Origin of the sequence: Streptomyces sp. NPDC091282 (assembly GCF_044757385.1) — a bacterium.
In the GTDB taxonomy this organism is placed as follows: domain Bacteria; phylum Actinomycetota; class Actinomycetes; order Streptomycetales; family Streptomycetaceae; genus Streptomyces; species Streptomyces gramineus.
Window position 1 is genome coordinate 226,025 of the sequence record NZ_JBIVUX010000008.1, and the last position, 55,962, is coordinate 281,986.

Consider the following 55,962-nt stretch of genomic DNA (forward strand, 5'->3'; position numbering starts at 1 on the left):
CCGGCCCTCCAGTACCCGGCCGGATGGGTCGCGTCGGACCCCAGCTACGGAGTGCTGCACGACTGCGCCGAGTTCACGCACAACGCGTCCGGGATGTTCTGCAACACCACGATGGTCGACATGTTCAGCGTGCCGATGAGCATCCGGCTCACCGGCGAGAAGGACCAGACGACGGGGACGCTGCGGCAGGGCGGCCGGGCGGCGGCCCTCGCGGCCGTGCGCGAGGTCGAGGAGTTCGCGAAGCTGGTCGTGGACGACACCCGGATCATCGCGCCGGGGCACGGTCTGGACGCGGGCCTCTTCTCGGCGAGTTACCTCGACCCGTACATCGACGAGGTGTGGAGCACGTTCACCGGCAAGGATCTCCGGATCACCACGAACGCGGGCACGTTCACCGGGCGGGTGCGGGCGGACCGGTTCGTCTTCGACGGGCCCGCGCCGGTGTCCTTCGCCAAGCCGTCCACCCGCGACGTGCTGTTCTGCGACGGCGCCCTGGCCGCGCCCAACGACGGCACCACCGGACCCGTCGCGGCGGTGCTCGGCGCCGGCTTCAACCGGTCGACGCTGCTCACCGTCACCGACCAGCCTGCCACCGACCCCGCCTCCTTCTACCAGGGCGGCACGACCAACCACTACGCGAAGGCGATCCACGCGGCGACCGAGGACGGCAAGGCCTACGGGTTCGCCTTCGACGACGTGGCGGACTTCGCCTCCTACGTCCAGGACACGGCGCCGACGGGCTTCACGCTGACGCTGACCGCGTTCTGAGAGCGGGCCCTCAGGTCCTGGCGGTGATCCTGCCGAGTTCGTCCAGCAGTTCGCGCAGCACCGGCACCATGTCGGTCTCGTCGGCGGCCGTGATCCACCGCTCGAAGCCGACCTTGAAGACGGCCACCGCGGCCTCCGCGGCCAGGGTCGCGGTGGGCTCCGGCACACTGCGGCCGCGCAGCGCCTCGGCGAGGGCCGCCGCCAGCGCGGCGAGCTTGATCAGTTCGCGTTCCCGGAGTTCGGCATGGGCGGCGACCACGGCCTGGCGGCGCAGGGCGTACGCGTGGCGGCCGGCGAACATCGCGGCCGCCGCGTCCAGTCCGGCACCGAGCACATCGGGCAGCGGCGCGGCGGGCGGCGCCTGCGCGACGGCGGTCACGAACAGGTCCTGCAGCGGGGAGCCGGCGAAGAGGACCTCGCGCTTGTCGGCGTAGTGCCGGAAGAAGGTCCGTTCGGTGAGGCCCGCCTGCCGGGCGATCTGCGCGACGGTCGTCCGCTCGTACCCCTGCTCCGCGTAGAGCTGCAACGCCGCTTCCGCCAGGCGCTCGCGCGCGTTCGGCTCCCATCTGCCCATGGCGGAATCCTACGTGATGACAGTGACTGACATCGAGTGCTACGGTCGATGTCAGTCACTGTCATCGACTTTAGGGGTCCTCCCATGCGTGTTTTTGTGACGGGTGCCTCCGGCTGGCTCGGTTCCGCCGTCGTGCCCGAACTCCTCGACGCCGGGCACCAGGTGGTCGGCCTGGCCCGCTCGGACACCTCCGCGGCGGCGCTCACCGGCGCCGGGGCGGAGGTCGTCCGGGGCACCGTCGACGATCTCGACGTGCTGCGTACGGCCGCCGCCGAGTCCGACGGCGTGATCCATCTGGCCTTCAAGCACGACATCGCCTTCAGCGGCGACTTCCTCGGGGCGGCCGAGGCGGACCGCCGGGCCGTGGACGCGTTCGGCGAGACGCTGGCCGGTTCGGACCGGCCCTTCGTGCTCGCCTCGGGACTGCTCGGCCTCACTCCGGGCCGGACGGCCACCGAGCGGGACATGCCGGCGCTCGACGGCTCACCGGTCTCCGAACGCCAGGCCACCGCCATGGCGGCCCTGGAACTGGCCTCGCGCGGTGTGCGTTCCTCGGTGGTACGGCTCTCGCCCACCTGCCACGGCGAGGGCGACAACGGATTCATGGCGGCGCTGGTCGGGATCGCCCGGGAACGGGGCGCCTCGGGTTACGTCGGCGACGGCGCGAACCGGTGGCCCGCCGCGCACCGCCTCGACATCGGGCGGCTGTTCCGGCTGGCCGTGGAGAAGGCACCGGCGGGTTCGGTGCTGCACGGCGCGGGCGAGGAGGGCGTCGCGATCCGCGACGTCGCCGAGGTGATCGGCCGTCACCTGGGCGTACCGGTCGTCTCCGTCCCGCCCGCCGACGCACCCGCCCACTTCACCTGGCTGGGCGGCTTCATCGGCATGGACAACCCGGCCTCCAGCACCGCCACCCGAGAACTCCTCACCTGGCAGCCCTCCCACCCGGGCCTCCTGGAGGACCTGGACAAGGGCCACTACTTCGGCTCCACGGTCTGATCCGAGCACCGGTCGGCCCATGGGCACGGGCCGCAACGTCCCGGGCGTGCCGACGGGCCCGCGACCTGCTCGGCGCATCCACGTCCGACCGGCCTGCCGGACGCCAGTGCCTTCGTGCGTCGGCACGGGGACGCGGGCGGCCGCACCGCCGTGGAGGGCGTCCGGCGGCCGGACGCCCTCCTCGCGGTCGCGGCCCGCGTCCGTGCGGGCCCCGTGTCATCTGCGCCAGAACAAGTGGTGCGTCACGCCGCTGCTGCTGGGGACGACCTCCAGGTGGAAGCGGTCGAGGAGTTCCTCGGGGGACTCCCAGAGCCGCAGGCCGGATCCGAACTTCAGCGGTGAGACGGCCACGTGCATGGTGTCGACCAGGTCCGCTTCGAGGAACTGCCGGACCGTGGACACCCCGCCGCCGAGCCGGACGTCCTGGCCCTGCGCCGCCTCCCGGGCCTGGGCGAGGACCGTGGCCGGGTCGCCGTCGACGAAGTGGAACGTGGTGTCCGAGAGCGTGATCGACGGACGCCCGTGATGGGTCATCACGAACACCGGCGTGCGGAACGGCGGCTCCTCCCCCCACCAGCCCTGCCACTCCAGGTCCTGCCACGGCCCGCGCTGGGGCCCGAACTTGTTGCGGCCCATGATCTCGGCGCCGATGTTGCGGGCGAAGTCGCGGGTGAAGTAGTCGTCGAGGCCCCGGCTCCCGCCGGGATCCGTGCGCATGGGCCAGCTCGCCGTGGCGCCCGCCCAGGAGAACAGCCTCTCCGGGCCGTCGAGGCCGAACGGGCGCTCCAGGGTCTGGTGCTCGCCGGCGGCGACGCCGTCACTCGAAACGCAGAAGTTCATGGCCTTCAGTAGTTGTTCCACGGCTCTCCTTGTCAGGTTCTGTCTTGTCACCGTTGCGGCAGGGCGCCGCGCACCCTGACGTCGAACGGGATACGGCCGGATCGACATCGCCCCGGACATTTCTTTCCCGGCATGCCGGCGGGAGAGGCGGCGCGGGCGGGACCGGCCTCGGCCGCCGGACCGCCGATACGGGTCCCGTCGGCCGGCAGGTAGGGTGCGGGCGTGGAACGGATCTTGGTGGTGGGTGTGACCGGCGCGGGCAAATCCACGCTCGCGCGTGCGCTGAGCGGCCGCCTGGGTCTGCCGTACCACGAAATGGACGCCCTGTACTACGTCGGCCCCCAGTGGGCGACCAACGCCGACCTGGCCGAGGACGTCGCCCGCCTCACCGACGGACGGCGCTGGATCATCGACTCCATCGGTTACCCCGAGGTCCGGGACCTGCTGTGGGACCGGGCCGACACGGTGATCTGGCTGGACTATCCGCGACGCCACATCATGCCGCGTGTCCTGCGCCGGTCCCTGCGCCGCACCGTCACCCGCGAGGCCGTCTTCGGCGGCAACCGGGAGACCTGGGCGGGCTGGCTGCGCCGCGACCACCCCGCGTGGTGGGCCTGGTCGCAGCACGGACCCCGCGCCCGCGAGATCGAGCGCCGGGTCGGCGACCCGCGCTTCGCGCCGCTGCGCACCCTCCGCTTCCGCCGCCCCCAGGACACCACGGCCTGGCTCGCCGGTCTCTGACCCGGCACGCCGGGCGCGTGTGCCCGTGGGCCGCGGTCAGTCCTGCGTCTCCTCGCGCGGCTCCTCCTCGCTCGGCAGGCCCTCCGGGCGGCGGCCGTGCGGCTGCTGGGGCTCGGGGCGTACGGAGCAGGGCGGGACCTCCCGTTCCACGGGCTTGTCGACGGTCACGGTCACCGGCTGCCCGAAGTGGAGCACGGTCAGCGGTTCGCCCTCCACCAGCCGGTAGCGCGCCCGGTTCCGTTCGATGTCGACCTTCAGCCGCTGCCCGCGCGTCTGCACGGTGAAGGCGATCCTGGACAGCGCCTCGGGCAGGCGCGGCGCGAACCCGAGCAGGCCCGGCTTCCCCTCGTCGTCGAGGTGCCGCCGCAGGCCGCCGAAGCCGCCCACCAGCGCCAGCCAGGTCCCGGCGAGGGACGCGATGTGCAGTCCGTCGCGGGTGTTGTGCTCCAGGTCGTCGAGGTCCATCAGCGCGGCCTCGGTGAGGTAGGCGTAGGCCAGCCGCAGATGTCCGGTCTCGGCCGCCAGCACCGCCTGGCAGCACGCCGACAGGGAGGAGTCGCGGACGGTCAGCGCCTCGTAGTAGGCGAAGTTGCGCACCTTCTCGTCGTCGGTGAAGGCGTACGGGCACTCCAGCATCGCCAGGACCACGTCCGCCTGTTTCACCACCTGCTTGCGGTACAGGTCGAAGTAGGGGTAGTGCAGGAGGAGCGGGTAGTTCTCGGGCGGGGTGGCGTCGAAGTCCCAGTGCTGGAAGGCGGTGAACCCGGCCGACTGCTCGTGCACGCCGAGGGTCTCGTTGTACGGCAGTGCCATGCGGGCCGCGGCCTCGCGCCAGCCGGCGGTCTCCTCGTCGTCGACGCCGAGTTCCTCGGCCCGGTCCGGATGGCGCGTGGCCGCGTCGGCGGCGGCCCGCAGGTTCTGGCGGGCCATCAGGTTGGTGTACAGGTTGTCCCGCGCGATCGCGCTGTACTCGTCGGGCCCGGTGACGCCGTCGATGTGGAAGACGCCGTCGGCGTCGTGGTGGCCGAGGCGACGCCACAGCCGGGCGGTGTCGACGAGGAGGTCGAGGCCCTCATTGCGTTCGAACTCCTCGTCCCCGGTGACCAGGACGTACCGGACGGCGGCCATGGCGATGTCCGCGTTGATGTGGAAGGCGGCGGTCCCGGCCGGCCAGTAGGCGGACGACTCCGAGCCGTCGATCGTGCGCCACGGGAACATCGCTCCCGCCAGGTTCAGCTCGCGGGCGCGTTCCCGTGCCGCCGGCAGCATGCGGTGCCGCCAGCGCAGCGCCGACGCGACGGCCTCCGGCGCGGTGAACGTCAGGACCGGCATCACGTAGGACTCGGTGTCCCAGAAGGAGTGCCCGTCGTACCCGGTGCCGGTCAGCCCCTTGGCGGGGATCGCCCGGTTCTCGCCGCGGGCGGCCGCCTGGAGCACGTGGAAGAGCGCGAACCGCACCGCCTGCTGGATCTGCGCGTCGCCCTCCACCTCGACGTCCGCGCCGGCCCAGAACTCGTCGAGATACGCGCGCTGGTCCGCCACCAGCCCGTCCCAGCCGGCGCTGACCGCGGCCGCCACCGCGCCGTCCACCTGGTCGCGCACGGCCGACTGGGAACGCTCGCCCGACCAGCCGTAGGCCACGAACTTGAACAGCCGCAGCGGCTGTCCTGGGGTCAGGTCCGCGGTCACCGTCAGGCGGCTGACGTCGGGCTCGCTCTGCGCGGTCCAGCGGGTGCTGTCGGGCCCTTCGACCATGTGGTCGGCGGCCGCCCCCACCCGCAGCGCGCTGCGGTCGGTGCAGTGCAGCAGCCGCAGCCGGGTGCCCTGGGCGAAGCTCTCCTCCGGCGTCAGCGGCGACTCGATGGCGGCGGCGACCCGCGGATCGCCCTGGAGGCTCGGCAGTTGTTCGTTGGCGACGAGTTCCGACTGCACGGCCACCGTGGCCGGTCCGTCCTCGGGCTCGACCTCGTACACGATCGCGGCCACCGCCCGCTGGGTGAAGGACACCAGCCGCCGTGAGGTGATCCGCACCGTGCGGCCGCCGGGCGACATCCAGCGGGCGGTACGGCTGAGCACGCCGGTACGGAAGTCCAGCACCCGCTCGTGCTCCAGCAGCCGACCGTAGCGCAGGTCGCACGGGTGGTCGTCGACCAGCAGCCGGATGATCTTGCCGTCGGTGATGTTGATCATCGTCTGGCCGGACTCGGGATACCCGTAGCCGGCCTCCGCGTACGGCAGCGGATGCCGCTCGAACACGCCGTTGAGGTAGGCGCCGGGCAGTCCGTGGGGTTCGCCCTCGTCCAGGTTGCCGCGCCATCCGATGTGCCCGTTGGAGAGGGCGAACACCGACTCGCTCTGCGCGATCAGATCGAGGTTCAGCTCGCTCTCGCGCAGGCACCATGGTTCCACGGTGAAACTCGGATGGGTGATCACCGCGACTCCAGACCTCGGCCGTCCATGCGTTCGTCGCCGCCGAGGCTAGGCCGTGCCCGCGGCCGTGGCTCCGCACCCGCCGCCCGGCACGCCGGAAGGCACCCGCTCGGTCGAGACGGGCGGGGCGGCCGGCGCTGCCGCCCCGCCGGGTGGCGCGCTCAGCCGATCCTGCGCGCCCTGACCCCGTCGGCCTCGAAGTCGTAGACGGTCCGGTTGATCCGCAGGCCGTCGACGGCACCGATCCACATGTAGTCGCGGCCCTTGGCCACCGCGACGGAGTAGGCGGTGGGCTCCGCGCCGCCGTCGTTCAGCGCGGCCTTCAGTCCCGCGAAGGAGCACGGGGTGCTCAGGGTGCAGCCGGTCGCGGTCCCCGCGCTGCCGGTGAGGTGCCAGGAACCGGTCGTGGTGGCGTCGAGGTAGGAACTCCAGCGGCCCACCACCGGCGAGGGGCCCGGCGTCCAGACCATCGACGCGTACGTGGTGCCGGGCGCCGCGGCGAGGTTGGGGTTGATCTCGAACGTGAGGTTCGGCATGTTCCCGGCGCCGCCGTACGAGATGTTCTCGGCGGTCTGGAAGACGTGGAAGCCGACACGGTCCAGGCCGAGCACCCGGTTCCCGTAGAAGTCGACCTCGTTGCCGAAGGAGGCCTTCTCGGCGGCCGGGCTCAGCGAGGTGGAACGGTCCGCCACCTCGAGGCCGAGGCTCCCGTCGCCGTACGGCGGCCCCGCCTGGGGGCCCTGCACGCCGATCGGGCCGAACGGACCGCTCCGCAGCGCCGCGACGGGAGAACCGATGGTGTTGCGGGTGATGACGCCCCAGTGGTCGCCGCTCACCGTCTTGCGGGCGGTGGCGGCGGACGCCGGTCCCGGGAGGATCGAGGTGGCCAGCGCCATCAGGGCCGTCGCCCCGAGCACCCCTGTGCGCATCCTGGCGAAGCGAGCGTTCACGCCCACTCCTTTCGTGGTCGGACGAGAGCGGGACGGCCGCGTGGCCGGTCCCGCGTAGCGTCGCCACGCTAGGAACGTGCCGGTACGGAAGGACGATGACCCACCTGTCGTACCGGACACGTGATCCCTACGGCGGAACGGCGTTGGTCCACTCGCGCCCGGCGGCCGGGTCAGCCGCCGTCCTCGGCGACCCGGATGACGGTCCTGCCGGCGATCCGCCGTTGCGGGGCGAAGGCGTCGACCGCCTCGGCCAGCGACCTGACCGCCCCGACCCGGACCCGCAGCCGTCCGTCCCTGAGCCGCCGCGCCAGTTCCGCCAGGATGGCGCGGTCGGGTTCCACGACGAAGAACACCGCCCGGCCCGACTCGGGCCGGACCCTGGGCGGCTCGGCGACCGAGACGAGCGTGCCGCCCGCCCGTACCAGCGCGGCGGAGCGGTCCAGGACGTCACCGCCGATCACGTCGAACACCACGTCGGCCTCGCCCGTATCGCCGGGCCGGTCGGTGTCGAGGTCGAGGAACGCGTGCGCGCCGAGCGCGAGGACGGTGTCCCGGTCGGCGGCCCGGCCGGTGCCGATCACCCGGGTCCCCGCCCCCCGCGCCAGCTGCACCGCGAGCGAGCCCACCCCGCCCGCGGCGCCGTGCACCAGGACGGTCTGCCCGGCGGCGATCCGCGCGTGGTCGAACAGGCCCTGCCAGGCGGTCAGTCCGGAGATCGGCAGCACGGCCGCCACGGTGTGGTCGACGTCCGCGGGCAGCGGGGCGAGGTTGCGGGCCTCCACGGCGACGTACTCGGCGAGTGAGCCGTCGCGGGCCCAGTCGGTCAGGCCGAAGACGCGCTGGCCGACGGTGAGTCCGGTGGTTCCGTAGCCGAGTTCCGCCACCACCCCGGACACCTCGTGTCCCGGCACGCTGGGCGTCCGGTCGCGGCCGGTGCGGTCGGTCCACGTTCCGGGCCAGGCGAGCTCTCCCCGGGTGAACCCCGCGGCATGCACCCGTACGACGACGTCGTTCTCGGCGGCGTGCGGATACGGCAGCTCGGTCAGGGTCAGCCCGCGGACCCCGGCGTCGCGGTCGGTGGCGGTGACGGCCTGCATCGGTGTTCCTCCCTCTGTGCTGTGCGATCGAACCGGCGACGGGCGATCGGGACCGCCGGCGTGCGCTCGGACCGCTGCTGTGCGATCGGACCGTCCCACTGCCGTGCGCACGGGACGTGGTGCCCGCCGGGTGCCGGGTCAGCCGGTGAAGGCCTGGTCGCTGTCCCGGTGGGCGCCCCATCCGTGCCAGCGGTCGACCTCGACCCAGGCGCTGACCCGGGTACGGACCCGGTCGGGATAGGGCCGGCCCGTGTACTGGACGGCGATGCGGTCGATGTCGGCCAGCCCCTGGTCCTCGGTCAGCTCGACGGCCCGGCCGACGACGGTGACATGGGTGTACCAGTCGGCGCCGTCGAGCACGGTGAGCGTCACCCGCGGGTCGCGGCGCAGGTGCCTGAGGCGGACCCGGCCCTCGTCCAGGCTGAGCAGGACCCGGCCGTCCACCCACAGGAACCAGGTCGCGGCGGACACCGGGGTCCCGTCCGAGCGCAGGGTGGCCATGACGGCCGGGTTGGGGCGGCGCAGGAACTCCTGGGCCTCGGGCGGCAGCGGCGGCCTGGACATCGGGGTGCCTCCTCGGGCGGTGGGCTCGCTGTGGGCCGGGCGGGACGCCCGCGGCCGGGTTCCCATAGGAAAATCAGGCTGCGCGTGCCAGGGCGATCCTGGTGTCATGCCCCTGGCTGCATCGTCGCCACTGGGACGGCTCGCCGCCACTCGGCGACGTGCCGACGGCAACCCCGCTGTGACGCGGGTGCGGGACGCGCTGCGGCGGGCCGCCCGTGTCCGGTAGCGGGGCCTGGCGCCGCGGGCCGCCCGCGGTCCGGCCCCGCGGGTCAGTAGCCGATGGCTTCGCGGAGCAGCAGGACGGTGCCGCGTCCGGCCACGTGTTCCCCGTTGAGGACGAGGAGCCGGTTGACGGCGCTGGGCCGTCCGTAGGCCCGCAGGGTGCGGGCGGTCTCCAGCGGGAGGCAGTGTTCGTGGACCCGCCGGAGCGCGGTGTCCAGGTCGGGTACCAGCTTCTGCGCGCCGACGACCCAGATCGCCCGCCCGGCGCCGCCCGCGTAGCCGGGCAGCTGGCTTCCGCTGCCGGAGGCGACCACCAGGGAACCGGTCTCGGTGACGGCGGCCACGCTGCCCACGATGACGTCCGGGCAGGCGACCAGCCGCCTGATCTCGTCGGCGTCGGTGGTCCGGTCCATGGCCAGCGCGCGCGGCCGGACGGGCCGGTACCGGCCGCCGGTGTTGACGTCGTCGTCGATCCCGGACAGCCGGAGTGTCTCGCTCGCCGCGGTGAGGACGCCGGCGCCCTCCGGGATCAGTTCCCCGACGCGGATACGCGCGGCCGCGGCGTCGTCGAGGATCTCCACGGCGAAGCCGTGTGCGGTGAGCGAATCGGCCGCCGCGCCGATCCGCCGTGGGGACGCCGGTTCGGTGAACGGTGTCGTCGGCATCGAGGTGGTCATGGTCTCTCCGGGCTTCGGGTCGCGATGATGGGTGGGTCTCCCGGTTCGACAGCACGGCCCGGCCGAATGTCAGGCGTCGAGCGGCCTCACATTCCGGCGGGCCGTCCTGTCGGACCGGTGAGGGCAGTCGCGACCGAGGGAGCCGTCGGCACCATGACCACACCGGCCGGGCAAGGACGGGAACGGGGAGCGCGGGTGGCCGATCCGGGCCTGGACGCGATCCTGAGCGAGCGACGGCAGCTGATGAGCGTCGCCTACCGGCTCCTGGGCTCGGTGGCCGAGGCCGAGGACGCCGTCCAGGAGACCTTCGCCCGCTGGTACGCGCTGTCCCCGGAACGGCGGGAGGCCATCGCGTCGCCGGGCGCCTGGCTGACGACGGTGGCCGGCCGGGTCTGCCTCAACGTGCTGTCCTCCGCCCGGGTCCGGCGGGAGACGTACGTGGGCGAATGGATCCCCGAGCCGCTGCCGGACGGTACCGAGTGGACCACCGCGCGGTCCGGCGGCGCCTGCGGCGACCCGGCCGACCGGGTGACCCTGGACGAGTCGGTGCACCTGGCGTTCCTGGTCGTACTGGACTCGATGACCCCGGCCGAGCGCGTCGCGTTCGTCCTCCACGACGTCTTCTGCCTCTCCTTCGCCGAAGTGGCCGGGATCGTCGGCCGTACCCCCGCCGCCTGCCGCCAGCTGGCCTCCTCGGCCCGCCGCCGGGTCCGGGCCGCGCGGCCCTCGGCGGTTCCGGCAGCCGAACGCGCCGGAGTCGTCAGGGAGTTCAGGCGGGCCTGGGAGACCCAGGACATCGACGCGCTGATCGGGCTGCTCGATCCCGGCGCCGTCGCGACCGCCGACGGCGGCGGCCGCGTCGTGACCTTCCCGCACCCGATCGAGGGCGGTGAGCGGATCGCCGGCGCCCTGCTGGAGATCGCCCGCCACCGCTCCGGCGACCTGGCGCTCCTGGAACGCACGGTGAGCGGCCAGCCCGGTCTCGTGGCCGTGCGGGACGGCGTCGTGGTGTCGGTGTTCGCGTTCGACGTCGCGGACGGCCGGATCACGCGCATCTGGGTCATGCGCAACCCTGAGAAGCTGAGCCACTGGACGGCGGACCGCACGAGAGTCACACGTTCATCCACGTGAACATCGGGCACATGGGTGTACACGCTCCGGACCGGCATGCCACACTCCTTCAACTTCCGTGCACCACAGTCGAGTTGGAGAGGCAGGCAGTCATGTCCATCTCCCGCCGGGCCGTGCTGGCCACCGCAGGCGGCGCCACGGCCGCCTTCGCCACCGCACCGCTGCCCGCGTACGCCGCGGCCGGACACGTGCCGGCCGCCACCACGCGGATCCTGGAGGACGCCGCCGGCTACGCGGCCGAGAAGGTCCGCGCGGTGGCACCCGGCGTCACCGGTTTCCCCGTCTCGACCAAGTTCGAGAAGTGGACCTACTCACAGAACGGCGACTGGGTCGGCGGGTTCTGGCCCGGCACGCTGTGGATGTGCTGGCTGCACACCGGGGACGACCGCTTCCGCGCCCTCGCCCTGGACTCCGCCCGCAAGCTCGCGCCCCGCCGCACCGACACCACCACCCACGACCTCGGTTTCCTCTTCACCCCCTCCTGGGTCACCGCCTGGCGCCTGACCGGGGACGACGAGTGGCGCTCCGGCGCGGTGCAGGCGGCCGGTTCGCTCAGCCGGCGCTACAACCCGCGCGGCCGGTTCCTGCGCGCCTGGGGCGCGCTCGACGAGTCCGCCAACGCCGGGCGCATCATCATCGACACGATGATGAACCTCGATCTGCTCTTCTTCGCCACCGAGCAGACCGGCGACCCCTCCTACCGGGACATCGCCGTCGCCCACGCCGAGACCGCCCAGCGCCTCTTCCCGCGCGCCGACGGCTCCACCCCGCACGTCTGGGACCTCGACCCGGCCACCGGCGCCCCGATCGGCCCCAACACCGTGCAGGGCTACAGCCCGACCTCCTGCTGGTCACGCGGGCAGGCGTGGGGGATCTACGGGTTCACCACCCTCTACCGGCGTACCGCCGACGCCCGGTTCCTCACCACGGCGACGCGGCTGGCCGACTACGCCATCGGCGTGCTCACCCCGGATCACGTGCCCGTCTGGGACTACCGGGCGCCCCAGCACCCCTACGACATCAAGGACGCGTCCGCCGGGGCGGTGACGGCCTGCGGGCTCCTCGACCTGGCCGCCGCGACCGGCCGGGAGAAGTACCGCACCATCGCGCTGCGCATGCTGACCGCGCTCGCGGAGACCTGCCTGACCAGGGCTTCCGGCCGGGCGGACGCCGTCGTCGCCCGGTGCACCCGCAACCGGCCCGCCGAGGACGGCATCGAGGTCTCCCTCCCCTACGCCGACTACTACCTCCTCGAAGGCATCAACCGGGTCCTGCACCCCGAGGCCCTGGACCGCGCCATCGGCCTCACCACGCCCTGACCGCGACGGCGGCGGAGCGGCCGGCACCGGCCGGCCTCCCGCGGTTCAGTGGGCGTTACACGGACCCCCGTCCCGGCCGCCGACGAGTGGTGAGATGATCACACCATGGGGACGGAAGAACTCGTTCGGCGCCGGACGCGCCGAGCCGTCACGCCGGCCGCCGGCGTCCCAGAACACCGAGAGGACCTTCCGCGCCCCGAAAGGGGAACAACCGTGTCCGTGTTCCAGCGCATCCTCGTCGCCGTCGATCCCAGCCCCGCGCGCCGCTCCGCCGTACGGCTGGCCGGCGACCTCGCGAAGCTCGCGAACGCCGAGGTCCGCGTCGTGCACGTCATCGCCTCCGCCGCCTCGGTCGCGGCGATCGTCCCGCTGGAGGAGGACGCCGAGGCCCAGGCCGTTCTCGACGAGGCGCTCACCGCCCTCCGGGAGAACGGCGTCAAGGCCGAGGGCACCCTCCTGCGGGGCCTGACCACGCAGGTCGCGGCCGCCATCTCGGAGACCGCCGAGGAGTTCGACGCCGACCTCATCGTGCTCAGCCCGCACCACCGCAGCGCCGCGCAGGCGCTGTTCGACCCGCGGGTCAGCGACGCCGTCGCGCACCGCACCCACACCGCGATCCTGCTCGCCCCGGAGGCCCAGGACCAGGACTGACCGCGTGCCGGCTCCGGGGCCGCCGCGGACCTCCGGGTCCGCGGCGGCCCCGCCGCTCTTCCCGCGCGGACCCGGCCCAGCGGCGGTGCCAGGGCAGCGGCTCCGGATCGGCGCCGTCGGCGTCCATGCGTTGAAGCGCGGCGTCGACCGCCTCGCCGACCTCGGCGAACAGGGTCAACTGCGCGGGGGTCAGGGCGTCGAAGACGGCCCGGCGGACCGCCTCCACGTGGCCGGGCGCCGCGCACTCCAGGAGGGGCCGCCCCGGCGCCGGAACCGTCGCCGGACAGGTTCCCGCGCCGGGCGGCACGCTCCGGGACGTCAGGCTCCGACGTACTCGGCGAGGTGCTCGGCGGTGAGGGTCGTACGGGCGGCGACCAGGTCGGCCGGGGTGCCCTCGAAGACGATCCGCCCGCCGTCGTGACCGGCGCCCGGCCCGAGGTCGATGATCCAGTCGGCGTGGGCCATGACGGCCTGGTGGTGCTCGACGACGATGACGGACTTGCCGGAGTCGACCAGCCGGTCGAGCAGGCCGAGGAGCTGTTCGACGTCGGCGAGGTGGAGGCCCGCGGTCGGCTCGTCGAGGACGTAGACGCCGCCCTTGTCGGCCATGTGCGTGGCGAGCTTGAGGCGCTGGCGCTCGCCGCCGGACAGCGTGGTGAGCGGCTGGCCGACGGTGAGGTAGCCGAGGCCGACGTCTTGGAGCCGCTGGGCGATCCGCTGGGCGGCCGGGATGTTCGCCTCGCCGGCCGAGAAGTACTCCACGGCCTCGTTCACCGACAGGCCCAGCACCTCGCTGATGTCACGTCCGTGCAGCCGGTAGTCGAGCACCGACCGCTCGAACCGCTTGCCGTCGCAGGTCTCGCAGGTGGTGGCGACGCCGGCCATCATCGCCAGGTCGGTGTAGACGACGCCGGCGCCGTTGCAGGTGGGGCAGGCGCCGTCGGAGTTGGGGCTGAACAGGGCCGGCTTGACGCCGTTCTCCTTGGCGAAGGCCTTGCGGACCGGCTCCAGCAGTCCGGTGTACGTCGCCGGGTTGCTGCGCCGGGACCCGCGGATGGCGCCCTGGTCGACGGAGACCACCCCGGCACCGGCCGGGATCGAGCCGTGCACCAGCGAACTCTTGCCGGATCCCGCGACACCGGTGATGACGGTCAGGACCCCGAGCGGGACGTCGACGTCGACGCCCTGGAGGTTGTGGGTGCTCGCGCCCCGGATCTCCAGCGCCCCGGTCGGCTCGCGGACGCCGTCCTTGAGGACGGCCCGGTCGTCGATGTGGCGGCCCGTGACCGTGCCGGAGGTGCGCAGGCCCTCGACCGTGCCCTGGAAACAGACCGTGCCGCCGCCCGCGCCGGCACCGGGACCGAGGTCGACGACGTGGTCGGCGATCGCGATGACCTCCGGCTTGTGCTCGACGACCAGCACCGTGTTGCCCTTGTCGCGCAGCCGCAGCAGCAGGCCGTTCATGCGCCGGATGTCGTGCGGGTGCAGGCCGGTGGTGGGCTCGTCGAAGACGTAGGTGGCGTCGGTGAGCGAGGAGCCGAGGTGCCGGATCATCTTGGTGCGCTGCGCCTCGCCGCCGGACAGGGTGCCCGCCGGCCGGTCGAGGGAGAGATAGCCGAGGCCGATCTCCACGAACGACGCCAGGGTGTCGTGGAGGGTGGTCAGCAGCGGCGCCACCGACGGCTCGTCGAGGCCCTCGACCCACGCGGCCAGGTCGCTGATCTGCATCGCGCAGGCGTCGGCGATGCTGATCCCGGCGATCTTCGAGGAGCGGGCGCCCTCGTTCAGACGGGTTCCGTCGCACTCCGGGCAGGTGGCGAAGGTGACCGCACGCTCCACGAACTCGCGGATGTGCGGCTGCATCGACTCCTTGTCCTTGGAGAGCATCGACTTCTGGATGCGCGGGACCAGACCCTCGTAGGTCATGTTGATGCCCGCGATCTTCATGCGGGTCGCCTCGCGGTACAGGAAGTCGTGCAGTTCCCTCTTGGTGAACTTCTTGATCGGCTTGTCCGGGTCGTAGAAACCGGACTCGGCGTAGAGCCGGGAGTTCCAGCCGCCGCCCTTGTAGCCGGGGACGGTGATCGCGCCCCCGTTGAGGGACTTGGTGTCGTCGAAGAGCTGCCCGAGGTCCAGGTCCGTGACGGCGCCGCGGCCCTCGCAGCGCGGGCACATGCCTCCGGTGATGCTGAAGCTGCGCCGTTCCTTGACCTTCTGGCCCGCGCGTTCGACGGTGACGGCGCCCGCCCCGCTGATCGAGGCGATGTTGAAGGAGAAGGCCTTGGGCGAGCCGATGTGCGGGGTGCCGAGGCGGCTGAAGAGGATGCGCAGCAGCGCGTTGGCGTCGGTGGCGGTGCCGACGGTGGAGCGGGGGTCGCCGCCCATCCGCTGCTGGTCGACGATGATCGCGGTGGTCAGTCCTTCGAGGACGTCGACCTCGGGGCGGGCCAGGTTGGGCATGAAGCCCTGGACGAAGGCGGGATAGGTCTCGTTGATCAGCCGCTGCGACTCGGCGGCGATCGTGTCGAAGACCAGCGAGCTCTTGCCCGAACCCGAGACCCCGGTGAAGACCGTCAGCCTGCGCTTCGGGATCTCGATGCTGACGTCCTTGAGGTTGTTCTCGCGCGCCCCGTGCACACGGATCAGGTCGTGGCTGTCCGCCACGTGCGTCTCGGTCTTTCCGGCCATGCTCAAACCCGTCTCCATCCGCTGCGCGGGACCTCCGTCGACGGCCGCCACGCTAGCCGGGGTGGAACCCTGACGCTTCTCCATTCCTGACCGGTCCCGCCGTGGGCCCGGCTCTCCGCCCTGCGGACGCCCCCTGCCGGACGTCCGGCCCGCGGCGCGCCCGGAATCCCCTGGTCAGCAGTGATCACCGCCGATCTATGCTTCTTGGTGCAGGAGGTCCGCCGGACCGTCGAAGGAGAGGGTGCCCGTCCGCGGCGACGCCTTCCCTCCGGCATCCGCACCGTGTCCGTCTCTCCCGAGGAAGCCCCGTTGAACTTCTGGTCGATCTATGAGCACGGCTTCGCGCGGGTCGCCGCGTGCACCGGTCACACCGTCGTCGCCGACCCGCGCGCCAACGCCGAGGCGGTCCTGCGCCAGGCCCGCCGCTGCGCCGAGGACGGGGTCGCCGTGGCCGTCTTCCCCGAGCTGGGCCTGACCGGCTACTCGATCGAGGACCTGCTCCTCCAGGACGTGGTGCTCGACCAGGTCGAGGAGGCCCTGGCGACGGTGGCGGCCGGCTCGGCCGGTCTGCTGCCGGTCCTCGTCGTCGGTGCGCCGCTGCGCCACCGCAACCGGATCTACAACTGCGCGGTGTTCGTGCACCGCGGCCGGATCCTCGGGGTGGCGCCGAAGTCGTACCCGCCGAACTACCGGGAGTTCTACGAGCGCCGGCAGATCGCCTCGGGCGACGACGAGCGGGGCGGCACCATCCGGGTGGGCGGCGAGTCGGTGCCGTTCGGGGTGGACCTGCTGTTCGACGCCGAGGACGTGCCCGGTCTGGTGCTGCACGCCGAGGTCTGCGAGGACATGTGGGTGCCGGTGCCGCCGAGCGCGGAGGCCGCGCTGGCCGGCGCGACGGTGCTGGTGAACCTGTCGGGCAGCCCGATCACCGTCGGCCGTGCGGAGGACCGCAAGCTGCTGTGCCGCTCGGCGTCGCAGCGCTGCCTGGCCGCGTACGTGTACGCGGCGGCCGGGCTCGGCGAGTCGTCCACGGACCTGTCCTGGGACGGCCAGACCATGATCTACGAGAACGGCGCGCTGCTCGCCGAGACGGACCGGTTCCCGCTGGACGACCAGTACGCGGTGGCCGACGTGGACCTCGACCTGCTGCGCCAGGAGCGGGCCCGGATGGGCTCCTTCGACGACAACCGGCGTACGCACGCGGCCCGCACCGGTGACTTCAGGACCGTCCCGTTCCGGCTCGACCCGCCCGCCGCCGACCTCGGCCTGCGCCGAAGGGTCGAGCGTTTCCCGTTCGTGCCCGCCGACCCCGAACGCCTCGCCCTCGACTGCTACGAGGCGTACAACATCCAGGTCGCGGCGCTGCAGCAGCGGCTGACCGCGATCGGCGGCCCGAAGGTGGTCATCGGGGTGTCCGGCGGCCTCGACTCCACGCACGCGCTGATCGTCGCGGCCCGCGCGATGGACCGGATGGGCCGCCCGCGCACCGACATCCTGGCCTTCACGCTGCCCGGCTTCGCCACCGGCGAGCACACCAAGGGCAACGCCCACCGGCTGATGAACTCGCTCGGCGTGACCGCGGCCGAGCTGGACATCACGCCGACCGCGCGCCTCATGCTCAAGGAGATGGGCCACCCGTTCGCGGCCGACGAGCCGGTGTACGACGTCACCTTCGAGAACGTGCAGGCCGGGCTGCGCACCGACTACCTGTTCCGGCTCGCCAACCAGCGCGGCGGCATCGTGCTGGGCACCGGTGACCTCTCGGAGCTGGCGCTCGGCTGGTGCACCTACGGTGTCGGCGACCAGATGAGCCACTACAACGTCAACTCCGGTGTGCCGAAGACGCTGATCCAGCATCTGATCCGCTGGGTCGTCAGCAGTGGGCAGTTCGACCCGGAGACCGGCGAGACGCTCACCGCCATCCTCGACACGGAGATCAGCCCCGAGCTGGTGCCGGGCGAGGAGCTGCAGTCCACCGAGTCCAAGATCGGCCCGTACGCGCTGCACGACTTCACCCTCTACCAGGTGCTGCGGCACGGTTTCCGGCCGTCGAAGATCGCCTTCCTGGCCTGGCACGCGTGGCACGACCGGGAGGCGGGCGCCTGGCCGCCGGGCTTCCCCGAGGCCGACCGCAAAGAGTACGACCTGGCCGCGATCCGGCACTGGCTCGACTACTTCTGCCGCCGGTTCTTCGCCTTCGCCCAGTTCAAGCGATCGGCGATGCCGAACGGCCCGAAGGTCTCGGCGGGCGGTTCCCTCTCGCCCCGCGGCGACTGGCGCGCCCCGTCGGACGGCTCGGCGAAGGCGTGGCTGCACGACCTGGAGCGTGTCCCGGAGGCGTAGCGCTGCCCCCTCCGATTTGGCGTGAACACCTCGATCCCGCTAGGGTCGGTCACGCGTGCGGCACTCCACATCGGGGAGCGCGCGACGCGTCGGTGGTCCAAGGAAAGACGCCCCGCTTCCTGTGGGGAGATGCAGGTGCAAGGCCTGCCCGGCGCTCCGTTGGAAGAGCCCCGCCTGCGTACCTCGCAGGCGGGGCTCTTCGCATGCGCGGCCCGGCCGCGGGCACTCCGACGGGCCAACCGTCCGCCGGCACCGGAAACGGTCAAGTGGCAAGGAGAACCGGCTGGTCAGGGTGGTCCGGACGGCAGGGCGGGCGGGTCGTGGGCCCGGACACCGGTTGCGGCGCCCCGCGGGTCTTTCGAGGGTGGGCGAAAGACAGCAGTCCGAAAGGAACCCCATGCGCGCCCTAGCCTCCCGCGGTCTCCTGGTCTCCCCCCTGGTCTGTGCCGCCCTGGTCCTCGGTCCGGCGGCCGCCGGCGCTGCCGCCGCCGACGCCGGCCAAGACGGATCGGGAACCGGTGCCGCGCAGTCGGCGCCGCTGCTGCCCGGCACCGATGTCGCCGAACTCCTGTCCCGCGTCGAAGCGATGGACCCGACGCGGTTCGACCCCGCCCTGACCTCCTTCCTCGACACCCTGCCCCAGCTGGCCGCGGCCGACGGAGGCGCTCTCGACCAGGCCGGTGCCGCCGCCTACGCCAAGCAGGTGCAGGCGTGGAGCGACGCCCTGCAGAAGCGGCTGAAGGCGGCGGGGGCCGCCGGCACCGGCCGCTCGGTGCGGGCGGCCGACCCCGTCTCGGACCTGGTGAGCGCCATCCAGGCCGCGGTCGGCAAACTGCTGGCCTCGCTGACCTCTCTCGACCTCGGTGGTGTGCTGAGCGCGGTCACCGGCCTGCTCGCCCCCGTCCTGGCCGCGGTCACCGGCCTCCTCGGTTCCGCGCCCGCCCTGCCGTCGCTGCCGGCTCCGGCGTGAGCACCTGACCCACGGCACCGGACCGGACCCGCCGTCGCGGCCCTCCACGGGGGGGGCGCCGCGGCGGCGCCGCCGTTACGGGCCTCCGCGGGACCGGCTCAGTTGCCGTCCCAGCCCGGTACCGTCCGCAGCACCTGCTCCGCGACGCGTTCCAGGGCCGAGTCGTCGGGCAGCACGTCGTCCTGCCGCCACAGCGCGACCTCGAACGAGCCCTGGCCGTCGTCCTTCGGATGCCTGGAGACCAGCAGGCAGCGCGCCGTGCCGCCGGGACCCGTGCTCGCCTTCCCGCCGCCCAGGCTGAAGCCGATGGAGACGGTCGGGCTGGAGTAGAGGACGGCCGGGTGCCCGAGCACGGTCGTCGTGCGCGCGCCGTCCATCAGGCCCTCCACGTCGGCGACGGACAGCCGGTCGTAGGACGCCGACAGCTTCACGGAGTACGTCTTCAGGGTCACCGTGGCGTCGGGCGAGGCGATCTTCGTGCCGCCGGCCATCGTGATCCAGTCCCCGTTGCCGCTCGCGGTCTCGGCCTGTTCCCGGGGCGTTCCCAGCAGGGCCGGAAGGTCGGGGCGGTTCAGCGCCTCGCAGAGCTGGGCGCCGGAGACGTACCGGGCGGGCAGCCGGTCGGCCGACTTCGAGCAGGACGCCGGAACGCTGCCCGTCTGCTGCTGCGGGAAGATCACCCGCTGGGCCCACAGGGCGCCGATCACGGCCAGGAACACGGCCACCGCCGCGATCACCTGGACCGCCGGTCTCACCCGCTTCTCCGGCTCGCCGACAACCTCCGTCATGTCCCCACCCCCGCTGTGCGTCCCCGGTGCGCGGGTGGAGCGTAGCCGACGTCCGCCGAACCGGTGTCCACCGCGGAGATGTTCACGGCGATGGCACGGACCGCTCAGCCCTTCTCGGTGGCAGCGGCTTCCCCGGGCGGTGTTTGATGTCGGCAGCACGCACCGGGCCTGAGGAAGCAGAGGTGGACGCGGTGGTCGACGGACGGGTCGTCGAGGCGGGCGGCGGCGCCCTGGTGGTGCGCCGCGCGCCGCGGGACCGGGCGCGCGCGGCGGTGCTGGTGCTGCACGGCGGGCAGGAGAACGGCCGCAGGCCCGCGCGGCCGTGGCAGCCGGCGGCGCTGCGGATGCGCCCGTTCGTGAGCGCGGCCGCGTCGGTCTCCTCGCCCCGCGACGTACTGGTCGGTCAGGTGCGCTACCGGTACCGCGGCTGGAACGACGACGCCGACCCGCTGCAGGACACCCTGCGCGCCCTCGACGAACTGCGCGGCCTGGCCGGGGACGTGTCCGTGGTGCTGGTGGGCCACTCGATGGGCGGCCGGGCCGCGCTGCGGGCCGCCGCCGACCCCTCGGTCCGCGGGGTGCTCGCGCTGGCGCCCTGGTGTCCGCCCGGCGACCCGGTGGACGACCTCTCCGGGACGCGGATCCTGGTCCTGCACGGCGACCGCGACCGCGTCACCGAGCCCGCCGAGTCGGCCGGGTACGTGCGGCGGGCCCGTGCCGCGGGCGCGCAGGCCGGAATGGTGCTGCTCAGGGGCGGTGATCACGCGATGCTGCGGCGGAGCCACGACTGGCACCGGGCCTCGGCCGCCGCGATACGCCGGCTGCTGCGTCCGGAGCGCGATCTGGAGGGCTGGACGGCCGAGGCGTGCGGGTCCGGGGAACCGCTTCTCCGCTGACGCGTGCCTTGGTAAAGTGCCGCGCCCCCACGCGGCATCCACTCCGAGGACGGCTGATGTCGATCACGAAGTTCGTCAAGCTTGTCACGTACCTGACAGCACTGTTGACGGTGCTGACCCTCTCCGCCACCGCCCCGGCGACGGCCGCACCACGCTCCACCGCCCCGGCCGCCTCCGCGACCCCGGAACCGGCGGTGTCCGTCACCGGCACCTGGCAGCCGCCGCTGTCCACCCGCGGCCGCTACATCGTCGATTCCGCCGGGAACCGGTTCCGCCTCAAGGCCGCCAACTGGGACGGCGCCCAGGGGTCCTGGAACGGAAGCGGCAGCATCGACGACCCCGCCGACCACCACGCCGGCCAGGACTCCCACGGCATCCCGCTGGGCCTGGACCGCGTCCCCCTCCCGCAGCTCATGTCGGACTTCCAAACGCTCGGCATCAACAGCGTCCGGCTGCCGTTCTCGAACGAGATGATCCACACGACGGCCCCGGTGCCGGACGCCGCGGTCGCCGCCAACCCCGCGCTGCGCGGCGAGACCCCGCTCCAGGTCTACGACGCCGTCGTGACCGCCCTGACCGACGCGGGCTTCGCGGTCATCCTCAACAACCACACCAACACCTCCCGCTGGTGCTGCGGCATCGACGGCAACGAGCGGTGGAACAGCAGCCAGTCGACCGGGCAGTGGGCGGACGACTGGGTCTTCATGGCCAGGCGCTACGCCGCGAACCCGCGTGTGGTGGGCGCCGATCTCTACAACGAGGTGCGCCGTGACGTCCTGGACGACCCCAACTGGGGCCTGGGCGACGCCCACGACTGGTACGCGGCCGCCCAGCTCGCCGGCGACCGGATCCTCACCGAGGCGAACCCGAACCTGCTCATCGTCGTCGAGGGCATCAACTGGACCGGGATCCCGGTGGACGGCTTCGCGCACGACCGCCCCACCCTCGCCCCGGTCCGCACTCTCTCCCACACCCTCGTCGACGCCCACAAGCTGGTGTACTCCGCGCACTTCTACGGCTACACGGGCCCGCACCACAGCGGCGCCACCGGCATCGGCGAGACCAGCGACCTGCGCTACCAGGACATGACCCGCGACCAGCTCTACCAGGTCCTCGCCGACCAGGCCTTCTACGTCACCACCGAGGGCAAGCACTACACCGCGCCCGTGTGGGTCAGCGAGTTCGGCATCGGCGCCGGCGAGACCGGCACCGCCGCACGCACCTGGTTCGGCAACATCACCGACTACTTCACCGACCACGACACCGACTTCGCGTACTGGCCGCTGGTCGGCTGGGAGGGCCACGACGACTGGGCGCTGCTGCGCTACGACGGCGCGGGGCACCGGTACGGCATCCTCGACGGCGGCGACTGGCGGGCCACGGCCTGGGACCACCTGATGAACTCCCCCGGCCGCACGGGGTACATCGCGCCGGGAACCACCTGGCGGATGCTGGCCACCGACCACGGCGACGCCGTCGAGTCCGTGCGCGTCCGGGCGGGCGGCGACTGGGACTCGGGCGCCTACAAGGCGGTCTGTCCCGACGGGCTGCGGCTGACCGGCCTCGCGCACTCCGGCGGTCGCGGGCTGTGCACCGACGCGGCCGCGGGCGACCTGCGGGCCGCGGGCCAGGACCGGACGGTGGTCACCGACGAGCGGTACGTCCCGGCGGGCGGCGACTGGGCCTCCGGGTACACCAAACTGCAGTGCCCGGCGGGCCAGTTCGTGATCGGCTACAGCCGGCGCGGCGAGCGGGTCTCGGCGGTGCTGTGCGTGCCCGCGCGTGCGACGCCGAGCGCGGCCGGACGGACGGTGTGGTTCGACCGCTCCGACAACCGCCCCGCCGACGCGGCCGGCGACGACTTCGCCTACGGCGCCTACAAGGGCCAGTGCGCGGCCGGCGAGTACATCGCCGGGGTCGCCTTCACGACCCGGCTGGGCAGCACCCCGGGGCCCGCCGCCGTCCTGTGCGCGCCGCTGCCGTCCTGACCCCGTCCGCACCGGACGCCGTACCACGCGACCGCCGGCTCCGGGCCCGGACGTTCACCACGTCCGGGCCCGTGCGGGCGAAGGTGCCGGTCCGCGGCGGTGGTTCAGGGCACGCGGGCCAGTCCGCCGCCCGGAGCCGGTACGGCCGGGTCGCGGTCGTGCCCGGAACCGCCGGGGTCCTCCGCGGTCGCCGTGAGGATGGACTGCTGGAGGCGGCGCAGCCGCGCCGAGGGTTCCAGGCCGAGTTCCCTGACGAGGAGGGTGCGCAGCCGCTGGTAGACGTGGAGCGCCTCACCGCGCCGTCCCGAGCGGTACAGGGCCAGCATGAACTGGGCGTGCAGGTTCTCGTGGGAGCGGTAACGGCTCGTCAGGACGGTGAGTTCGGCGAGCAGTTCGCGGTGCCGGCCGAGCCGCAGGTCGGCCTCGATGCGCTGGTCAAGGGCGCACAGCCGGCTCTCCTCCAACCGGCGCGCCTCCATGGCCAGATGGGCGCCGGTGTGGACGTCGGCGAAGGGCGGCCCGGTCCACAGGTCCAGCGCCTGCCGCAGGGTGCGGGAGGCACCCGCGAAGTCCTCGTCGTCCATGGCCCGGCAGCCCAGTTCGCGCAGCCGCTCGAACTCGCGGATGTCGCTGCCGCCGCCCCCGGAGGCGAGCAGGTAGCCGCCCGGCAGGGTGGTGAGGACGTCCTTCGCGGACGGTGCGGCCGCGTCGTCGGGACCGGAGCCGGTGCGCAGCGCGGCCGCTATGTGCTCCCTGAGCTGGAGGACGTAGGTCTGCAGGGTGGTGCGGGCGCTGCGCGGCGGGGCACCGGCCCAGAGTTCCTCGACGAGGGCGGGGACGGGCACCATCCGGTCGGCGCGCAGGGCCAGCAGGGCCAGCACCTGGCGGGGCTTCGGGGCGGTCGGGGCGATGGAGACCCCGTTCTCCCGCACGTCCAGTGCGCCCAGCAGCCCGATGTCCACACGCGTCTCCCTGATCCTCTCACCTGACACTCCGCCAGTAGAAAACAGCACAACCGGTCTGTCAACAGACCGTCCGTCGCCCCGGGTACGGCGGGCACCCTTCGGGGTCGCCCGCCGCCCCGAGAAGCGCCCAAGTGGCTGCTCCGTGCGGTTTTCAGGCGGCCTGCGGCCCGGCGGGACACCGACCGGACGGTTCGGCAGGGCCGCGGCCCGCGCCGCTTCCCGGTGCGAAGAACAGTCCGAACAGCGCCATTCGGTCGGTTACTTGACCCGACTTCCGGTCACCGTCGCCGGCCGCGGACGCCGACGGGCAGGGTGAGCAGCACGATTCCCGGCGCCATCACGCCGAGTCCGCACCAGGAGACGGCCGGGAGCCGTTCGCCGAGGACCACGACGCCGAGCACGGCCGCCACCGCGGGCTCGACCAGGGTCAGGGCCGTCGCGGTCTGCGCGCCGGTGTGCCGGAGCCCGTACCCGAAGAGCCGGTAGCAGAGGAAGGTGGTGACCGCCCCGAGGTACAGGACGACCAACGCGCCGCGCGCCGTCGGCAGCCACGGTCCGGACTCCCGCAGCAGCACGGGCAGCACCAGCAGCGCGGCCCCCGCGAACATCGCGCCCATCACCGCGCCCGAGGCGTGCCCGCCGGCGATGAGCCGTCCGCCGACGAGGGCGTAGCCGGCGTACGACAGCCCCGCGAGGCCCGCCAGCAGGACACCGGCCGCGTCCACGGGGGCGCGGTCGCCGGCGAGCCGGGGTCCGAGGACGAGGACGGCGCAGCCGAGGACGGCCACGCCGGTGGCGAGCGCCCAGCGGACGGTGGGCCGGGACCGGCCGGTGAGCAGGCCGAGGAGGCCGGCGAAGACGGGAGCGGCGCCGAGCGCGACCACGGTGGCGACGGCGACGCCGGTACGGGCCACGGCGGGGTAGAAGGTGATGGGGTATCCGGCTACGGCCAGGGCGCCGAGGACGAGCAGCGCGCGTTCGCGGACGGTGCAGGTGCGGGGCAGGGCGCGGGCGCCTGGTGCGGTCAGGAACAGCAGGAGGCCGCCGAGGGTCAGACCGGCGGCGCCCACGGCGGCGGCCGGTGCTCCGGCGGGGGCGAAGGAGCCGGCGGTTCCGGTGGTGCCCCACAGCACGGCGGCCGTGAGGATCGGGACCGGCCCGGCGAGCGGTGCGGCCGGGCGGGGGCGCGCGGGGGTCCGGCCGGCGCGGGGCAGGGAGGGGCGGGATGAGGTGTCGTTGGGCACAGTCGTGAACTTCCGTCGTCGAATACCGTCTGCGGTCCGGTTTCGGAACGGGCGCACGACGCGGGCCCCGGGCGGCCGCGGAGGCGGGGCCGGGAGCGCGGGTTCGAGCCGTCGCGGGTGCGCCCGTCAGGCGCTGAGCGGCGGCAGGACGACGTGCCAGTAGGTGTTCACACGCCGATGGTAGCCGGGCGGTCCGGGGGGCGGGCGGCCCGTCCGCGCCTCGGGACGGGCGCCGGGCACCGTCCGGTCCTGTCGGGACCGCGGCCGTCGGAGGCTCTCCGTCGCACGTCAACGACCCACCATCATCCGCTTGTCGTATGATTCGACCAAGTTTTGGCCAACGTGTATGGATATCGTTTCCGGGGTCGGCCGCGTGGGACAGACTCACCCGCGGAGGGGGGACGAGCACGGCCGTGTCACGCCGGGCGTGCCATCCCGCAGTGTCGCGTCGTCCTGGGGAGGGCGGCGAGCAGACCAGCGGAGGGATCCATGACGCAGTCGCTTCCCGGGCGGCGGCCTGCCCCGGAGCAGGCGCGCGCCGGGCACGGGCGGCCACCGGTCGTCGTGATCGGTGCCGGACCGTACGGACTGTCGGTGGCCGCCCACTTACGGGCGGCCGGAGCGCCGGTCCGCGTCTTCGGCGACGTGATGGGCAGTTGGCGGCACGCCATGGCCACCGGGATGTTCCTGAAATCGACACCGGCCGCGACGGACCTGTCGGCGCCGGTGCCGGGCGCCCGGCTCGCGGACTTCCGGCGCGAGCACGGCGAGCCGGAGCTGACCGAGCTGACCCCGATCCCGTGCGACGTCTTCGTACGGTACGGGCAGTGGTTCAGGAAGCGGTACGTCGGCGAGGTGGAGCCGGCCCGGGTGACCGCGGTCGAGCGGCCGGCCTCCGGCGGCTTCACGGTCCGCTCGGACGACGGGCAGGAGACGGCGGCGGCGGCCGTCGTGGTGGCGACCGGGCTGAACGGACTGGCCCACGTCCCGGACGAGTTACGACGCCTCGCCCCCGGCGGACCGGGCCCCGCCGCCCCCGTCTCGCACACCAGCCACCACACCGACCTGTCCGTCTACGCGGGCCGGCGGGTGGCGGTCGTCGGCGGTGGCCAGTCCGCCCTGGAGAGCGCCGCGCTGCTGCACGAGGCGGGCGCCGAGGCACGGGTCCTGGTGCGGGAGCGCACGGTGCTGTGGGGCATGGCCCCGGACCTGGCCCGGCCCTGGACCCAGCGGCTGGCCAAGCCGTCCTCGCCGCTGGGCACGGGCTGGATCCTGGCCGGGGTGTGCGCGGCACCCGGCGGTGTGCGGTGGTGTCCGGCGGCGGCCCGGCTGCTGCTGTTCCGGCGGGCCCTCGGCCCCTCGGGCGGCTGGTGGCTGCGGGACCGGGTGGAGGGCGTCGTCCCGGTGCTCACCTCGCGGCGGATCACCGGTGCGGCGCTCTCCGGGCCCGCGGTGCGCCTGGACGTCGCCGGTCCCGGGGGCGCGCGCGAGTCCCTGACCGTCGACCATGTGCTGGCGGCCACCGGCTACCGGCTGGACCTGGACGCCCTGCCGTTCCTCTCCCCCACGGTGCGCCGCGCGGTGGCGTGCGTCCCGGGGTCGAAGGCGCCCGCGCTGCGCGGGACGTTCGAGTCGTCGGTGCCGGGCCTGTACTTCACCGGCTCGCTCGCGGCGCCGATGTTCGGGCCGATGATGCGGTTCGTGGCGGGCACGGAGTTCGCGGCCGTCCGGATCGCCCGGCACGTCGGGAGCCGTTGAGCGGCGGAATTCGGTTGCGGCCACCCCGCCGACCCCGTGAGCTGGTGCCATGGACGGTGCCGTGGACCAGGAGCGACGGGCCGGTGCGGGCGGCCGTGGCGTGCGCGTGCCGCGCCCGGCCCGGTGGCACGCGCCGGCGCTGCTCGGCGCCCTGATGCTGGCCGCCTTCACCTTCAACACCGCCGAGAACCTGCCGGTCGGTCTCCTGGGGCAGATCTCCACCGGCCTGCGGGTGTCGCTGCCGGCGGCCGGCCTGCTGGTGACCGGGTACGGCCTGACGGTCGCCGTGGCGTCGCTGCCGCTGGCGCACGCCACCCGGACCGTGCCCCGCCGGCACGTGCTCGCCGGACTGCTCGCCACGCTCGTCGTGTCCGGCGCGGCCGGGGCACTCGCCGGGTCCTACGAGCAGCTCCTGGTGGCACGGCTGCTGACCGCGCTCGCCCAGGCGCTGTTCTGGGCGGTGCTGGGACCGGTCGCGGTGGGCCTGTTCGCGCCCCGGGTCCGGGGCCGGGTCGTCGGCGCGCTGTCCGTCGCCGGTTCGCTCGCCCTCGTCCTCGGTGTGCCCGCCGGGACCTGGCTGGGCCGGCACGGCGACTGGCGGACCCCGGTGGCGGCGCTGACCGTGCCGGCGCTCGTCTCCCTGGTGACGATCGCGGCGCTGCTGCCCACGTCACGCCCGCAGGACGCGCCCGCGGCCTACGGCACCCGGCCCGACGCCCGCCGGTTCGCGCTGGTGCTGACCGCCGGGACGCTGTCGGCCACCGGGGCGTTCGCGGGATACACCTACGTCGTGCCGTTCCTGGGAGAGGTGAGCGGGTTCACGCCGGCCGCCGTCCGTCTGCTCCTGGTCGTCTTCGGGGTCGCGTGTCTGGCCGGCACGGCCGTGACCGGCGCGCTCCTCGACCGCTTCCCGGAGTCCGCGCTGACCGCCGCCGTGGCCGTGCAGACGGTGGGCATGCTGGGCCTCGGTACGGCGGGCGGGCAGCCGGTCCCGGCGGTGGTGTTCCTGGTCCTGACCGGCGGAGCGCTCGGGCCGGTGTTCATGGCGGCCCAGAACGCGATGCTGCACTGCGCGCCGGGCCGTACGGACATCGCCCTCGCCGCCGACTCCGGCCTCTACAACGCCGGTATCGCGGCGGGCGCCGCGCTCGGCGGCCTGATCCTGCCGGCGTACGGGGTGCGGTCGGTGTTCCTGGCGGGCGGCCTGCTGACGGCCGGGGCCCTCGCCGTCCTGCTCGGGGGCCGCCGGCCGCGCGCCGCGGGAAGCCTCAGCCGGCCTGGCTGAGCGGGCCCGTGACGTCGTCGGCCCTCGGGTCGTCCTCGGCGGCCGTGAGGACCGACTGCCGGATCCTGCCGAGCACCGCCGAGGGCTCCAGGCCGAATTCACGGACGAGGGTGGCGCGCAGGCGCTGGTAGGCGGCGAGTGCCTCGCCGCGGCGGCCGGAGCGGTGCAGGGCCAGCATCAGCTGCCCGCACAGGCTCTCGTGGGTGGGATGCCGGGTGACCAGCACGGTGAGTTCGGCGATCAGTTCACGGTGCCGGCCCAGCCGCAGGTCGGCCTCGATGCGCCGGTCCAGCGCGCACAGCCGGCTCTCCTCGAGACCGGTGGTCTCGGCGCGCAGGCAGTCCCCGGCCGGGACGTCGGCCAGGGCCGGACCGGTCCACAGGTCAAGCGCGCTGCGCAGCAGCCGCGCGGCCTCGCGGTGGTCCCCCGCGTCCATCGCCCGGTACCCGGTCCGGGCGAGCCGGTCGAACTCCCTGACGTCGCTGGTGCCTTCGCCGCTGTCGAGCTGATAGCCGCCGGGCATCGTGCGCAGCACCTGTTTCGGCGGGCGGCCGCCGGCGCCGCCCGCCGCCGACGCCTGCGCGATCAGCTCCCGCAGGTGCATGACGTAGGTCTGCAGGGTCGGTCGCGCGCTGCGCGGCGGCCGTTGGCCCCAGAGTTCCTCGGTGAGCGTGGCGACGGGCACCGCCCGGTCGGCGTGCAGGGCGAGCAGGGCCAGCACCTGACGCGGCTTGGGCGCGGTCGGGGTGATGGAGACGCCCTTCTCGCGCACGTCGAACGCGCCGAGTATGCCGATGTCCACGCCGTCTCCCTGCCCGTCCGCCCTTCGGGTGCTCCGAGGCGAGTCCCGGGCACCCCGAGTCAAAAACGGCATGCGCGGTTTGTCAAACCGAACCCGATCGCCTTTGTCGGGACTTGACTTCCGGTCAGGAATCGGAGAGGGCGAGCCCGGCGAACTCGCCGCTGTGCGCCGTGAGCTGAGGGAGCATCAATGTCCAGAAGTGCTCGGCGTGCTGGGGCGAGATCCGGTCACGGTCGGCGGCGCAGAGCACCTCGAACCCGACCGTCGCGGCCACGACCACGGCCGCGACCCGGTCCGGCGACACGCCCTCGGCCAGCTCGCCCTGGTGCTGGGCCCGCAGCAGTTGCTCGCGCACCCAGGTCCGCCACCAGCAGGCGAAGCCCGCGCCGTTCTTGCGCGAGGGGTCGACGCTCAGTTTGAAGCCCGCGCGGACGACGACGTCGGTGCTCGCCATGACGAGCAGGTCCCCGGTGACCGTGATCAGCAGGTGCAGGGCGGAGGCGGCCGACGGTCTGCGGTCGGCGACCATGCGCTCGATGCTCCGGCGGGCGGCGCCCTCCACCTCGACCGCGAGGGCGTCCTTGCTGGGGAAGTGGAAGTGCAGCGCTCCGGCGCTCACTCCGGCCCGCCGGCTGATCGCGGGCAGCGAGGACAGGGCGTATCCGTCGTCGGCGAAGGTCTCGGCCGCGGCATGGACGAGGGCCTGGCGGGTTCGGGCCGCCCGGAGCTGCTTGACCATCGCGATCCCCCTGTTGATCCGGGAGAATCCGGAATTGGACGGTCCGATTCCCCCTGGGCCTGCAACATTGCGATTCGAGAACCCTAGCAAACAGCACGCTTGGTAGGTTTGTCAGAGCAAGGAGTGCGGGCGGGCCCCGGACGTCCGGGTTCCGGGGCGGGTCAGGCCTCGGTCGCCACCGGTGATTCCTGCCGTCGGCGCTCGACTTCCTCGACGACCCGGGCGCCCCGGTCGGGCGCGGTGTCCAGCCGGATCAGGGCCGCGGGAGTCGCTATGGCCGGCAGTACGTGGTTGTAGAGCACGGAGATGCGGTCGTTGAGATCCGTCCAGTCGGAGACGACCTCGGACATGAACTGGGTCCCGATCCAGGCGCCGAGGAAGCACTCCGCGGTCTCCTGCGGCGTGACGTGCGGCAGTACCTCGCCGCGTTCCTTGGCCTCCACCAGCTTCTCGGTCACCACTTCGGTCCAGGCCGGCCAGGCGCTGCCGAACAGCGAACGGCCCTGGAGGTCGGCCGACAGCCGTATGCCGGCGAGGAGGATGACCTCCTTGGGGATGCGGTGGGCCAGCGTCATGCCGATGTCCACCCACTCCTGGAGCTTCAGCTCGCGCGGCACCCAGTAGTCGTCGCTGATCTGGGCGTTGATCACGCCGCGCGCGAGGGCTTCCTTGGAGTCGAAGTGGAAGTACAGGGCGCCTTTGGTCACTCCGGCCCGTTCGAGGATCTCGGCGATGGTCGCCGCCGTGTATCCGCGCTCGGCGAAGACCGCGGCCGCGGCCTCGACAACAGCACGGCGGGTCCGAATCGCACGCTCCTGACGCGCCATGGGGACCCCTCCTCGGTCAAAACAAAACCGGACGTGACGTACCTTACCCCAATCGGGGGTCGGTATTTCGGCCGCGCGGGGCCGATTCCCGGCCGGTCCCGCGTCGGCGCCGGGCGCCGGCACGGGAGCGGTCCGGGCAGTTCACCAGGCCGTGCGGCCGCCGTCCACGGTAAGTGTGGCACCCGTGACGAAGCTCGCCCGGTCGCTGCACAGCCAGGCGGCGGCCTCCGCCACCTCCGCCGGATCGGCGGCGCGGGCCTGCGGCGCGGAACGGTAGGCCCGTGCCTCGTTCTCGGGCGACTTGGCGAACCACTCGTCGATCATCTCGGAGCGGGTCAGGCCCGGGGCGATGGCGTTCACGCGGATGCGGTGCGGGGCGTACTCGACGGCGGCGGCCTTGGTCAGTCCGATCACCGCGTGCTTGGAGGCGATGTACGGCGCGGCCGTCGAGGAGGCGACCAGGCCGCCCACGCTGCTGGTGTTGACGATCGAGCCGCCCCCGGTCTCCAGCATGGCCGTGATCTCGTGGCGCAGGCAGTTCCACACGCCCCGCACGTTGGTCTCGGTGACCCGCTCGTAGTCGGCGTCGTCGATGAGGTGCATCGGCGTCTTGGGCAGCGCGACGCCCGCGTTGTTGAAGGCCGCGTCGAGACGGCCGTAGCGCTCGACGGCGAACTCGACGGTGCGGCGCACCTCTTCCGTGTCCCGCACGTCCAGGGTGCGGTGACTCGCCTCGGCGCCCTCGGCGCGCAGTTCGTCGGCGAGGTCGCGCAGCTTGTCCTCGCGGCGGGCGGTCAGGACGACGACGGCACCCTGGCGGGCGAACACGCGGGCGGCGGCCGCGCCGATGCCGCTGCTGGCGCCGGTGATGAGGGCCACCCGGCCCGCCAGCGCGGCTCCTTCAGGCGCGGTCATGCGGTCACCCCGGCGGTGGCGGAGAGGGAGTCGGCGTCGTGCCAGAAGACGTCGAGGGCGGCTTCCCTGTCGAGGGTGCGCAGGCGCTCCTCGTCGATCTGGGCGAGGTCGCCGACCAGGTGCCGGACGCCGAGTTCCCGCATCAGCTCGTGCTGGAAGCCGTGCTCGAAGGTGCTGGGGTGGCCGACGAAGGGCACGTCCAGTTCCTTGGCGTGACCGGCGAACCGGGCCACGTCGTCGATGAAGAGGACCTGGTGCCGGGCGAGGCCGAAGTGGTCCTCGATTATCTCGCGGATGCCGGGGCGGAAGTCGTTGGTGCAGATGTAGTGCGGGGCGGTGAACAGGTGCTCCCAGGCGCCGAGGTGGCGGCGGAAGTGGTCCTCGTCGAGGCCGCCGTAGCAGATGACGTCCAGGCCCGCGGCGCGCAGCCGGTGCAGGAGGTCCTCGGCACCGTCCAGCGGATGGACGGGATGGGCGCGCAGATGGCGCTCGCGTTCCGCGAAGTAGTCGGCGATGGCGTCCTCTTCGCTCACCTCGGCGCCGGTCTCCTCCAGCAGCACCCGGGCCGCGGCGAGTCGGGACTGGGAGAAGAGCCGCTGTTCCAACTCCCGGGTGTAGGCGCCGCCGTACTTGAGGACGAGGCGGTGCAGGACCGGGCTGAAGCTGTCGTTGAGCAGGACGCCGTCGATGTTGACGGCGGCGAGGCGCAGGGTGCGCAGTGGTTCCATCGGGTCTTCCTCTCGCGGGCCGTTCGCCCGTCGTGCGGTGGCCGTCGGTCCTGGCGGTGGCGCGGGTGGCCCGGGCGGGCGGCGAACTCCCGGCGCGATGGCCGAAAGAGACCGCTGCAGAGGTTTTGAACCAGACCGGCCGTACCGCTCATGCACCGATAACCGGCCGCCGACATCTGCCTGTTAGTCCGTTTTTCGCCGTGCCTTCAGCTTGCTTGAGCGCAAAAATACTTGGCCAAACCACAACTGAGCGGAGTCATGCATGGATCGAGTCTCATCACACTTGGCGAATCCTTTACCTTGTGGCCGACCCGAGAAAACCGGTAGGTCCGTATCTTATAGGCGTCGAACAGAGCTTCAGCCAGCGAAGAGCTTTCCGACGGGGGGTTGTCGATGAGCCTGTCCGCCAGCGAGATCGGAGCCGTTCTGCCCGTACTGCCCCGGCTGACCACCACGGTGCCGAAGGAGTACGTCCACCGGGCGTCCCTGGCCGAGGTGTTCCTCACCGGCTGCACCGCGCAGGACGACGGGCTGCGGTTCTCCCTCACCGGACAGTGGCCGCGCGCCCACACCTTCTTCAACAGCGCCGACGGTTCCAGCCACGACCCGCTCCAGGCCGCGGAGACGTTCCGGCAGGCCGGCATGTTCGTGACGCACGCCGAGCACGGTGTCCCGCTCGGGCACCACTTCGTGCTGTGGTCGCTCAGCTGCCACACCGACCTGGAACGCCTGCGCATCGGGTCACGGCCGACGGACTTCGAACTCGACGTGACGTGCCCGGACACCGCGCCGCGCGGCAGGGCGTCGGCACGCCGGATGGGCATCGGGTTCGCGCTGCGCCGGGACGGCCTGCCCGTGGCACACGGGGACGGGGTGTACTCGATCGTCACGCCGTCCGTCTACGCGCGTCTGCGGGCCAACCGGCCGACGCTGCAGACGGCTTCGGCGGACCCGGCGGTCGCGGTCCGCCCGATGCCGCCGTCCGCGGTGGGCCGTACCTCTCCCGCGGACGTGGTGCTGACCCTCACGGACACGCCCGGCCGGTGGCTGCTCACCCCGGACCTGACCCATCCGATCCTGTTCGACCACGGCGGTGACCATCTGCCGGGCATGGTGCTGCTGGAGGGCGCCCGGCAGGCCGCCTGCGCCCGGCTGGCACCCCGTGCGCTGATCCCGGCGAGCACGTCCACGACCTTCGACCGCTACGTCGAACTCGACAGCCCCTGCTGGGTGGACGTGACGGAGGTGGTCCCGGGAGGCGACGGGACGGTGACCGTGCGGGTGGTCGGCCGGCAGGGCGGCGAGACCGTCTTCACGTCGACCGTGCGCGGTCCCGTCGTCGGCTGAGGAAGCACGGAACGGCCGCTGCCGGGTCCCGGTCCGGGACCCGGCAGCGGCCGTCAGGCCGTCGGACCGTCAGCGCCGGTGGTCGCCGGCGTTCCGGTCACCGCCCATGTGACGGTCTCCACCGACGTGGCGGTCACCGCCGACGTGACGGTCGCCGCCGACGTGACGGTCGCCGCCGACGTGACGGTCGCCGCCCGTGTGCCGGCCCCCTCCCACATGACGGTCGCCGCCCGCGTGCCGGTGCCCGCCGTCACGGTGGTGGAGACCCCAGGACGCCGAGTCCACGAAGCGCCCGTGGTCGTTGCGCAGGGTGACCGTGTCGGCGGCATGGTCCAGGACGGACCGGCGGCGGTCCTGGTACACGTCCTTCGCCGTGTCCCGGCCCATCCCGGTGTGGACCCGCACGGTGCCGTGGCCGGCCAGCCGGAAGTGACGGAAGGTGTAGCGGTTCCCGTCGGCGTCCGACAGGGTCCACCCGCTCAGGTTCACGTCCCGGCGGGCGGTGTTGGTCACGTCCACCCACTCGCGGTTCAGGGCACGGCCGGAGAAGACCGCGCGTCCCTGCAGGTCGTGCTGGACACCGCTGATGACGACCGCGTCGCGGGACGGGTTCGCGGGGTGCGACGCGGCGGCCGCGGCGGGCAGGGTGACGGCGCCCACCAGGGCGGCGGCGACGGCGGCGACGGAACCGGCACGACGGGCGGTCGCGAGGACGGAAACGGACACGAGGTCCCCCTTTACGGGGTCGGGCACACCCTCGCGCGGACGGCACGAAGCCGCGGCCCGCGAGCGGGTGTGTGGTGCGAGGCGACGGCCGGGCGGCCGCGCAGCCACACCTTGCAACGGGCCCGCGGGACACGCGGAGCACACACCGCGCCCATTACCGATCCTTCGCTTTGCTATGACTCTCGGCTGTAACGTCCATTTATCACCTGAATAAACCTATTTATTCTGGCCAGAGGCCCGGAACCCGTGCGAACAGCGGCCCCGTCCGGCCCCTCCCGGACCGCGCACCACCCCCGAACCGGCCCCGCTCACCCGAAAGTGAGTAACAGTCAGCGGCCGGACGGGGGCCATCGGAACGATCGTCCCCCCGCCCCGCGGAATTCCTCGATCGGCCGGTCACGGCACTGGCCCGGAGAAAGCGTTTGCCACTACGTTTTGGCGTGCCTTTTGGCATGTCCACACTCTCTCGGCGCACCCTCCCCGTAGGAGACACCCTCATGCGCAGACTCGTTGCCTGCCTGGCGGCCGCGGTCGCCGCCCTCGGCGGGCTCACGGCGACGGCCACTCCGGCCGAGGCGGCCGGCTCGGGCACGTTCACCGTGCTCACGTACAACGTCGCCGGGCTTCCGGAGTCGTTGTCGAGCGCGTCCACACCGCGCGACACCAGCACCACGGAGATCGGCGGGCGGCTCGCCCCGTACGACGTCGTCAACGTCCAGGAGGACTTCAACTACCACGCGTACCTGTACGCCACGGACACCCACCCGTACCGCACCGCGACCAGCGGTGGCGCGGGGATCGGCAGCGGGCTCAACACCGTCTCCGACCTGCCCTGGGACGCCGACGACTTCGAGCGCGTGCGCTGGAACTCCTGCCAACTCGACTCGGGTGACTGCCTGACCCCCAAGGGGTTCACCTTCATGCGCGAGCGGCTCGCCGAGGGTGTCTACGTCGACTTCTACAACCTGCACACCAACGCGGGCACCAACGACGGCGACGAGGCGTCCCGTGCCGACAACCTCAGCCAGCTGACGTCGTTCATCTCGGCCCACTCGGCCGGGAACGCCGTCGTGGTCATGGGTGACACCAACACCCGCTACACCCGCGCCGCCGACACCATCGCGGAGTTCGCCTCCGCCAACGGACTGACCGACGCGTGGGTCCGGCTCGTCCGCGGCGGCAGCGCACCGGCCAAGGGCAGCGATCCGCTGGTCTGCGACCAGAGCGGGCCGACCGTGCCCGACACCTGCGAGGTGGTCGACAAGGTCCTGTACCGCGGCAGCAGGCTGGTCACGCTGAACGCGACCTCGTACGCCAACGAGCACGCCGGATTCCTCACCTCCGACGGGCTGATGCTCTCCGACCACGACCCGATCGCGGTCGGCTTCTCGTGGTCGCAGAACCCGGACTTCCAGCTCAGCGACCAGTTCGGCGGCCCGCACGGCGACTACTACCAGGATCTTCCGCGCGTCCCGGCCGGCGCCCGTGCCACCGCCGTCTCGCTGCGCGCGGGCTCCCGCGTCGACCAGGTCGGCATCACGCTGGCCGACGGCACCACGCTCACCCATGGCGGCACCGGCGGCACGACGACCTCGCTGACGCTGGGCAGCGGCGAGTACGTGACCACGGCGTACCTGTGCGAGGGCAAGTACAGCAACACCACCCGCGTCTTCTACGCCAGGTTCACCACCAGCCTCGGCCGCACCCTCGCCGGTGGTACGACGACCTCGGACTGCGTGACCCGCACCGCGCCGTCGGGCTGGCAGATCGCCGGCTTCCACGGCCGCTCCGGTGACGAACTCGACAAGGTCGGCTTCATCTACACCAGGCGCTGACCACCACACCAGGCGCTGACCACGCACGCCGGCCGGTGGACGCCACCCACGGTTCACCGGCAGGCCCCGTGGGTCCCGCGGCCGCTTCGGCGATGATGGCCTCCATGGAGATCCGTATCGAGGCGAGAGACCTGCCGGGCCGCTCCTGCCCGGCCCCGGCAGACAGCGCTTTCTCGCTGTACGACGCCCTTCACGTCGCCGTACAGCGCCGGAACCGTCCGGCCGAACTGCTCGATCCGCAGCCGGGTGACGCCTCGTCCGCTGCCTGGACACTGCCCTGCACCGCGGCGGACGCGGCCACGGGCGTCGACTTCACGGGGCCCTACGTCCAGGGCGGTCCGGGCGGGAGGTTCGTCTACCTGTCCTGGGGGACCGTGGACGAGGGCGGCGGCTTCACCATGTTCCGCCGGGCCAAGCTGATGCTCGACGCGGTCCCCGGCCCGGTCGCGGAGGCGGCCGTGCGGGACGGCCTGCTGGTCGGCAGGCTGGGACTGACCGACGCCCGCGGCATGCCCCGGTGCGGCCGCGTAGTACCGCCGGTCGTCGCCTGGTACGCCGGGAGCGACCCCCGCCCGGACGCCGCGTAGCAGCTCTGCCCTGCGGGGCTCACAGGTGGTGGTCGGCCCGGAACCGGGTGATCCATTCGGAGGTGGCCCGCAGTCCGCCGAACGTATAGAAGTGGATCTTCACGTCGCCGTGGCGCACCGGGTCGTAGCCCTCGGCGAGGGCGTGCAGGAACCGGTCGGGACCCGCGGTGCCCATCAGGTTGGTGAGCGAGAGGCCGTACTTCCTGGCGATGGCGGTGCTGGTGCCGACGCCGAACCTGGCCGCGTAGCCCAGCAGGCGGCGCACACCGGCCGGACCGGGGACGCCGACGCGGACCGGGAGCGTGATGCCCGCGTCGCGGACCTGTTCGATCCAGGCCAGCACGGGGTCCACGTCGAAGCCGAACTGGGTGATGATCCCGCCGTCCAGGCCCTGCGCGGCGAGAGCGGCGCTCTTGTCGCGGAGCACCGACCACAACACGTCGTCGGGTATGACGGGATGGCCCTCCGGGTAGCCGCTGACGCCGACGTGCCGTACGCCGTACTCCCGGAGCAGGCCGGACTCGATCAGGGAGAGGGAGTCCTCGTACGGGCCCTCGGGGCCGGCCGGGTCACCTCCGACGGCGAAGACGTTGTCGCAGCTGCCGTCGGCGCGCAGGCCGGTGAGGAACGCCTCGAAGTCGGCGCGGGAGCCGAGCCGCCGGGCGGAGAAGTGCGGCACGGGCACGAATCCGAGCCGCTTGACCGCGCGGGCCGCCGCCAGCCGCGTCGGCAGGTCCTCGTTGCCGAGGAAGGTGACGTTGATGCGGGTGCCCTGCGGGATGGTGTCGTGGGCCTCCTCCAGCTTGGTGACGTCCTTGCCGGTCATCTCCAGGGAGAAGTCCTCCAGCAGGGCGGTGCGCACCGCCGCCGCGGCCGTGTCGAGGGTGGTCATCGTGCTCCTTGCCGAGACGTGGACTCCGATTTTCGAACACCGGGGATCGCGGATCGCATCCGGGATGCCTTCTCCGCGCTCGCGGCGGCACCGGGTCCGTCGGGCGGCGGTTCCTCGACGCGGAACGGCGGCGGACACCGCCGGTATTCCGCCGGCCCGGGTGCGGCGGCGGTGTCCGGTCCCGGGACACGGAGGGCGGCTGAACCGGGAAACGCCGGGTCAGGGTGGTGCGGGGCGCAGGGCCCGCACCACCGCCCAGACCACCGACACGAACGGCACGGCCACGACGGCGCCGATCACGCCCGCGACGATGCTGCCCGCGATGACGGAGACGGCGACCACGAGCGGGTGCAGGCGCACCGCCCAGCTCATCACCAGGGGGTGCAGCACGTGCCCCTCCAGCTGGCCGATGACGACGATCAGCACGAGGACGCCGACCGCGGTGAGCGGACCGCGCCCGGCCAGCGCGACCACGGTGGCCACGCCCAGGGCGACCGGTGAGCCGACCAGCGGGACGAACGCGGCGAAGAACTCCAGCAGGGTCAGGGGGAGCGCGAGCGGCACCCGCAGCACCACGAGCGCGATGCCGACGAGGACGGCGTTGGTGGCGGCCACGATGATGATGCCGCGGGTGTATCCGGCGAACGTCCGCCAGGCGGCGTGTCCCGCCCGCTCCCACGCGCCGCGGGCACCGGCGGGCAGCAGCTCGCGGCTGGTCCACGCCCACAGCCGTTCGCCGGAGTTGATGAAGAAGACGGAGGCGAACAGCGCGAGCGCTCCCCCGGTGACCAGTTCGACGAGGGTGCCGAAGCCGCTGAGCGCCTGGCTGGCCAGGTTGGAACGGTGGGCCTGGATGTAGTTCACGACCTGTTGCTGGAGGTGCGACAGGGCACCGGGCCCGAGCCGGAAGGGCGGACGCTGGAGCCAGACCTCGATGCGGTGGATGCCGCCGCGGAACTCGTCGGCCAGCGTCGCCGACTCCTGGGCGACCGCGTTGCCGACGAGCGCCAGCAGCCCGAAGAAGACGCAGATGCTGCCGACCAGGCTGACGGCGACGGCCAGGGGTCTGGGCAGCAGGCGGCCGAGCACGTCGGTGACCGGACGCAGCACCGAGGTGATGACCAGGCCGAGGAAGAGGGCGACGGCGATCAGCTGGAAGCGGCCCAGGACCATGAAGACGCCGTAGACGACGATGCCGAGCACGATGAGCCGCCAGGCGTAGGCGGCGGCGATCCGCAGGGCGGGGACGACGACCGCGCCGGCGCGGTCGCCGCGGGGACGCACTTGGGGCCGCGGGGCCCGGGTGGGCCGGGTGGTGCCCCGCACCGCGTTCCGGGCCCCGGGTGCCCGGCTCCGCCCGCCCGCACCCGCCACCGCGCCTCCCGTTGCCTGCCTCCGTCACCTCGGGTGCGCGTGAGGGCACCTCTAGTGCACGTTAGGGGCAATCCGGGCGGCGGGCGGGGTGCGCTGGGCCAAGGGGGTCAGTGCGCCGCCGCGGTGGTGACGGCCGTACGGGCGGCTCGTTCGACGAGCTGCACGCCGTCCGGCATGGACGCGTTGCCGTTGGAGAGGACGGCGACGAGGTAGTGGTGGCCGCCCGAGGTGACGCGCCCGACGCTGTTGATGTCCCACCGGCCCGTGGTGGTGCGTTCGAGCCAGCCGTTCTTCAGCGCCCATCCGGCGTCGGCGGCGGCCGAGACGCCCCAGGACTGGTCGGCGGCGATCTCGGTCATCAGGCTCGCGATCCGGTTCCGGGAGGCGGTGTCGAGCGGGGTCGGGCCGGGTCCGAAGACCGTGCTGAGCAGTCGTATCTGATCGCCCGCCGTGGTCCGGGTCAGGCCCCAGCGGCCTGCGGTGCCGGGCGTGGTCGAGGTCAGTCCCAGCCGCTTGTTCGCCGACGCCAGGCCGGGCGCGCCGCCGATCGAGTGCCACAGGGCGTTGGCCGCGTCGTTGTCGCTGTCGCGGGTCATCACCTGCGCCAGGGCGCTCTCCCGTGCGGTCAGCGAGCGCTGGTGGTCACGCGCATGGAGCAGCAGCGAGGCGAGGATGTCGACCTTGACGATGCTCGCGGTGTCGTACGGGGTGTCGTCGCCGTAGACGGCGGGCGTGCGGCCGCCCGCGTCGAGGTCGAGGACGGCGGCGGACACGCGTGCCTCGGCGGGTGCCCGCACGGCCGAGCGGAAGGTCGCGGGGCCGGAGCCGGAGGTGGCCGCGAGGGCCGCGGGCGTGGCGCCGGCCACCAGGGTGACCGCCGTGGCCACGACGGCGAGGGTGCGGTTGAGCATGCGGGGCCTCGGCAGTTCAGGTCGGAGGGACACAGAACTGCGAACATAGACAAAATGCCCGGTCCGCGACGTGACGGCCGCCACGAATCGGGCGTTTCCGGGCGCATTGTGAGCAGGACAACAGGTCCCCGGACGAGGCGGGCAGCGGGGTGCGGACAACGGAATCCGCAGGCCTCATCCGGGCACTTCCGGGGGAAGAATGTGATCGGAGTGACGGACGGGTCCTTTGGGAGGTGCCATGAGCACATCGGCGGAACCGCGGGTGAGCGGTCTGGAGGTCCGGTCCATCGACTACGTGCCGCTGGACGAGCGGCACGGCAAGCTGTGGCACCTGGGTCCGCTGTGGTTCATGTCGAACGCGCAGATCGCCACCCTGGCCGTGGGGCTGATCAGCATCACGGAGGGCGGCAACCTGATCTGGTCGCTGCTGGCGATCGTCGCGGGCACCGTCATCGGCACCTTCTTCATGGCCTTCCACTCGGCGCAGGGGCCCCAGCTGGGGCTGCCGCAGATGATCCAGTCGCGGCCCCAGTTCGGCTACGTCGGGGCGCTGCTGGTGTGGCTGTTCGCGTACGTGCAGTACGCGGGGTTCAACGTGTTCAACACCAGCCTGGCCGGTGAGTCGCTGGACGCCACGATCCACGGCGGGGTGAAGCTGTGGGTGATCGTGGTGACGGTCGTCGCCTTCGTCATCGCCCTGGTGGGCTACGACATCATCCACAAGGCGGAGCGGTTCCTGACCTACACGTTCCTGGTCATCTTCGGGATCTTCACCGTCGGCGTCCTGGTCACCCTGCACTATCCGGCGGGCTCATTCGACCTCGGCGGCTTCAAGTGGACGCCGTTCCTCGCGCAGTTCGGCGTGGTCGCCGGCTACCAGATCAGCTGGGCCATCTACGTCTCGGACTACTCCCGCTACCTGCCGCCGGACGTGACCGTCCGCAAGACGTTCTACTGGACGTACTTCGGCTCGGCGCTCGGCGGCATCTGGCTGATGGTGCTCGGGACGCTGCTGGCCGCCTGGGCGGGCGACAGCTTCGACACGATCCCGTCCATCAACGCCGCCGGCGACAAGGTCTTCGACGGGTTCGGCGCGATCGTGCTGCTCTTCGCCGCGCTCGGCCTGATCTCCGTCACCGCGCTGAACATGTACGGCGGTTCGCTGACGCTGATCAGCGCCATCGACTCGTTCAAGCGGGTGCGGCCGACGCTCGGCGTGCGGCTGCTCACCATCGGCGTGACCGCGGCGCTCTCGCTGATCGGCGCGCTCGCGGCCACCTCGAACTTCCTGACGAACTTCAACAACTTCCTGCTGCTCGTGCTCTACCTGTTCATCCCGTGGACCTCGGTCAACCTGATGGACTACTACGTGGTGCGCCGCGGCCACTACGCGATCGCCGAGATCTTCAAACCGAACGGCATCTACGGCCGTTGGGGCTGGCAGGGGATCGTCTCCTACCTCGTCGGGTTCGCGGTGATGATCCCGTTCTTCTCCGTCGGGACGCTGTTCGTGGGACCGGCCGCCAAGGCGCTCGACGGCGCCGACATCTCCCTGTTCGTCGGACTGCCGGTGTCGGCGCTGCTGTACTGGTGGCTGACCCGGTCGATCGACGTCGAGGCGGAGACCCGGATCGCCGAGGCGGAGGCCGCGGCCCTGGAGACTGCGGCGCACGAGCACCGGGAGCCCTGACCGCACGTTCCTAGGCCGTCATGTCCGACGGCAGTGGTTCGCGGGCCGCGTGCCAGGCCGGCGGGAGGGCGGCGACACCCGTGCGGGCGGCGATCACTCCGCCCGCGACGGCGCAGGTGGTGTCGATGTCGCCGCGCCCGGCGACCGTGGACCACAGGCCCTCGTGCAGGTCGTCGAGGTGGCGGGCGGCGCACCACAGGGCGTAGGGGACGGTGTCGGGTCCCGACATCCGGTAGCCGGAGCCGAGGACCTCCGCGGCGTGCCGGACCGAGGTGTGCTCCGGCAGGCGCGCCGCGATCCGCAGCCCGGACCTGACATCGCTGTCGGGAAGCCGTTCGGCGACGGCCAGGAGGAGGTCGGGGCCGGCCGGGGCGGGTCCGCTCCGGCTGCGGGCGGCCAGCGCGGCGGCCAGGGCGACCGCCACCGCGGCGGTGACGGCCTCCGGGTGGTGGTGCGAGACGGCGCTCTGGCGGGCGGCCTGCTCGGCGGCCGCGTCGAGGTCGGCGGCGTGCCAGGCCCCGAGCGGGGCGGCACGCATGGCGGCGCCGTTGCCCCAGGAGCCCTGGCCGCCGAACTGTCCGGCGACCACGTGCTGCCAGGGCTCGCCCGCGCCGATCCGGCGGAGCACGTCGTGCATGGAGGCGCCGTAGCCGCGGTGCGTGTCCTCGGCGTAGGCCGCGGCGAGGCTCAGGGCGAGGCGGTCCTGGTCGACGGTGCCGTCGCCCCGGACGAGTTCCCGTACGAGGACGACCGCCTGGGCGGTGTCGTCGCTCCAGCGCCACGGCGCTTCGGCGGGCAGGGTCCTGGACTCCAGGACGGCCGGGCCCTCGTGACGCAGGACGGCGAACCAGCGGTCGCCGAAGGCGTCTCCGAACGCGAGCCCGGACAGGGAGTCCAGCGCGGCGGCGGGAACGTTGATCATCGGTGGAGTATCGCAGCGCGCCACCGCTCGCGCTCCCCCGTTTCCCGGGCGGGCCGGTCGGCTCCCCGGGGGCGATCGGCTTCCCGGGCGGGCCGGTCGGCGAGGGGTTCGCCGACGCCCGGGGCCGCGCTTCTCAGCTGCGGCGCGCCGGGCCGGAACCGGCCCGATGAGTCACCGCGGCGCTCAGTACGCGGAGTTGACGTTGTCGATCGAGCCGTAGCGGTGGGCGGCGTAGTTGGCGGCCGCGGTGATGTTGGCCACCGGGTCGGTGACGCTGTTCGCGGTGCCCTTGACGTGGTACGCGTTGAAGGTGGGGTCGATCACCTGGAGCAGGCCCTTGGAGGGGGTGCCCTTCTGCGCGTTGACGTCCCAGTTGTTCTGCGCGCCGGGGTTGCCGCCGGACTCGCGCATGATGTTGCGCTTGAGGCCGTCGTAGCTGCCCGGGATGCCCTTGGACTTCATGATCTGCAGGGACTGCTTGATCCAGCCGTCGAGGTTGTTGCCATAGCCCGACTTCTGGGTGTCGTTGCTGGAGGCCGTGACCGCGGTGGTGTGCGCCTGCGTCATCTCGGCGGCCTGGGCGGTCGTCGGCATGAGGGTGAGGGCTGCCGCCGCGGCACCGGTGGTGGCGATACCGGCCAGGCCGATGGTGCGGAGGCGAGCGATGCGGGTGCGGGTGGTCATGGTCATGTGAGCGAATCTCCGGTGGGGACGGCGTCGGCGCCGGCCGCGGTGTGCGGCGGCGTGGGGCGGAGCCCCGTACAACCGGCGGGAGTGGGCGGACCCGGCGGGGATCCGCTCGGCTCCATCGCCTGTCTCCCGGCGACGAGAGCAATGGTTAGCGGCCTTCGGAGCGCGGCGCAATGATGTGACGTACTACGTAACTTCGTATAAAACGCCGTAATGCCCGTTTTGATGCCTCTTGTGCCATGTTCAGGGCGTTGTCCGTCTACGATCGCCGATAGGATGTGACCTGGCTCCTATGGGTGGCGTCACGCGTTCGGGGCTTTTTCCGGGGTCGGAACCGGGCGGTTCGCCATGATCGCCGAGGGGTCTGCGACGGCCGCACGGGCAGCCCGGAGGGCCGCCCGTCGTCCACGGCGAAGAGCCGGCCCGTGCGCGCCGGCCGGCGTCACCCGACCACCGGCACTCCGTCCCCCAGGGGCTTCCACCGCAGGTGGACGCTCTCCCCCGCCGGATCGGCCCGCAGCAGGGACAGCCGCGGGCGGACCGCGTCGGTGCGCGCGGTGGGCGGCTTGCGGCTGCCGGCCCCGAACTGGACCGGCCATGCGGCGGCCGGGCCGCGGTACTCCTGGTCGGCGGCCGCGTGCAGGGTCCAGTGCGGGTCGTACAGATGGGTGCGTCCCACGGCGCACAGGTCGGCGCGGCCCGCCAGCAGGATCGAGTTCACGTCGTCCCAGGAGGCGATGGCGCCGACCGCGATCACCGCGGCGCCGGTCCCGGCGGCCGCCTCGTGGCGGATCCGGTCGGCGAAGGGGGTCTGATAGGAGCGGCCGTAGGCGGGGCGCTCGTCCTTGGTGACCTGGCCGGTGGAGACGTCGATGGCGGCCGCGCCGTGCGCGATGAAGGCACGGGCGATCTCCACGGCGTCGTCCTCGGTGGTGCCGTCGGGGGCCCAGTCGGTGGCGGAGATCCGCACGGTCATCGGCCGCTCGGCGGGCCAGACGGCCCGGACCGCGTCGAAGACCTCCAGCGGGAACCGCAGCCGGTTCGCCGCCGAGCCGCCGTACCGGTCCGTGCGCCGGTTGGCGAGCGGCGACAGGAAGGAGGAGAGCAGGTAGCCGTGGGCGCAGTGGAGTTCGAGGAGGTCGAAGCCGGCCTCGGCGCCCCGGCGGGCCGCGGCGACGAAGTCGGCCGTGAGGGCGTCGAGGGCGGAGCGGGTCAGCTCACGGGGAACGGGCGAGCCGGGGCCGTAGGGCAGCGCGGACGGGCCGACGACCTCCCAGTTGTCCTCGGCGAGCGGTTCGTCCATGCCCTCCCACATCAGGCGGGTCGAGCCCTTGCGTCCTGAGTGGCCGAGCTGGAGGCCGATCCGGGCGGTGCTGCGGTCGTGGACGAAGGAGACGATCCGCTGCCAGGAACGGAGCTGTTCGTCGTTCCACAGGCCCGTGCAGCCCGGCGTGATGCGGCCCTCGGGCGAGACGCAGACCATCTCCGTCATCACCAGCCCCGCCCCGCCCATCGCCTTGGAGCCGAGGTGGACCAGGTGGAAGTCGCCGGGCACGCCGTCGACGGCGGAGTACATGTCCATCGGGGAGACGACCACCCGGTTCTTCAGCTCCAGCCGCCCGATGCGGAACGGCTGGAACATCGCGGGCGCCCCGGTCTCCAGGCCCTGCGCGGCGGCGAACGCCGCGTCGACGCGGTCGGCGAACTCCTGGTCCCGGGTCCGCAGGTTGTCGTAGGTGATCCGGCGTGAACGGGTGAGCAGGTTGAAGCAGAACTGGGTCGGTTCCTGGCCGGTGTACCTGCCGATGTTCTCGAACCACTCCAGCGAGGCCTGCGCGGCTCGCTGGGTGGACTCCACCACCGGGCGGCGCTCGCTCTCGTAGGCGCTCAACGCGCCCTGGGTGTCGGGGTGTTCGTGCAGGCAGGCGGCCAGGGCGAGGGCGTCCTCCATGGCCAGCTTGGTGCCCGAGCCGATGGAGAAGTGGGCGGTGTGGGCCGCGTCGCCGATGAGGACGAGGTTGCCGTGGTGCCAGCGCTCGTTGCGGACGGTGGTGAAGTTCAGCCACTTGGAGTTGTTGGCGAACACCTGGTGTCCGCCGAGTTCGTCGGCGAACAGCTCCCTGATCCGGGCCACGGCCCGCTCGTCGGAGGCGCCCGGCGCGAACACGGCGTCCTCGGTGGCGTCGAAGCCCGCCCGCCGCCAGACGTCCTCGTGCATCTCCACGATGAACGTCGAGCCGGTGTCGGAGTAGGGGTAGCCGTGGACCTGCACGACACCCCACTCGGTCTCCTTGACGAAGAACTGGAAGGCCTCGAAGACCCGGTCCGTGCCCAGCCACATGTACTTGCTGCGGCGGCGGTCCAGGGAGGGGCGGAAGGCGTCCGCGTGGGCCGTGCGCACGCCCGAGTTGACGCCGTCCGCGCCGACCACGAGGTCGTACGAGGCACGCAGTCCGGCGGCCTCGGGGGCCGGGGTGGAGAAGCGCAGGGTGACGCCCAGCTCGCGGCAGCGCTCCTGGAGCAGGTGCAGCAGGTCCTTGCGGCCCATCGCGGCGAAACCCTGGCCGCCGACGGTGTGGCTCTCGCCCCGGTAGTGGATGTCGATGTCCGTCCAGCGGGCGAACCGCCGGGACATGGCGGCCGAGAAGACCGTGTCGGCGTTCTCGATGCCGCCGAGCGTCTCGTCGGAGAACACCACGCCGAAACCGAAGGTGTCGTCCGGGGCGTTGCGCTCCCACACGGTGATCTCGTGGGCGGGGTCCAGCTGCTTCAGCAGCGCCGCGAGGTAGAGCCCGCCGGGGCCACCGCCGATGATCGCGATCTTCAAGGGAGTTCCTCTCACTGCCCGGCGGCCTGCTCGGCCTCGATGATCTCGCGGAGCGCGAACCGCTGGAGCTTTCCGCTGGTGTTGCGCGGCAGGACGTCGTGGAACCGGACGTCGCGGGGGTACTTGTAGGGCGCCAGGACCTGCTTGACGTGGTCCTGGATCTCCCTGGCCTTCGCCGGGTCCCCGGTGACGCCCTCCCGCAGGACGACGAAGGCGCAGACCACCGAGCCGCGTTCGGGATCGGGGCGTGCCACGACCGCCGACTCGACGACGTCGGGGTGGGTGTCGATGGCCGCCTCCACCTCGGGGCCGCCGATGTTGTACCCGGAGGAGACGATCATGTTGTCGCTGCGGGCGTGGTAGTGGAAGTAGCCGTCCTCGTCGCGGTGGAATATGTCGCCGGTGACGTTCCAGCCGCCCACGACGTAGTCCTGCTGGCGCTTGTCGTCGAGGTAGCGGCAGCCGACCGGGCCGATGACGCCGAGCCGCCCGGGCTCGCCCGGACCCAGCTCCTCGCCGTCGAGTCCGAGGACGGCGGCCCGGTAGCCGGGCACCGGACGCCCGGTGGCCCCGGGCCGGATGTCGTCGCCCGCGGCGGAGATGAAGATGTGCAGCAGCTCGGTCGCGCCGATGCCGTCGATCACCTTCAGCCCGATGCGGTCACGCAGTTCCTGCCAGGTGGTGAGCGGTATGTGCTCGCCCGCCGACACCCCGATCCGGACACCGCTCAGGCGTCCTTCCAGGCCGCCGCGGACGATCGCCTTGTAGGCGGTGGGCGCCGTCGCGAGGACGGTGACGCCGTGCTCCTCGACCAGGGCGGCGAGCTGGGCCGGTGTCGCCGTCTCGGTCAGCAGCGCGCAGGCGCCGGCCCGCAGCGGGAAGACGACCAGCATGCCGAGGCCGAAGGTGAAGGCGAACGGCGCGGTGCAGGCCACCAGGTCGTCCTCGCGCAGCCTCAGCAGGTGGCGGCCGAAGGTGTTGTCGATGGACAGGACGTCCCGGTGGAAGTGCATGGTGATCTTGGGAACGCCGGTGCTCCCGGAGGTGGGACAGAGCAGTGCCACGTCGTCGGCGGCCGTCGCCACGTCGTCGAACTCGCCGGACTTGGCGGCGCACCGGGTCACCAGGTCGTCGGGTCCGGACCCGCCGTACTCGACCACGGTCAGGCCGGGCAGGGCGGCGCGGATCTCGGCGGCGAAGCGGTGGTCCGCGAGGGCGACGGCAGGCCGGGTGCGTTCGGCGATCGGGACGATCTCCCGGGCCCGCAGGGCGGCCATGGTGGTGACCACGACTCCGCCGGCCTTCAGGACGCCGAGCCAGCAGGCCACCGTCCAGGGGGTGTTGGGCGCGCGCAGCAGGACGCGCCGGCCGGGCACCAGGCCCAGGTCCTCGGTGAGCACCTGGGCGACCTGGTTGGCCCGGGTGCGCAGGGTGCCGTACGTCCACAGCTCGCCGGCGGGGGTGCGCAGGGCGGGGCGGTGCGGGCCGTGGCGGCCGACGGCCGCGTCGATGAGTTCGGTGGCCGCGTTGAGGCGGGCGGGGTAGGTCAGTTCGGGTGTGCTGAACTCGATCGTGGGCCACAGTGCGGCGGGCGGCAGATGGTCCCGGGCGAAGGTGTCCAGGTGCGAGGTCGGTGAGAGCGGAACGGCCAACGTGGGGTTCCTTCCGGGAGCCCGCCCGCGGCATGCGCCGGGCGGTCAGGCAGGGCGGATCATGCCCTCCTGGACGACGGTGGCGAGGTGACGGCGGTCGCGGGTGAAGAAGCGTCCGGTGCCGAGGCCGCGGCCCGCGTCGGCGGCCACCGCCTCCTGGGCGTAGAGCAGCCAGTCGGCCGTCTCCGCGGGGCGGTGGAACCACATGGCGTGGTCGAGGCTGGCGGTGACCAGTCCGGGATCGGCCCAGGCCAGGCCGAGGACCCGCAGGACGGGTTCGAGGATCGTGTAGTCGCAGACGTAGGCGAGGGCGGCGAGGTCGCGCTGGGCGTCGGTGAGGCCTTCGACGGCACGCAGCGCGTCGAACGGTTTCACCCAGACCGCCTGGTAGGGCAGCCGCTCGCCGTCGACGGTGAGGTAGACGGGACCCGGGACGTGCCGCATGTCGAAGCCTCGGCCGCCGCGCCAGTAGGCCTTGGACTCGTCGGTCATGGTGCCGCCGGTGCGCTCGGCGAGGTACTCGGCCGAGCTGGGCAGGGTCTCCGGGGCGGGGATCTCTCCGGCGGGTTCGGCGTGGAAGGAGCCGCCCGGCTCGCCCGCCGCGAAGTTGGCGAGGCAGACGTAGAGCGCCTTGCCGTTCTGGTAGCCGCGGACCTGCCGGGTGCTGTAGCCGCGGCCGTCGCGCACCACCTCCACCTCGTAGCGGACCTCGGCGCCGATGTCGGCCGGACGCAGGAAGTAACTGTGCATGGAGTGCAGCGACTTGCCGTCGGTGACCGAGCGCATCGCTGCTGCGGCCGCCTGGGCGACGAGGTCGCCGCCGTACGCCTTGGGCCAGGGGCAGGGCTGGGTGGTGGCGGTGAAGGCGAGGTCGAAGTGCTCGGGAGCGGCGGGCTTGAGGGTGAGGGCCGCGGTGACGATCGCGGAGGTCGGGGCGGCCGTCATCGGTTCAGCCAGTCGCGCAGGTCGGCGTCGGCCACGTCGGGAAGGTTCACCACGATGTTCTCCGGGGTCCTGGTGGTCATCCACACCAGCGGCTTGCTGCGGGAGAGGTTGCACTCGACGTGCGGCATGAAGGGCGGGACGAAGACCCAGTCGCCCTCCGCCATGTCCACGTAGTCCTCGAACTTCTCGCCGAAGTAGATCCGGGCCCGGCCGGAGAGGACGTATCCGCCGGTCTCGGCCTCGCCGTGGTGGTGGGTGACCGAGCGGTAGCCGGGTTCGTTGCTGACCTTGCCGTACCAGAGGCGGCGCGCCGGGGTGTGCCGGCCGCTGACGCCCGACACGCGGACGGCGCCGCCCGAGTCGGCGGTGTTCACGTCCTCCTGACCGGCCCGGGTGACGACGGGCGCGACGATGCCGCTGGGCAGCCGGTACAGCTCGCTGTCGCCTTCGAGTCGGTACTTGCTGAGGTCGGGCTCCATGGAACGGCTCCGTTTCCGTGGGCTTGCCTGGGGTGCGTGGAGGTCCGGCGGGGCGTCAGCCTGACGCGGTCCGTACCCGGACCGCGCTCTATCTCGTATTTTTCACGGCCGTCATTTATTGTCAATACACCGGGCCGTGCGCCCGGAGCCGGACACCACCGAACCGGAGGCCTCATGACTCCCGTCGCCGTGAACCCGCCCGAACTGCCCGCCCCGAGCGGCTACTCGCACGGAACGCTCGCGGGAAACACGCTCCACCTGGGCGGCCAGACGGCGCTCGACGCCGACATGAAGATCGTTCCGGGCGGGATCGTCGAGCAGTTCCGCCAGGCGTTCGGCAACGTGCTCACCACGCTGCGGGCGGCCGGCGGCGAGCCGGCCGACCTGGTGAGCGTGACGATCTACCTCACCGACATCCCCGACTACCAGGCCCACGGCAAGGAGATCGGCACGGTGTGGCGGGAGCTCGCGGGACCGGTGTACCCGGCCATGGCGGGCATCGGCTGCACCGCGCTCTGGCAGCCGGAGGCGATGATCGAGATCCTGGGCGTGGCCGTGATCCCGGAGGAACGGCTGATCAGGCCGTAGACGCTAGGCCGTGTGGATGACCGACAGGGCGTGTTCGCGGGCGGGTGCGCGGAGTGTCCCGTCGAGTTCCTCGAAGAGCGCGCCGGCCCGCTCGCCGTCCCAGTCCCGCGGCAGCAGCGACAGCGGCAGGCCGGGGTCGCGGTACGGCAGCCGGCGCCACTCCGTGAGCATCGGAAGGTACATCCCGAACGCCTCGCGCGGCGCGGTCCCGCCCGCCGCGGCGCGCTCGCGGACCGGTCCGTAGCGGGCAAGGAAGTCCGCGTAGAGCGCGGTCAGCTCGTCGAGGTCCCACCAGGCGCGGACCTTCGCCGACAGGTCGCCGAAGGCGAAGTGGTCGCCGGTGAAGATGTCGACGTACGGCGTCAGTCCGAGGCGTTGCAGGGTGCGGCGGGTCTCGTCGGCGAGGATACCGGGAGCCACCCACACGCCGGGAGCCGCGGTGCCGAAGCCGAGCCGGGTCAGGGCCGTGCGCAGGGCGTGGCGCTTGTCGCGCTCGGACTCGGGCACGGAGAAGACCACGACGAGCCAGCCGTCCTGGGCCGCGGCCCGGTTCCGCTCGAATATGCGTATGTCGCCCTCCGCCAGCACCTCCAGCGTGCTGTCGGCGACCGCGTATCCGGCGGCTCCCTCGTGGCGCTCGCTCCGCAGCACGCCGCGCCGCTTCAGCCGGGAGACGGCCGAGCGGACGGCCTGGGCCTCCACGCCGAGATCGGCCATGAGACGTATCAGCGAGGCCACGGAGAGCCAGTTGTGCTCACCGCGCGCGTACAGCCCGAAGAGGGTGATGATCAGCGGGCCCAGCCGGCTGTCCCGGCCGCCCGCGCCGACGGCGGCCGACGGCTCGGCCCTCGCTGTCATGTCCCACCACCTCCGGCCCAGGTCACGCTTCTGATCGCCGATCAGCCTAGCGCGCGCACCGGCGCTCCACCGGCCCTGTGGACGGCCGCCGTCCCGGCCCCCGCGGGCGCTCCCGCCCCGGGCTGCGCGTCCGGGCACGGCGGCGCATCGTGGTGGCAGGGCGCGGAAGCGGCGTGGCGGGCGTCCCGCCTGGGCGGAAAGAGTGACCTGTGGGGCAGAAGCACGAGAGACTGCGTGGCGCCCGCACCGGGCACGGTGCACCTCCGCGCCACCATGGCCTCAGCCGCCTCTGCCGTCATCTCTGTTGGGGAGTCCGACATGACCACACCCCGGGACCTGTTCATCGTCACCGTGTACGACGCCGCAGGCCGGTCCGTCGAGCAGGGTGACCTCTCGCTGGCGCTGGCGGGAGCCGAGCTGGTCGACCTCCTCGGCGCCGGGGCGGTCACCCTCGACGACGAGATCATCGTGCCCGGCGGCGAGGGTCCCACGGGCGACCGGCTCCTGGACGGGGCGGTGGCGGCGCTGAAGCGGGATACGCCCCACGAGTCGGTCGAGGACTGGCTGTGGCGCCGCGGGCGCGGCCTGTCCGCCGCCTACCTCGCCGAACTGGAGGAGGAGGGGACGGTGACCCGGCAGCGGCGGCGCTGGCTTCCGCTGCCCACCGGGCGGACGGAGCCGTCCGACTCCCCCGAGCACGCCGGGGCGCGGGAGCGCTGGACGTCGGGTGAGCCCGTGCTCGGCGCGTTCGCGGCCGCCGTGGGCATCCAGGACGAGACGCCCGAGGACCTCGCGAGCGCCGTCCCCGACGCGACGGTGACCGTGGTGGCCGCGGTGGACGGCGCGGTGACGGAGCTGGCCGCAGTACGGCAGCGGCGGGAGATCGAGGACGCGGCCTTCGACAACGTATGGCGCGGCCTGTGACGGTCACCCAACCGGCACGTGCGGCCGGCCGCCGGTTCGCCGTCCGGCCGTCGGGCACCCGCGGTGCGCCGCCCGGCCCCCGGCCGGAGCGGGCCTGCGGCCGTCGAGAACGAGAGGACACCGTATGAGGATCGCGATCCTGGACGACTACCAGGGCGTGGCGCTGGACCTGGCCGACTGGGACGCGCTCGGGGCGGACGTGCACGTCTTCCGGGACGCCTTCGCGGACGAGGAGGCGGTCGTCGCGGCGCTCGCCGGGTTCGAGGTGGTCGTCGCCATGCGGGAGCGGACGCCGTTCCCGGCCTCGACGCTCGACCGGCTGCCGGACCTGGAACTGCTCGTGACCACCGGGCCGGTCAACGCGGCGATCGACCTGGACGCGGCACGCCGGGCCGGCGTCACCGTCTGCGGCACGGGCTACTTCGGCCACCCGACGGCCGAACTCACCTGGGGGCTCATCCTGTCCGCGGCGCGCCTCATCCCGCAGCAGGTGGACTCCGTGCGCCGGGGCGGCTGGCAGCAGGGGCTGGGCACGAGCCTGCGCGGCGCCACCCTCGGGCTGCTCGGCCTCGGCCGGCTCGGGACCGCGGTCGCGGAGGTCGGGCGCGCCTTCGGCATGCGGACCATCGCCTGGAGCCAGAACCTGACGCCCGACGCGGCACGGGCGAAGGGAGCGGAGTACGTCGCGCGGGACGAACTGTTCGCCGGTTCCGACGTGCTGAGCATCCATCTGGTCCTCGGCGGGCGGACCCGAGGGCTGGTCGGCGCGCGCGAGCTGGGCCTGATGAAGCCGACGGCGATCCTGGTGAACACCTCACGCGGGCCGCTGGTGGACGAGGCGGCACTGATCGCCGCGCTGACCGAGGGGAGGATCGCGTCGGCGGCGCTGGACGTCTTCGACCGGGAGCCGCTGCCGGCCGGTCACCCGTTGCGGACCCTGCCGAACGCCGTGGTCACTCCGCACATCGGCTACGTCAGCCGGGACCTGTACGAGGTCTTCTACCGGGACGCGGTCGAGGACATCGCGGCCTGGCGGGCCGGCACACCGGTGCGCACCCTGTTCTGACGTCCCGGCGCCCGGACCGGTCCGCCGAGGCGGCCGGCCGGTCCGGGCGGGGGTGTCAGGACGGCAGCGTCCAGCTCTGGTTGGCGGAGCCCCCGCAGGTCCAGATCTGCAGCCGGGTGCCGTTGGCGGAGCTGGGGCCGGTCGCGTCGAGGCACTTGCCCGACTGCGGATTGACCAGGGAGCCGTTCGCACCGGCCTGCCACACCTGTGATCCGGTGCCGTTGCAGTCGTAGAGCTGCACCTTGGCGCCGTTGGCGGTGGACGCCGAGGTCACGTCCATGCACTTGCCGAGCGCGCTGATCGTCCCGGACGTGGAGACCGTCCAGTTCTGCGCGCCGGTCCCGTTGCAGTCGTAGAGCTGGACGGCGGCGCCGTTGGCGCTGGACGCGCCCGCCACGTCCACGCACTTGCCGCCGTAGCCGCGGATCGGGCCGGTGCTGCCGGTCGGCGGGGTGACCGGACCGGACTGTCCGGACGCCCACTTGATCTCCTGGAGCAGCAGCTGGTTCTGCTGGGCGCTCCCGAACGTCGACGACAGCGTGGTGTTGGTCGCGTAGTCCATCGCGTTGTGGCCGAAGTTGTTGTAGACCATCTTGTAGTTGCGGTTGGACCAGACGATCGGGTAATAGCCGCTGTACCAGGTCTGGTTGGGGTCGGTGCCGATCGGGAAGGTGGACTGGGCCATCGACGCGAGGATGTCGATGTTCGGGTTCTGGCGGAGGTCGTTCTGCCAGCTGTACCACTCACTGACCGAGGACGTGATGGTGGCCGGCAGGTTCGCGGTCGCCGGGTGGTTGCGGTCCTCGATCTGCAGGGTCTCGGAGGTGGGGCCCCAGCTGTTGCTCTTGAAGGTGCCGGTGCCAAGGAACGTGTTGTGGTACCACGGCCAGTCGCTGGTGTTGTCGTTGTACGCCGACACGTGGAAGCCGATGAATCCGCCGCCGCCCGCCACGTAGTTCTGGAAGGCGGACTGCTGGGACGCGGTGTGCGGGTAGTCGTCGAGGAACATGACCACCTGGTAGTTGGCGAGCGTCGCCGTGTTGAGCCGACTCCAGTCCGTGGTCTGCGTGTAGGTGAAGCCGTTCTGGGCGCCGGCCTGCGGGAACCAGGTGGCGGCCTCGTGGTCGAAGCTGATGTGCGCCGCGTCGTAGGTGCCGTCGTAGAAGGCGATCACGTTGACGGGCGTCGCGGCGCGGGCGCTGTGCACGGGTGCGGCCTGGACGCCGAGCACCACGGCGAGCAGGGCGAGGAGTCTCAACAGGGTGCGGGGCCAGGCTGTGTCCGGGTGGGGGGTCGTCATGCCAGGACCTTCCTCATACGTGAACGCCGAGAGACATACGTAGACGTGCCGCATTGAAGGCCCTGGTTCGTGGACATGTCAATGGTTCAGACCAAACACCTACTCCGTGCGGAACCGGTTGATGGCCGGCTCGTGGCGTTCGCGCAGTTCGGGGTCGGTGACGCCGAGGCCCTCCCGCGGTGCCAGGCACAGCACCCCGACCTTGCCGTGGTGGCGGTTGCGGTGCACGTCGGTGACCGCCCGGCCGGTCTCGGCCAGCGGATAGGTACGCGACAGGGTGGGGTGGACACGGCCCTTCACGACGAGCCGGTTCGCCTCCCAGGCCTCGCGGTAGTTGGCGAAGTGGGAACCGATGATCCTCTTCAGGTGCATCCAGAGGTAGCGGTTGTCGAACTCGTGCCGGTAGCCGGAGGTGGAGGCACAGGTCACGATCGTGCCGCCCCTGCGGGCCACGTAGACGGAGGCGCCGAAGGTCTCCCGGCCCGGATGCTCGAAGACGATGTCCACGTCGTCGCCGCCGGTCAGTTCGCGGATGTGCGTGCCGAACCGCTTCCACTCCCGCTGGTCCTGGGTCCCGTCGTCCCGCCAGAACCGGTACTTCTCCGCACTCCGGTCGATGATCGCCTCGACGCCCATCGCCCGGCAGATCTCCGCCTTCTGCTCGCTGGAGACCACGCAGACCGGTATCGCGCCGCCCGCCAGCGCGTACTGGGTGGCGTACGACCCGAGACCGCCGCCCGCGCCCCAGATCAGCACGGTGTCGCCGACCTTCATGGCGGCGCCGTTGCGGGAGACCAGCTGCCGGTAGGCGGTGGAGTTGACCAGGCCCGGCGCGGCGGCCTCCTCCCACGTCAGGTGCCCGGCCTTGGGCATCAGCTGGTTGGCCTTGACCAGCGCGAGGTCCGCGAGCCCGCCGTAGTTGGTCTCGAACCCCCAGATCCGCTGCTCCGGATCGAGCATGGTGTCATCGTGGCCGGCCGCGTCCTCCAGTTCGACGGACAGGCAGTGCGCGACCACCCGGTCACCGGGCCGCCAGCGCCGCACGCCGGAACCGGTGCGCAGGACCACACCGGACAGGTCGGAGCCGATCACGTGGTACGGCTGGTCGTGCCGGGCGGCCGGGCCGCCGGTGCGGGCGTACCGTTCGAGGAACGCGAAGGTCGGCACGGGCGAGAACAGCGCGCTCCACACCGTGTTGTAGTTGACGGAACTCGCCATCACGGCGATCAGGGCCTCACCGGGGCCCGGTTCCGGGGTCGGTACCTCTTCGACGTGCAGGGCCTTCGCGGGTTCGCGGTCGTCGACCGGGACTCCGTCGAACATGCGCTGCTCGTCCTTGCGCAGCACGGTGGCCCGGTAGGACTCCGGTACCGGCAGGGACGCGATGTCACGTGTCCGCGCGTCCGGTGACTCGATCGCGGCGGCCAGGTCGGTCATCACCACAGGCTTCCTTCGGTCTGGGGGGTGTGCTCGGGGCGGGTCCGGTCAGGCGTCGCGCCGCGCGGCGCGACGGAACTCCGCCAGGTCCTCGGTCAGCGCGCGGACCACCCCGGCCTGCTGCTCGGCCAGGTAGAAGTGGCCGCCGGGGAAGTCGCGCAGGGTGAAGGCGCCCTCGGTGTGCTCGCGCCACTCCGCCGCCTCGGCCAGGGTGACCTGCGGGTCGTCGTCGCCGACGAGCACGCTGATCGGGCAGCGCAGCGGCGGTCCCGGCCGGTACCGGTACGTCTCCACCGCCGTGTAGTCGCCGCGGACCGCGGGCAGGATCATCTCGATGACGTCCGCGTCCAGGAGCAGCCGTTCGTCGGTGCCGTTCAGCCTGCGGATCTCGTCGACGACCCCCGCGTCGTCCATCGACCGGACCCCGCGGTCGCGGACCTCGGGCGGCGCGGTGCGGCCGGAGGCGACGAGCCCCAGCAGGTCCAGGGAGGTGCCCTGCTCGATCCGCCGGGCCACCTCGAAGGCCACGCAGGCGCCCATGCTGTGCCCGAACAGCACCAGACGGCGGCGCGGCAGGGTCTCCAGCACGGCGAGGATCTCGTCGGCGAGCCGGGAGACCGACGTGCGGGGCGGTTCGGACCGCCGGTCCTGGCGGCCCGGGTACTGCACGGACAGCACGTCGGCGACCGGTGCCAGCGCGTCGGCGAGCGGACGGAAGTAGCTGGCCGAGCCGCCCGCGTGCGGGAAGCAGACCAGCGAGAGGTCGGTGTCCCGCGGCGCCGGACGGTAGCGGCGGATCCAGCGTTCCTGTGCGGTCAGGGTGTCGGTCATCCCCGTGGTCTCCCCGTGGTTCTTGGAGTGGTTCTTCGAGTGGTCATCTGTGGCCGGGCGCCGGGCGCCGGGCGCGGGTTGCGGGCGGCCCGCGCGGCCGGGTCCGGACCGTCTCGGTGCGGCCTGCGGACGGCCGCTGCGGACGTTGCTGTGGGCGGGCGCCGGGCGCGGGGCCCGCGGCC

General features: G+C 72.7%; 49 protein-coding genes (1 of these 49 running past the window's edge). 19 read left to right on the forward strand and 30 right to left on the reverse strand.

The features are described from left to right. A protein-coding gene (locus tag ACIQOE_RS32865) for a glycoside hydrolase family 64 protein (protein ID WP_399010593.1) crosses the window boundary here: on the forward strand, window positions 1–768 show its 3' portion. 429 nt of this gene lie to the left of the window's left edge; 768 of the gene's 1,197 nt are visible here — the last part of the coding sequence; the start codon falls outside the window, past its left edge; it ends in the stop codon at window positions 766–768. Window positions 769–778: 10 nt separating this feature from the next. Here ACIQOE_RS32865 and ACIQOE_RS32870 read toward each other — a convergent pair whose 3' ends face one another. Continuing rightward, on the reverse strand, window positions 779–1,342 hold the full coding sequence (locus ACIQOE_RS32870) for a helix-turn-helix domain-containing protein (RefSeq protein WP_401415344.1): 564 nt from the start codon (window positions 1,340–1,342) through the stop codon (window positions 779–781). Window positions 1,343–1,426: 84 nt separating this feature from the next. Here ACIQOE_RS32870 and ACIQOE_RS32875 point away from each other — a divergent pair, with 84 nt between their 5' ends. Beyond that, on the forward strand, window positions 1,427–2,341 hold the full coding sequence (locus tag ACIQOE_RS32875; protein WP_401415346.1) for an SDR family oxidoreductase: 915 nt from the start codon (window positions 1,427–1,429) through the stop codon (window positions 2,339–2,341). 216 nt (window positions 2,342–2,557) lie between these two features. On the opposite strand, the gene ACIQOE_RS32880 is transcribed toward ACIQOE_RS32875, so the two are convergent. Then, window positions 2,558–3,202 (reverse strand): dihydrofolate reductase family protein, encoded by a 645-nt coding sequence (locus ACIQOE_RS32880; RefSeq protein WP_401415348.1) that lies wholly within the window; start codon window positions 3,200–3,202, stop codon window positions 2,558–2,560. A gap of 201 nt (window positions 3,203–3,403) precedes the next feature. Here ACIQOE_RS32880 and ACIQOE_RS32885 point away from each other — a divergent pair, with 201 nt between their 5' ends. Next, window positions 3,404–3,922, forward strand: a complete 519-nt coding sequence (locus tag ACIQOE_RS32885) for an adenylate kinase (protein WP_399010598.1) — start codon at window positions 3,404–3,406, stop codon at window positions 3,920–3,922. Window positions 3,923–3,958: 36 nt separating this feature from the next. Here the strand turns inward: ACIQOE_RS32885 and ACIQOE_RS32890 are convergent, their stop codons facing one another. The 5 genes from ACIQOE_RS32890 to ACIQOE_RS32910 all read right to left on the reverse strand — a co-directional run bounded on the left by ACIQOE_RS32890 (window position 3,959) and on the right by ACIQOE_RS32910 (window position 9,862). Continuing rightward, the gene (locus tag ACIQOE_RS32890; protein WP_401415350.1) at window positions 3,959–6,355 is read right to left on the reverse strand and encodes a glycoside hydrolase family 65 protein; all 2,397 of its coding nucleotides are present in this window, start codon (window positions 6,353–6,355) and stop codon (window positions 3,959–3,961) included. A 158-nt stretch (window positions 6,356–6,513) separates the two neighbouring features. Then, on the reverse strand, window positions 6,514–7,302 hold the full coding sequence (locus ACIQOE_RS32895; RefSeq protein WP_401415352.1) for a hypothetical protein: 789 nt from the start codon (window positions 7,300–7,302) through the stop codon (window positions 6,514–6,516). A gap of 170 nt (window positions 7,303–7,472) precedes the next feature. Beyond that, on the reverse strand, window positions 7,473–8,399 hold the full coding sequence (locus ACIQOE_RS32900; RefSeq protein WP_365574476.1) for an NADP-dependent oxidoreductase: 927 nt from the start codon (window positions 8,397–8,399) through the stop codon (window positions 7,473–7,475). Between the two features lie 138 nt (window positions 8,400–8,537). Beyond that, window positions 8,538–8,963: a PPOX class F420-dependent oxidoreductase gene (locus ACIQOE_RS32905; RefSeq protein ID WP_351323237.1), complete on the reverse strand. Its 426-nt coding sequence runs from the start codon at window positions 8,961–8,963 to the stop codon at window positions 8,538–8,540. A 269-nt stretch (window positions 8,964–9,232) separates the two neighbouring features. Continuing rightward, window positions 9,233–9,862 carry an LUD domain-containing protein gene (locus ACIQOE_RS32910; protein WP_401415355.1) on the reverse strand — a complete coding sequence of 210 codons (630 nt, stop codon included), beginning with the start codon at window positions 9,860–9,862 and terminating at the stop codon, window positions 9,233–9,235. A gap of 153 nt (window positions 9,863–10,015) precedes the next feature. Between ACIQOE_RS32910 and sigJ the strand changes: the two genes are divergently transcribed. The 3 genes from sigJ to ACIQOE_RS32925 all read left to right on the forward strand — a co-directional run bounded on the left by sigJ (window position 10,016) and on the right by ACIQOE_RS32925 (window position 12,963). Further along, window positions 10,016–10,993: an RNA polymerase sigma factor SigJ gene (sigJ, locus tag ACIQOE_RS32915; RefSeq protein WP_401415357.1), complete on the forward strand. Its 978-nt coding sequence runs from the start codon at window positions 10,016–10,018 to the stop codon at window positions 10,991–10,993. A 92-nt stretch (window positions 10,994–11,085) separates the two neighbouring features. Further along, window positions 11,086–12,312: a glycoside hydrolase family 88 protein gene (locus ACIQOE_RS32920; protein WP_362641303.1), complete on the forward strand. Its 1,227-nt coding sequence runs from the start codon at window positions 11,086–11,088 to the stop codon at window positions 12,310–12,312. Between the two features lie 213 nt (window positions 12,313–12,525). Further along, window positions 12,526–12,963: a universal stress protein gene (locus ACIQOE_RS32925; RefSeq protein ID WP_351323233.1), complete on the forward strand. Its 438-nt coding sequence runs from the start codon at window positions 12,526–12,528 to the stop codon at window positions 12,961–12,963. Window positions 12,964–13,281: 318 nt separating this feature from the next. Here ACIQOE_RS32925 and ACIQOE_RS32930 read toward each other — a convergent pair whose 3' ends face one another. Further along, on the reverse strand, window positions 13,282–15,651 hold the full coding sequence (locus ACIQOE_RS32930; RefSeq protein WP_401415359.1) for an ATP-binding cassette domain-containing protein: 2,370 nt from the start codon (window positions 15,649–15,651) through the stop codon (window positions 13,282–13,284). 309 nt (window positions 15,652–15,960) lie between these two features. Here ACIQOE_RS32930 and ACIQOE_RS32935 point away from each other — a divergent pair, with 309 nt between their 5' ends. Both ACIQOE_RS32935 and ACIQOE_RS32940 read left to right on the forward strand, forming a co-directional pair. Then, the gene (locus tag ACIQOE_RS32935; protein ID WP_399010932.1) at window positions 15,961–17,994 is read left to right on the forward strand and encodes an NAD(+) synthase; all 2,034 of its coding nucleotides are present in this window, start codon (window positions 15,961–15,963) and stop codon (window positions 17,992–17,994) included. 397 nt (window positions 17,995–18,391) lie between these two features. After that, window positions 18,392–18,964 (forward strand): hypothetical protein, encoded by a 573-nt coding sequence (locus ACIQOE_RS32940; protein WP_401415361.1) that lies wholly within the window; start codon window positions 18,392–18,394, stop codon window positions 18,962–18,964. A 98-nt stretch (window positions 18,965–19,062) separates the two neighbouring features. Here ACIQOE_RS32940 and ACIQOE_RS32945 read toward each other — a convergent pair whose 3' ends face one another. Beyond that, the gene (locus tag ACIQOE_RS32945; RefSeq protein ID WP_401415363.1) at window positions 19,063–19,752 is read right to left on the reverse strand and encodes a DUF6215 domain-containing protein; all 690 of its coding nucleotides are present in this window, start codon (window positions 19,750–19,752) and stop codon (window positions 19,063–19,065) included. Between the two features lie 182 nt (window positions 19,753–19,934). On the opposite strand from ACIQOE_RS32945, the gene ACIQOE_RS32950 reads away from it, so the two are divergent. Both ACIQOE_RS32950 and ACIQOE_RS32955 read left to right on the forward strand, forming a co-directional pair. Then, on the forward strand, window positions 19,935–20,648 hold the full coding sequence (locus tag ACIQOE_RS32950) for an alpha/beta fold hydrolase (RefSeq protein WP_351323229.1): 714 nt from the start codon (window positions 19,935–19,937) through the stop codon (window positions 20,646–20,648). A gap of 56 nt (window positions 20,649–20,704) precedes the next feature. After that, complete coding sequence (locus ACIQOE_RS32955) at window positions 20,705–22,636, forward strand: cellulase family glycosylhydrolase (RefSeq protein ID WP_365574498.1); 1,932 nt, start codon at window positions 20,705–20,707, stop codon at window positions 22,634–22,636. Window positions 22,637–22,740: 104 nt separating this feature from the next. On the opposite strand, the gene ACIQOE_RS32960 is transcribed toward ACIQOE_RS32955, so the two are convergent. Next, window positions 22,741–23,598, reverse strand: coding sequence for an AfsR/SARP family transcriptional regulator (locus tag ACIQOE_RS32960; protein WP_365574501.1), 858 nt, complete (start codon window positions 23,596–23,598; stop codon window positions 22,741–22,743). Between the two features lie 281 nt (window positions 23,599–23,879). After that, window positions 23,880–24,845: an EamA family transporter gene (locus ACIQOE_RS32965; protein WP_365574504.1), complete on the reverse strand. Its 966-nt coding sequence runs from the start codon at window positions 24,843–24,845 to the stop codon at window positions 23,880–23,882. A 489-nt stretch (window positions 24,846–25,334) separates the two neighbouring features. Here ACIQOE_RS32965 and ACIQOE_RS32970 point away from each other — a divergent pair, with 489 nt between their 5' ends. Both ACIQOE_RS32970 and ACIQOE_RS32975 read left to right on the forward strand, forming a co-directional pair. Then, entirely contained in the window at window positions 25,335–26,603 is a 1,269-nt protein-coding gene (locus tag ACIQOE_RS32970) for an FAD-dependent oxidoreductase (RefSeq protein WP_401415367.1), read from the forward strand. A gap of 154 nt (window positions 26,604–26,757) precedes the next feature. Then, window positions 26,758–27,888 carry an MFS transporter gene (locus ACIQOE_RS32975; RefSeq protein WP_365557318.1) on the forward strand — a complete coding sequence of 377 codons (1,131 nt, stop codon included), beginning with the start codon at window positions 26,758–26,760 and terminating at the stop codon, window positions 27,886–27,888. Here the strand turns inward: ACIQOE_RS32975 and ACIQOE_RS32980 are convergent. The 5 genes from ACIQOE_RS32980 to ACIQOE_RS33000 form a co-directional block, all read right to left on the reverse strand. Continuing rightward, the gene (locus tag ACIQOE_RS32980) at window positions 27,872–28,690 is read right to left on the reverse strand and encodes an AfsR/SARP family transcriptional regulator (RefSeq protein WP_351323224.1); all 819 of its coding nucleotides are present in this window, start codon (window positions 28,688–28,690) and stop codon (window positions 27,872–27,874) included. The two genes, ACIQOE_RS32975 and ACIQOE_RS32980, sit on opposite strands and share 17 nt — an antisense overlap. Before the next feature lie 124 nt (window positions 28,691–28,814). Continuing rightward, window positions 28,815–29,429, reverse strand: a complete 615-nt coding sequence (locus tag ACIQOE_RS32985; protein ID WP_401415369.1) for a ScbR family autoregulator-binding transcription factor — start codon at window positions 29,427–29,429, stop codon at window positions 28,815–28,817. A 161-nt stretch (window positions 29,430–29,590) separates the two neighbouring features. Then, window positions 29,591–30,256 (reverse strand): ScbR family autoregulator-binding transcription factor, encoded by a 666-nt coding sequence (locus ACIQOE_RS32990; RefSeq protein ID WP_351323222.1) that lies wholly within the window; start codon window positions 30,254–30,256, stop codon window positions 29,591–29,593. A gap of 141 nt (window positions 30,257–30,397) precedes the next feature. After that, entirely contained in the window at window positions 30,398–31,171 is a 774-nt protein-coding gene (locus ACIQOE_RS32995) for a glucose 1-dehydrogenase (RefSeq protein ID WP_351323221.1), read from the reverse strand. Further along, window positions 31,168–31,899, reverse strand: a complete 732-nt coding sequence (locus tag ACIQOE_RS33000; protein ID WP_351323220.1) for an HAD family phosphatase — start codon at window positions 31,897–31,899, stop codon at window positions 31,168–31,170. Before ACIQOE_RS33000 ends, ACIQOE_RS32995 begins: the two co-directional genes overlap by 4 nt. Window positions 31,900–32,292: 393 nt before the next feature. Here ACIQOE_RS33000 and ACIQOE_RS33005 point away from each other — a divergent pair, with 393 nt between their 5' ends. Next, a complete protein-coding gene (locus tag ACIQOE_RS33005) occupies window positions 32,293–33,246 on the forward strand; it encodes a ScbA/BarX family gamma-butyrolactone biosynthesis protein (RefSeq protein WP_401415372.1) in 954 nt (317 codons plus the stop codon). A gap of 69 nt (window positions 33,247–33,315) precedes the next feature. On the opposite strand, the gene ACIQOE_RS33010 is transcribed toward ACIQOE_RS33005, so the two are convergent. After that, complete coding sequence (locus tag ACIQOE_RS33010) at window positions 33,316–33,972, reverse strand: lamin tail domain-containing protein (protein ID WP_401415374.1); 657 nt, start codon at window positions 33,970–33,972, stop codon at window positions 33,316–33,318. A gap of 497 nt (window positions 33,973–34,469) precedes the next feature. Between ACIQOE_RS33010 and ACIQOE_RS33015 the strand changes: the two genes are divergently transcribed. After that, window positions 34,470–35,807, forward strand: coding sequence for a jacalin-like lectin (locus ACIQOE_RS33015; protein ID WP_401415376.1), 1,338 nt, complete (start codon window positions 34,470–34,472; stop codon window positions 35,805–35,807). A 104-nt stretch (window positions 35,808–35,911) separates the two neighbouring features. Next, window positions 35,912–36,394, forward strand: a complete 483-nt coding sequence (locus ACIQOE_RS33020; protein ID WP_401415378.1) for a DUF5990 family protein — start codon at window positions 35,912–35,914, stop codon at window positions 36,392–36,394. A gap of 19 nt (window positions 36,395–36,413) precedes the next feature. Here the strand turns inward: ACIQOE_RS33020 and ACIQOE_RS33025 are convergent, their stop codons facing one another. The 3 genes from ACIQOE_RS33025 to ACIQOE_RS33035 form a co-directional block, all read right to left on the reverse strand. After that, complete coding sequence (locus tag ACIQOE_RS33025) at window positions 36,414–37,286, reverse strand: methylenetetrahydrofolate reductase (RefSeq protein WP_365556831.1); 873 nt, start codon at window positions 37,284–37,286, stop codon at window positions 36,414–36,416. Window positions 37,287–37,505: 219 nt separating this feature from the next. Continuing rightward, complete coding sequence (locus tag ACIQOE_RS33030) at window positions 37,506–38,570, reverse strand: AI-2E family transporter (RefSeq protein WP_365574684.1); 1,065 nt, start codon at window positions 38,568–38,570, stop codon at window positions 37,506–37,508. Window positions 38,571–38,767: 197 nt separating this feature from the next. Next, complete coding sequence (locus ACIQOE_RS33035) at window positions 38,768–39,571, reverse strand: serine hydrolase (RefSeq protein ID WP_401415475.1); 804 nt, start codon at window positions 39,569–39,571, stop codon at window positions 38,768–38,770. Window positions 39,572–39,809: 238 nt separating this feature from the next. On the opposite strand from ACIQOE_RS33035, the gene ACIQOE_RS33040 reads away from it, so the two are divergent. Beyond that, the gene (locus ACIQOE_RS33040) at window positions 39,810–41,261 is read left to right on the forward strand and encodes a cytosine permease (RefSeq protein ID WP_351323214.1); all 1,452 of its coding nucleotides are present in this window, start codon (window positions 39,810–39,812) and stop codon (window positions 41,259–41,261) included. 10 nt (window positions 41,262–41,271) lie between these two features. On the opposite strand, the gene ACIQOE_RS33045 is transcribed toward ACIQOE_RS33040, so the two are convergent. From ACIQOE_RS33045 to ACIQOE_RS33070, 6 genes are all read right to left on the reverse strand, one after another. Next, window positions 41,272–42,183, reverse strand: coding sequence for an ADP-ribosylglycohydrolase family protein (locus ACIQOE_RS33045; RefSeq protein WP_401415381.1), 912 nt, complete (start codon window positions 42,181–42,183; stop codon window positions 41,272–41,274). A 183-nt stretch (window positions 42,184–42,366) separates the two neighbouring features. Further along, a complete protein-coding gene (locus ACIQOE_RS33050; RefSeq protein ID WP_390633184.1) occupies window positions 42,367–42,873 on the reverse strand; it encodes a transglycosylase SLT domain-containing protein in 507 nt (168 codons plus the stop codon). 442 nt (window positions 42,874–43,315) lie between these two features. Further along, on the reverse strand, window positions 43,316–45,700 hold the full coding sequence (locus ACIQOE_RS33055; RefSeq protein WP_401415383.1) for a bifunctional salicylyl-CoA 5-hydroxylase/oxidoreductase: 2,385 nt from the start codon (window positions 45,698–45,700) through the stop codon (window positions 43,316–43,318). 11 nt (window positions 45,701–45,711) lie between these two features. Beyond that, entirely contained in the window at window positions 45,712–47,352 is a 1,641-nt protein-coding gene (locus tag ACIQOE_RS33060; protein ID WP_362641243.1) for an AMP-binding protein, read from the reverse strand. 45 nt (window positions 47,353–47,397) lie between these two features. Next, window positions 47,398–48,297 carry an acyl-CoA thioesterase gene (locus ACIQOE_RS33065; RefSeq protein WP_401415385.1) on the reverse strand — a complete coding sequence of 300 codons (900 nt, stop codon included), beginning with the start codon at window positions 48,295–48,297 and terminating at the stop codon, window positions 47,398–47,400. Next, window positions 48,294–48,776, reverse strand: coding sequence for a cupin domain-containing protein (locus ACIQOE_RS33070; protein WP_351323209.1), 483 nt, complete (start codon window positions 48,774–48,776; stop codon window positions 48,294–48,296). The genes ACIQOE_RS33065 and ACIQOE_RS33070 overlap by 4 nt, the downstream gene beginning before the upstream one ends. Window positions 48,777–48,950: 174 nt before the next feature. Here ACIQOE_RS33070 and ACIQOE_RS33075 point away from each other — a divergent pair, with 174 nt between their 5' ends. Then, complete coding sequence (locus ACIQOE_RS33075) at window positions 48,951–49,364, forward strand: RidA family protein (RefSeq protein ID WP_362177530.1); 414 nt, start codon at window positions 48,951–48,953, stop codon at window positions 49,362–49,364. 3 nt (window positions 49,365–49,367) lie between these two features. Here ACIQOE_RS33075 and ACIQOE_RS33080 read toward each other — a convergent pair whose 3' ends face one another. Further along, the gene (locus ACIQOE_RS33080) at window positions 49,368–50,222 is read right to left on the reverse strand and encodes a PaaX family transcriptional regulator C-terminal domain-containing protein (RefSeq protein ID WP_365574543.1); all 855 of its coding nucleotides are present in this window, start codon (window positions 50,220–50,222) and stop codon (window positions 49,368–49,370) included. 318 nt (window positions 50,223–50,540) lie between these two features. Here ACIQOE_RS33080 and ACIQOE_RS33085 point away from each other — a divergent pair, with 318 nt between their 5' ends. Beyond that, complete coding sequence (locus ACIQOE_RS33085) at window positions 50,541–51,146, forward strand: GPP34 family phosphoprotein (RefSeq protein WP_351323206.1); 606 nt, start codon at window positions 50,541–50,543, stop codon at window positions 51,144–51,146. A 124-nt stretch (window positions 51,147–51,270) separates the two neighbouring features. Continuing rightward, window positions 51,271–52,212, forward strand: a complete 942-nt coding sequence (locus tag ACIQOE_RS33090) for a D-2-hydroxyacid dehydrogenase family protein (RefSeq protein WP_365574546.1) — start codon at window positions 51,271–51,273, stop codon at window positions 52,210–52,212. Between the two features lie 55 nt (window positions 52,213–52,267). Here the strand turns inward: ACIQOE_RS33090 and ACIQOE_RS33095 are convergent, their stop codons facing one another. From ACIQOE_RS33095 to ACIQOE_RS33105, 3 genes are all read right to left on the reverse strand, one after another. Continuing rightward, window positions 52,268–53,512: a ThuA domain-containing protein gene (locus tag ACIQOE_RS33095; RefSeq protein ID WP_365556806.1), complete on the reverse strand. Its 1,245-nt coding sequence runs from the start codon at window positions 53,510–53,512 to the stop codon at window positions 52,268–52,270. Between the two features lie 99 nt (window positions 53,513–53,611). Then, a complete protein-coding gene (gene ccrA / locus ACIQOE_RS33100; RefSeq protein WP_401415389.1) occupies window positions 53,612–54,949 on the reverse strand; it encodes a crotonyl-CoA carboxylase/reductase in 1,338 nt (445 codons plus the stop codon). A gap of 48 nt (window positions 54,950–54,997) precedes the next feature. Then, entirely contained in the window at window positions 54,998–55,780 is a 783-nt protein-coding gene (locus ACIQOE_RS33105) for an alpha/beta fold hydrolase (protein ID WP_351323202.1), read from the reverse strand. Window positions 55,781–55,962: the final 182 nt, after the last annotated feature.

What these genes read in the sequence shown, in the direction of transcription:
- ACIQOE_RS33090 (WP_365574546.1), top strand. Translation starts at nt 51,271, where the DNA reads ATGAGGATCGCGATCCTGGACGACTACCAGGGCGTGGCGCTGGACCTG.
- sigJ (WP_401415357.1), top strand. Translation starts at nt 10,016, where the DNA reads ATGACCACACCGGCCGGGCAAGGACGGGAACGGGGAGCGCGGGTGGCC.
- ACIQOE_RS33095 (WP_365556806.1), bottom strand. Translation starts at nt 53,512, where the DNA reads ATGACGACCCCCCACCCGGACACAGCCTGGCCCCGCACCCTGTTGAGA.
- ACIQOE_RS33050 (WP_390633184.1), bottom strand. Translation starts at nt 42,873, where the DNA reads ATGACCATGACCACCCGCACCCGCATCGCTCGCCTCCGCACCATCGGC.
- ACIQOE_RS32955 (WP_365574498.1), top strand. Translation starts at nt 20,705, where the DNA reads ATGTCGATCACGAAGTTCGTCAAGCTTGTCACGTACCTGACAGCACTG.
- ACIQOE_RS33105 (WP_351323202.1), bottom strand. Translation starts at nt 55,780, where the DNA reads ATGACCGACACCCTGACCGCACAGGAACGCTGGATCCGCCGCTACCGT.
- ACIQOE_RS33035 (WP_401415475.1), bottom strand. Translation starts at nt 39,571, where the DNA reads ATGCTCAACCGCACCCTCGCCGTCGTGGCCACGGCGGTCACCCTGGTG.
- ACIQOE_RS33005 (WP_401415372.1), top strand. Translation starts at nt 32,293, where the DNA reads ATGAGCCTGTCCGCCAGCGAGATCGGAGCCGTTCTGCCCGTACTGCCC.
- ccrA (WP_401415389.1), bottom strand. Translation starts at nt 54,949, where the DNA reads ATGACCGACCTGGCCGCCGCGATCGAGTCACCGGACGCGCGGACACGT.
- ACIQOE_RS33020 (WP_401415378.1), top strand. Translation starts at nt 35,912, where the DNA reads ATGGAGATCCGTATCGAGGCGAGAGACCTGCCGGGCCGCTCCTGCCCG.
- ACIQOE_RS32920 (WP_362641303.1), top strand. Translation starts at nt 11,086, where the DNA reads ATGTCCATCTCCCGCCGGGCCGTGCTGGCCACCGCAGGCGGCGCCACG.
- ACIQOE_RS33045 (WP_401415381.1), bottom strand. Translation starts at nt 42,183, where the DNA reads ATGATCAACGTTCCCGCCGCCGCGCTGGACTCCCTGTCCGGGCTCGCG.
- ACIQOE_RS32875 (WP_401415346.1), top strand. Translation starts at nt 1,427, where the DNA reads ATGCGTGTTTTTGTGACGGGTGCCTCCGGCTGGCTCGGTTCCGCCGTC.
- ACIQOE_RS32975 (WP_365557318.1), top strand. Translation starts at nt 26,758, where the DNA reads ATGCTGGCCGCCTTCACCTTCAACACCGCCGAGAACCTGCCGGTCGGT.
- ACIQOE_RS32970 (WP_401415367.1), top strand. Translation starts at nt 25,335, where the DNA reads ATGACGCAGTCGCTTCCCGGGCGGCGGCCTGCCCCGGAGCAGGCGCGC.
- ACIQOE_RS32940 (WP_401415361.1), top strand. Translation starts at nt 18,392, where the DNA reads ATGCGCGCCCTAGCCTCCCGCGGTCTCCTGGTCTCCCCCCTGGTCTGT.
- ACIQOE_RS32995 (WP_351323221.1), bottom strand. Translation starts at nt 31,171, where the DNA reads ATGACCGCGCCTGAAGGAGCCGCGCTGGCGGGCCGGGTGGCCCTCATC.
- ACIQOE_RS32870 (WP_401415344.1), bottom strand. Translation starts at nt 1,342, where the DNA reads ATGGGCAGATGGGAGCCGAACGCGCGCGAGCGCCTGGCGGAAGCGGCG.
- ACIQOE_RS32945 (WP_401415363.1), bottom strand. Translation starts at nt 19,752, where the DNA reads ATGACGGAGGTTGTCGGCGAGCCGGAGAAGCGGGTGAGACCGGCGGTC.
- ACIQOE_RS33065 (WP_401415385.1), bottom strand. Translation starts at nt 48,297, where the DNA reads ATGACGGCCGCCCCGACCTCCGCGATCGTCACCGCGGCCCTCACCCTC.
- ACIQOE_RS33070 (WP_351323209.1), bottom strand. Translation starts at nt 48,776, where the DNA reads ATGGAGCCCGACCTCAGCAAGTACCGACTCGAAGGCGACAGCGAGCTG.
- ACIQOE_RS33025 (WP_365556831.1), bottom strand. Translation starts at nt 37,286, where the DNA reads ATGACCACCCTCGACACGGCCGCGGCGGCGGTGCGCACCGCCCTGCTG.
- ACIQOE_RS32900 (WP_365574476.1), bottom strand. Translation starts at nt 8,399, where the DNA reads ATGCAGGCCGTCACCGCCACCGACCGCGACGCCGGGGTCCGCGGGCTG.
- ACIQOE_RS32990 (WP_351323222.1), bottom strand. Translation starts at nt 30,256, where the DNA reads ATGGCGCGTCAGGAGCGTGCGATTCGGACCCGCCGTGCTGTTGTCGAG.
- ACIQOE_RS33040 (WP_351323214.1), top strand. Translation starts at nt 39,810, where the DNA reads ATGAGCACATCGGCGGAACCGCGGGTGAGCGGTCTGGAGGTCCGGTCC.
- ACIQOE_RS33080 (WP_365574543.1), bottom strand. Translation starts at nt 50,222, where the DNA reads ATGACAGCGAGGGCCGAGCCGTCGGCCGCCGTCGGCGCGGGCGGCCGG.
- ACIQOE_RS32930 (WP_401415359.1), bottom strand. Translation starts at nt 15,651, where the DNA reads ATGGCCGGAAAGACCGAGACGCACGTGGCGGACAGCCACGACCTGATC.
- ACIQOE_RS33085 (WP_351323206.1), top strand. Translation starts at nt 50,541, where the DNA reads ATGACCACACCCCGGGACCTGTTCATCGTCACCGTGTACGACGCCGCA.
- ACIQOE_RS33015 (WP_401415376.1), top strand. Translation starts at nt 34,470, where the DNA reads ATGCGCAGACTCGTTGCCTGCCTGGCGGCCGCGGTCGCCGCCCTCGGC.
- ACIQOE_RS32985 (WP_401415369.1), bottom strand. Translation starts at nt 29,429, where the DNA reads ATGGTCAAGCAGCTCCGGGCGGCCCGAACCCGCCAGGCCCTCGTCCAT.
- ACIQOE_RS32905 (WP_351323237.1), bottom strand. Translation starts at nt 8,963, where the DNA reads ATGTCCAGGCCGCCGCTGCCGCCCGAGGCCCAGGAGTTCCTGCGCCGC.
- ACIQOE_RS33000 (WP_351323220.1), bottom strand. Translation starts at nt 31,899, where the DNA reads ATGGAACCACTGCGCACCCTGCGCCTCGCCGCCGTCAACATCGACGGC.
- ACIQOE_RS33075 (WP_362177530.1), top strand. Translation starts at nt 48,951, where the DNA reads ATGACTCCCGTCGCCGTGAACCCGCCCGAACTGCCCGCCCCGAGCGGC.
- ACIQOE_RS32910 (WP_401415355.1), bottom strand. Translation starts at nt 9,862, where the DNA reads ATGACCACCTCGATGCCGACGACACCGTTCACCGAACCGGCGTCCCCA.